Consider the following 57,671-nt stretch of genomic DNA (forward strand, 5'->3'; position numbering starts at 1 on the left):
TTTCCGTACTCTTGATCTGTTGGATGTTCAGGCACAAGCCGCTGACCGGGACCAGGCCGTTATTCGATTCCTGCCTGTTGCTGTCTTTATTCTGCGCATAGCGGAACTCCCACCATTCATAACCTTTCCCGTTAAAGTCATGTCGTTGTTGCATGATTTGAGGGGCCGTGAGGCCTTTGTCGAGCATATCGCGGCTTATCAGGAAGGCGTCCCGGTCGTCCGGATGGATGGTTTGCAGGAATTGGGCGGTCGTGATTGTCTCCGGTGGGATTCCCATCGCATGGTAAAATTCGTTGTCAAATTCAAAAATATCATCCCTGTACCGGAAAGCGAAAATATTACCGCTCTCCAGGGCAAAAGAGAGGAATGCTTTCTCCTGGCGTAGCTTTTCCTGCGCTTCCTTCTTGTACCGTGCTTCCTTCCTGTACTGCCTGCGCTGGTAAATAAAGAGAGAGGCCAGCAGGGCGGATATGAAAATAGCCAATACGGTAAGTATGAATTTATAACGGACTGCGAACGGCATATTCAGGATGACCGCGCTATTTGGCAACAACCCCGGGTCGATCTCCCATTTATCCAGGACTTTATAGTCGAACAGATATGATTTTTTGCTCTGCTGCATCTGCGGAATACCCGTTAGAGAGTCTCCGCGAAGGAGATCGGCAACCTGGCGTATAGCCTCGTGTGCCTGGTCTTCAAAGGCCGCCATATAACCGCCGACAATTCCATTGCCGCTGCCCAGCAGTTCGTTCACGACAGAGAAACAGGGAAAAGCACTGAGCCGTCCGAGCGAGATGGTCGTGTAATCCCTTTTCGTCGCCAGATATGCCTTATTGTAATAATTCTCGCCGAATCCCTTGATCAGTGCAGAGGTCGATTTGGCGTTCAACGTGCTTATATACATCGAATCCGGCTTTATCTTGGGGATGTTCGCAATCGAAATTCCGTTCTTACCGGACAGGCGTACCCGGTTAGTCGAGTAGATATTGTTTAAGGCGCATATATCTTTGATCTGTTTGTTCATCTCCCCCAAAATCCTGTTATCCTGCAACGATTCGTCTGTCACCCTTATCACGATGCAATTGCCGATCAGTCGTTTTATCAGTTGGATATTGGTACGGAAATCGGGTTTATCATAGAAGCCGGTTATGTTCGGATACTTTTTTATAAGCGATGTGTTCGGGTAATTGATCCCCATGAACACAACCGGTATCGATTTGACGGTCGGATGGCCGCATGCAATCAAAGCATTAAGAGCGGGGTCGTCATTTACGAGGATGATATCCGGTTTCCAGGAAGACAGTTCTTCGAGCTTGTTGAATATCTTCTGCTTCTGTTGCTTCTCCGAAAATTGTTCACAATCGAGGTAGAATGAGTATACCGCCGCCTGTATCCCTTTATCATGGAATTCTCCGGACAAGATGTTTTTCATCTCCTTATACGGTGAGAAATGTTTTTCGTAGGACTGAATGACGAGTATACGTTTCTCTCTTGGCGTTTCGGTCGAGACGTCGCATGACATAGAGTTAAGTAAAAGCATCACTACAGCCACAATTTGGAATGAATATTTGTAAAACATACAAAGTTGCAAATGTTATCGAGTGTTTTTTATCGTTTTACAAATATAGGCTTTAATAGTATAAAACCTAAGAAAATCATAGATTAATTCAAAATATTCCGGGTGGAATCATGCTGTAACAATCATATATGATCGTCAATCGTCCGTATTTTCTAAAAAAGAAATTAAAAGTATCAATCTATACAAATCACTACAAACTCAAAATGACTAAAAAAAACGTACGTTTTTTTTAGTCATTTTGAGGGAGCAAATATACTTAAAATCTTTGAAATTCAAACATTCTTATAAGTTTTTTATGATCCTGTTAGTCAGATATATCAATGATTTTTTTTGATATCCCCTGATAGTCAAGCATTAACAATCTTTTATAAATAAAATGACTAAAAAAAACGTACGTTTTTTTTAGTCATTTTGAGGAGAGATAATATTCATATCTTCAGATTGTTACGTTGCCCATACATTTGGGACTGACGAACTTTGGCATAAAATAACGCGTGTTGTAAAATTCTGATTATTAGTGTTTTATGTTTATTGGTAAATAAAGGAAAAATCCTATTTAGCCATTTTGAGGACTTTTTACTGATAAAATGTGTTGGACTGATATTCTTATTTAGAAACAATCTAATTTAGACCCAGTGATATTGAAGCATGCTCTTTCAGTTATATTATTTTGGAATTGACAAATTATTATATAGGGTGCAAATTGTTTAATCGTATGAAAATCAAATTTTTGATATTAAAACTAACTCGGGAAAAATATATAAATCGTTGGATTATATTCTTTATCGATTTATTCTTTTCTGTATCTTCGACTATCACTTCATTAGCATTGATCAGCTATATTTTAGACCGAGACTATTCTAACCATACTATTTTCAAAGTCTTTTTGATTTCTTCTATTTGTAGTATTGTATGTTTTTTTATATGCAAGACCTATAAAGGTGTTATTCGGCATTCCGCTTTTACTGAGACTGGGCGTATTGCTATGGCTTCTTCCCTGAAGGTTGCAATTATTCTACCTATTTTTTCTTTGATGACCGAGGCCTTTTCTTTCCGGTGTTTTTTATTAGGTAGCGTAATCGACTTTTTTCTTACTTTTTTTATTCTTACGATTTTTCGTGCTTTTTTGATTACGGTATATACCTTTATGGTAAGCAGTATAACTTCCCGTAAAGATAAACTCTTGATTTTTGGTCATGAGAAATCTTCTCCGGCATTACTGAATGATTCGTTTTTACGGGAAAACTCTGCTTACCAGGTTGAAGGCATACTTCGTTTCGGGCCGAGAGTCTCCATGCGTATGGCTGCATATAATGTGTTTTTTGTCTCTAACCAAGCAGAATTCAACCGTTTGGTAAATCATTATAATGTCAAAGCCATTCTCTTTACCGACTATAAAGTAGTAAAAGAAGAAAGTGAACGCTTGGTTCGCTTTTGCGAGAAAAAGAAGATCCGTATGTTGATACTGCCTTCCATCGACGAACTCCAGGGAGGTAAAATGCAGTTGCGTACCCTGCCTGAGGTCCGTATCGAAGATTTGTTGGGGCGTGATGAAATTTGTATCAACATGACAGAGATAGCCAATTCGCTAAAAGGTAAAGTCGTTTTGGTCACCGGAGCCGCCGGTTCCATCGGTAGCGAACTTTGTCGCCAACTTTGCCATTTCAGCCTGAAGCAATTAGTCCTGTTCGACAGTGCCGAAACGCCGATGCATAACATCCGGCTGGAGTTGGAAGAAAAATTCCCCGATGTCGAATTCACCCCTGTCATGGGAGACATCCGCATGATTCACCGTGTCGAAAGCATCTACCAGCGTTTCCGTCCCCAGATCGTGTTTCATGCAGCCGCCTACAAGCATGTGCCCCTGATGGAAGAGAACCCGTGCGAAGCGGTCCATACAAATGTATATGGTACGCGCAATGTCGCCGATATGGCTGTCAAATACGCTGTGGATAAATTTATCATGATCTCTACAGACAAAGCCGTAAACCCGACCAATGTGATGGGAGCCTCCAAGCGCTTGGCGGAGATGTATGTACAAAGCCTGAGCATCGCTATCAGCAAAGGTAAGCATTCCGGTAAAACCCGCTTTATCACCACCCGTTTCGGCAATGTGTTGGGCAGTAACGGTTCTGTTATCCCCCGTTTCCGCGAGCAGTTGGCGAAGGGTGGTCCCCTGACTGTCACCCATCCCGAGATCATTCGCTACTTCATGACGATCCCCGAAGCCTGCCGCCTGGTTCTGGAAGCCGCCTTTATGGGTAAAGGAAACGAAATTTTTGTATTCGATATGGGAACCCCCGTGAAGATCGCCGATCTGGCTTACCGAATGATCGAATTAGCCGGACTTGTCCCCGGTCAGGATATAGAAATCAAATATACAGGCCTTCGTCCGGGTGAAAAGCTGTACGAAGAACTTTTAGCAACGAAAGAAAATACATTACCTACGGAAAACGAAAAAATCTACCGCGCCCAAGTCCGGGAATATGATTACGAAGACATCTGTACGGTTATGAACCCTCTGATCGACCTTGCAATCAGAGTAGACAAAATGGGTACTGTCCGGATGATGAAAGGAATCGTATCTGAGTTCAAGAGTAAAAATTCGGTATATGAGGTGCTTGATAAAGAATAAAAAAATCCCGAAGAACCTGCCAGACAAGGTGCAAGGCCTCTTGCCGGCATATTCTTCGGAACCATCATCTGTTTAATGGAGCAAGTTTCGATATTCATCGCACGGGAAGCAGGGGCACGCTTTCTCAACGCCGGGCAGGTCTCGATGTCCCACTATCAGCGCTTTGGGAAAAACTTTGTGAAGTTTCCACAACAGTTCTTCCAGCCGGGCTTTCTGCTCCGGAGTACGGGTGTCGGCGGGAATGCCGCTCGCATCCAGTCCTCCTTCGTAACAGACACCGATACTGCAACGGTTCAGCCCACGTATATGGGCACCTACCTCCAGCAGTTTCCGGTGTCGGGTCACGCTACCACTCCGGCGGATGTAGAAGTGGTAACCGATGGTACGGAATCCGCGTGCCTTGTGGTCATGCAACAGTTGTTCCACCGGATAGTCACGGTCACAACGGGTGGCCGAGCAGTGGATGACGATGAAGCGGACCGCGTCCGCCCCACTCATCAGCAATCCGCTTTCCACTTTGGTCAGCAAGGTGCGTTCATCACATACCTCTTCACCGCCGACTAAGATAGGAAAAGTCATTTTTTTGGAAGGATTCATTTGGGTTCAAATTTTGAAATTAGTTATTAAAAATAGAGTCTCATCAGAGTTCGCCGGGTCTTTCTTCTTCTCCGGTATCCGGTGTAGTCAGGTCTACCGAAGCATCGCCGGACTTGATCGCTTTCAATACCAGACGAGCGACCTTGCGCGATGGAACCGCATTGAACGTAGCGTCGGCCAACAAGTTACTGAAGCGTTGGCCGGGAGTCCAATTCACTGTTACAGCCACGATGTGCGTGTCAGCCTTGAACTCAGTCGCATTCTCTGCCCCGGCGCTTCGGATAGCAGCCGCAAAATCCCCGAGGTCTCCCAGTTTGATGAGTACCCCGTTCAAGAGATTCTCACGCATGCAGTCTACCGCCATAGTCAGGATTGCTGCAATGTCCGCACGGCTGTAGACACATCCATGAGTGGCGATGTGTTCTGCAAACTCGTTGATGTTCATAGTCTTGCTGCTTTGTGCGCAAGCATAAGCCTTTTTAGGCTCTTCTTTCTTTAGAGGGTTTACCCTCATGACGATACTATAGTTTATCATACGCTTAAAAAATAAAATTGTTAATAAAAATGTTACCTCTGCGATCGGGCCAAATGAAGATGTATGATCTTCACGTGGAAGATGATACGTCTTATCTATGTAAGATGATACATCGTGTTGTTGTAAGATGTATCATCTTCTCCAAGCATCTGACTTTCGGAAGCGAAGGTAGATCGTCGAGAGGCAGCCGGAAGTCGGGTTGTTCGTTTCTGTTGCGTCTTTTTCGTTTACGGTTCGCCAAAAACCTCCACCAATATGCGTACCTGTCGTGGCGTGAATATTTTACTATGCGTGCGGTAGCCTGTCTCGCGAAGTTTCTCCAACACTTCTCCGTTTCGTCTCATCCACAAGCGGAGGTTAGAGACGGCAGAATCGACAGTTGGTGTTTCAGGAAAATAGAGACTCGCCAACTCGCGTTTGGAGTAAGGGCGGATTCGGAATGTTGTTTCGTGCATAACTTGAAATTTTAAGTGTGAATAATCGGGTTTGGGATACAAGTATCCGTTGTAAAACTTATGCAGGCAAAAGTATTGGAGTCCCGTTAACCGGTCAACAGTGATAAACCGGTGATGAATCAGTGATAAACACCCGGTAAAAAATAAAAGGATATGGAACAATCAAATTGCATTTTTAATATAAGCGGTGGAAATGTACAAGTGTTGCCTAATGCAACCACGGCCATACAAAACATCTATGAGCAGGCCGATGATGAAGAAGACAAGGTTCTCGCTCCATATATCCACGACAGGGCTGAAAGGCATAATTATGTGTTGCGGATCAAATCGTGCAGTGATTCTGTCACGCTGTGCAAAACAGTACTTGCGGATCTGTATAACGATACGTTGGGCGACTGCATCAAAAGCCAAGATCTGATCAAAGGCAAGGAGTTCATCACGGCTATCAAACCTCTGTTGGCATTCGAATGTGGAATAGAAAATCTCCGCATTGCCATTCGTAAATACGTGTTAGGTGAAATATAATAATAATAGATAGGTAATCATGTTCCCTTTTTTGTTTGGAGAGCCAATAGTAGTCTCTACTATTGGAGCATTGTTGCTTTCTCGTAAAAATAATGAAAATAAAGAAGAAAAGGATTGTGTTGAGTCTTCAGCGTCTCGTATGGACTTACAATCCATACAAAAGAAAAAATTAAGCGAGTTGCTGAATGAGATGACCTTGGAAGATTTTCTGGCGGTCATCAAAGAGCAAACCGAGTCCAATGCGCAAAGTATCGTCGAACAAGTCTCGGAAAATCTGGATGCCATATACACAGACCAGATTGCCAAAACGCAGGATTTTGTCAACGGAAGTGCGAATTTGAACATCCATGCCATACGTGAATTGCTTCGCGACTTGTTGCCGGAACGTTATCATCCAGCCATAAAAAAGATCGAGCCGGGGCAAAGCGTCAAGACCATCATCAATATAGCCGGAGGAAACAACCAGATCTTGCCCAATGCGAAGAGTGGCAAATTCAATCGAGATTGAATAATACCCTGCTCGTATTTTTTGCGGTGTTATCTGTCCTCTGTTTGCTCGGAGGCTATTACGCCGATGGAATTTGCATCTGGCTATCCTTTCTGACATTGTTAGTTTGGCCGATATTGGCAGGCAATCTGTTGTTGCTGGTGGTACAATTATTCACAAAGAAGAAATGGAAAAGTATAGTTCCCTTGTTTGCGATCCTGCTTCATACGGATTATCTGTTAGCCGTTTATCAACCCCCATATTGGAATGAACCGACTGCATCCGAACAAGAAGGCACCCCTCTGACCGTAGTCACCTACAACGCCAGCCATTTCTATTGGGACAGAAAGTACACGATGAACGAAGCCGCCGCTTATATCAAGAAGCTACAACCCGATATCGTCTGTTTCCAGGAAGCTCCCGGTGACGGGTATTACCATCGGGACAGTATCCGGTACGCTTTCGATTATGTACTGTATAAATATATCAGCCGCCGTACGGACCATTTACCGACTACGATCTACAGCCGTTATCCGATCCATTCGGTAAAAGCTCTGTATTATAAGAATTCCAGTAATATGTCATTAATCGCCGATGTAAGAATAAACAACCAATACATCCGCGTGATCAACAACCACTTCGAGACAACAAGTGTCAATGCTTATCGCGGTATCATAACTGCTCCCGGCAAGAGTTTAAAAGTCCGTGCAAAAGCAGTCAAGGATTTGGTATTGAAAATGAAAAGTAACTATCAGAAGCGAGCAGAACAAGCTGATACGATCCATGCTGAGATAGAACGCTCACCTTATCCGGTGCTGGTTTGTGGGGACTTTAATGATACACCGGTTTCTTATACATATCATCGAACGCGAGAAGGTTTGGTTGACGGTTTCCGTGATTGTGGAAGTGGTTATCAATATACGTTCCGGCAGTTATACAAGCTCTGGCGGATTGATTATGTTTTTTATTCGGGGGCGTTGAAAGGTTATGAATGCTATTCGCCGGAGACACCTTATAGCGATCATAATATGGTGGTTTGGAGAGGAATAGCTTTAAAATTTAAAAGTAGAAACTTGTTAGATCAAGAATGAATTGTATGTTTTGTTTTATCAGGTTTAATAGCTATATGATTTTGTAGGAATAATCTAAATGCGTGAAAATTATGGAAATAGACCAAACTGAACGTGATAAAAGATATAATTTTTGGGCACGTAGACAGCCTGCTTATATCTCGTTAGTTGTACCATTCATTTTTATTTTGATATATTATAATGAAAATCAGGAGAGGTTGAGTGATGTAAAATATGTGGTTTCATTACTGCTCTCTTTAACAGGTGTCGTAACATCGTTATTCTTTTTCTTATCTGTTTTTATTCGTGATATGGCAAAGTTTATCCTTGAAAAATTACTTTGGTATATATTGGGAACACCGACTACAAATTTACTATATGATGATTGCTTCTTATTTACTGTTAGTCGGAAGAAAGATATTCGAAAAAAGATAAAAGATAGCTTGTCTATTGATTTAGAAAGCATATCTGATAAGAGTAAAAAGAATGAAGAATACAAGAGGAGAGTTAATGAAGCTGTGGAAAGAATAAGAGAAGTTACAAGACCAAATGCCATATTGTTTGAATATGAATGTATTTATGGCTTTTACCGTAATATGGCAGCTGCTTTTTTACTGGATGATCTATTTATTGTTCTTCCAATATATATGTATTGTATATGCTATCCTAACACATTACCTTATGATAATGGAAATCTGATTTTTATAGGAGGTGTTTTGATCGTACTTATGATTTTATGTATTGTTCTTGCTTATATCAATGGTGTACAATATGCAAAAAAGTTATATGTTTCATTTTTATCATTAGATTGAATAATGAGTATAGTTAAATCGTTTTCTTTGGGAAGTGGAGATATTCGAGGGGATATGTTTTACATTCGGCATAATGTAGATTGCTTTACTGTAATAGACTGTTACCTTACAGAAAAAGATGGTCGGATTGATGAAATTATCCAAGAAATAAAAGACGAATCATCTGAAAGTAAGATTCGCAGGTTTATTTCTACTCATCCGGATAATGATCACATCTGTGGATTGGAAAAATTATTTGCAGAATGGAGTACGAACAATTTTTACGCAGTTGCAAATTCTTTTCCAAAAGAAAAAAATAATCCAAGTTTGGATAAGTATATTGAATTGAGAGATAGTGTGAATTATCCAATAGAGAAAGGTATAAAAAGAGCCTATTTGAATCAAGGAGAAAAAAAAACAGGTTCTAGTGGATTTTCTTTTCTTTGGCCTGATGTCAACAATGAGAAATTTAAAGGAGTTTTGGAAAGTGTAGAAGATGGTGGTTCTCCTAATAATATATGTCCTGTTTTTATCTATAGCGAAGAGAATAGTGCCACTTTTATGTGGATGGGAGATTTGGAAACAGATATGCAAACTGAATTTTATGAACAATACAAGTCTATGATACCTAAGGTAAATATTCTGTTTGCTCCTCATCATGGCCGAGAATCAGGCAAGGTGCCACCAGATTTATTGAATGCTTTAAATCCTGAAATAATAGTGATAGGAGATGCCCCTTCAGAACATATTCATTATTATGACTCTGCTAAAACTATTACCCAGAATACTGCGGGAGATATTGTGTTTGAAGTATTAGATAGAAAGGTAATAGTTTATACACAAAAGCTAATAAGTAATAGGCCCTTTTGTTTGAAAAAAGAAACGACATTAGTCCCAGATGGGTTAAACTATTGTGGAACTCTTAGTTTGTAGAGTTGTTGTTAAATATCTTGTTTTAATAGATTTGTGTTTGTTATAAGAATTAGGACTTTATAATAGTAGTTATTTAATATGCTGACGAAAAAAATGAGTGGTTATTTTAGATTATTGCTTCGGCTTAATATTATTAAGACTTTGTATTTTAATTTAAAAATGCTTCCTTTAAAGGATGCTTGTAAATTCCCTTTCTTATTTTTTGGGAAGGTTGAATTTGGAACATTAACAGGTTCTATTATTATATCTTCTTCTATTAAAACAGGAATGTTTAGATGGGGAGTAATGATTGATGGTTTTGCATCGAGCAAAGTATCTTCTCATTTTTCACTTGGAAGAAAAGCACGTTTAGAGATTAATGGGAGAGTTGATGTTGGTTGCGGGGTTGTATTTAGAGTTTTAGGAGATTTAACACTTTTAAATAATTCATTTATAGGTTCGAGAGCTGTAGTTGCTTGTAGTCATAAAATATTTCTTGGTGAGTTTGTTAGAGTAGCTTTTGGTAATGTGTTAATGGATACAAATCATCATTACATAATACATGATGGTTGTGTTCATCGTAAGGAAGGTTCTATTATTATTGGAAGTCATTGTTGGATTGGTAATAATAGTACGATTAGTAAAGGATGTGTTTTGCCAAGTAATACAATCGTTGCTGCTAGAAGTTTTGTAGCAAAGGACTATAGAGAATGTGGTGAATATTGTTTATTAGTTGGTAGTCCTGCCAAAATGAAACAGACTGACGTAAGACGTCTTTATGATTTGAAACTTGAACAAGCAATACAGAACTATTTCGATTCTCACGAAGATACAGAAAAATATTGTTTGTCAAAAGATGAGATGGAGATAATTTGAAATATTTTAAAAGATAAGAATGGCAGTTGGAGTTTTTTCATCATTAATTTGGAAATTTTTAAATGGAGGTACTGCTCAAATAATACAATTGGTTGTATCTATAGTGGTTGCACGCTTGTTAGCTCCATCTGATTTTGGTGTTGTTGCATTATTGCTTGTATTTACATCGATAGCTACTGTTTTTGTACAGTCTGGTTTAGGTACTGCATTAGTTCAAAAAAAAGAGATAAGTCAGTTAGAGTTGTCTTCTGTATTTTATTATACTTTTTCTGTAGCGTCAATTTTATATGTTCTTCTCTATTTGTTAGCACCTTATATTGAAGATTTCTATGACGCAGAAGGAATTGCTAACTATCTACGTATACTAGCTTTAGTATTATTTCCTGGTAGCTATAATACGATTCAAAATGCCTTGCTTGCTAGACGAATGCTTTGGAAAGCTCAATGTGTATGTAATATAATTAGTATCTTTTTGTCAGGAAGTTTAGGTATATTGCTGGCTTTCAATGGTACAGGAGCTTGGGCAATAATACTTCAGCAATTATCATATCAGATATTTGTTTGTGTAACATTACTGTTTATTGTTAAGTGGAAACCATCTTTGATGTTTTCTATTAGGCAAGCATTACCTCTTTTTAAATATGGTTTTAATTTGCTTGTCGCTAATATAGTAGACACAGTATATCATAATTTAGAAAATTTGATTATAGGAAAAAAGTATGCATCAGAAGTATTAGCTTTTTTTACCAAAGGTAAAATGTTTCCCCTTGTAATAACAAATAATGTGGATGGAGCTTTACAGTCGGTTATGTTGCCTGTTTTATCCTCAAAGCAGGAATCTAAATTAGAACTAAAAGTAATTCTTCGTAAATCAATAGCTACCAGCACTATGGTTCTTTTTGGGGGATTAACAGTACTTGCTTTATGTGCTGATTCTTTGATAAAAATTCTTCTTGGTGAAAACTGGTCTGAAGCGGTTCCATTTTTACAATGGTATTGTTTGATAGGTATGATGTCCCCGTTGCAGACATCCTCAGCACAAGCTATAAATGCTTTGGGACTTTCAAATATTTATTTAAGAATAATGTCCTTTAAACGTGTGATAGGGTTAATTCTTTTGACATCATTTACATTGATATTTGAGAGTGTTTATGCGATTGTTATCGCTGCATTTATAGTTAGTGTTATTTCTGTATTTATTCATATGTGGTATAATTCAAAATTATTTGGATATACACTTTATGAACAAGGTTGTGATGTGATAAAAAATATTATAGGTACTATAGTGACATTATTAGTTTATATCTTAATAAAATCTTTATTTGAATTTAATCTATATTTTTCTTTTTTATTTATTATTTTGTTATCTTTTATGACTTATTTGTTTACTTTATTTATATTGAAAAGTAATGAATTAAAATATATTATTGAGAGGATATTAAATAATTTGAAAATTTATAAAGTATGATATGAAAAAGAAAATACTCTTTCTTATCCAATGGTATCCTTCTTTTAGATCAGCAAACGTTAATTGTGATACTAATATTATGAAGGAGCTTCTAAAAACAGATTTGTATGAAATTCATTGTCTTTCATATAAACCTGAAAATAGATCATTTAATGAATACTTAGATGGATTCCATGTTCATCGTTTTAAACGTTCTTTGTGGTGGACTAAAATGCAAAGTATATCAGATAAAGGAGAGTATAATAATAATAAATTTCTCTTTTTTCTTAATAGGATTTTTCTCCGCGTTAGACAAATTATTACATCTCCAATATATCCTATGATGGAACCTTTTTTGTGTTGTCGTTATTATTATGAAGCCAAAAAACTGCATAAAAAAGAACAATTTGATATTGTTATTTCTGAACATTTTGGTTTTGATACTCTTTATGCAGGTTATAAATTGAAAAAACAGTTTCCAAAAATTATATTTATGCCAATATTTTGGGATTCTCTTTCAGGAGGATTTTGTCCAAAATTTCTACCTCATTCATATTGCCGATATAAAAAACGTAAATTTGAAAAGAAAGTAATGGATATTGCAGATAAAGGAATTGTTATGGAGTCAAGTTTAGCCCATCATAAGGCAACAACCATTAATTATGATTATTATGATAAATTAATGGTTCTAAATGTGCCATATCTGAAATATCAACAAATTAATAAATCCTGTTTTTTGTATGGCAAGAAAAATATTCACTTTGTGTTCACCGGTACATTGAGCCAAAGAAATCCTGATTATTTAATTTCTTTATTCAGTAAATTAGGAAATGCAAAAGTTACCTTTATTTGTGATGTTTCATATCATTCAATTGTTAAAAAACATAGTTTTAATGGAGTGTTAGAGTGTTTACCCTATATGCCTTATTCAGAACTGAGATCTTATTTACAATCTGCCGATGTGTTATTTAATTTAGGTGTTCGAGAATCGACAGCTATATCAGGAAAGATTTTTGATTATATGGGGTATTGTAAACCGATTATTACGACTACTTTTATAGATGATGAAGCTGCTATTTCTTACATAAAACGCTATCCTCAAGGTTTAGTGATCGACGAAAGGTTATCTTTGGATGAAAATTTGATTAAGCTGAAATCTTTTTTAGAGTTTTGTGGTAATTTTACGTTCTCTTTTGATGATATTGCAATAGAGTTTAAAACTTCATTACCAAGTTCATACGTAAGTATTGTAAATAAACTATAATAATAAAATGTTCTTTTTTATTGTGATAAAATGTAGATAAATTTGAGTGCAGTGAAACTAAGTGTTATTATTCCTACATATAATCGAATTAGTTCAGTTGAAAGAACTTTTGAGTATATTGCAAAATCTAAAACTCTTCCTGATGAAGTAATAGTTGTTGACCAAACTCTGAATTCTGATTTAGCTGGTCGTATAAAGAGATTGTGTGATAGTCAAAAATTTAATGTAAACTACTTGTGGCGCTCAGAGCCATCATCGACTAAGGCTAGAAACGTAGGTATGGCTTATGCAAAAAATGATATTATAGTGTTTATGGACGATGATGTAGATGTGACAAGAGATACATTTACCAATGTTAAGTCATTGTTCTCTGATAATAAAGTCGCTATGGTGGCAGGTTATGATGGTATACCGCCTTGTAAAAATTCTAATCTTGGCTATCTATTTAACAAATCGAGCTATAAGAAGAAGCATATAGGTCATGTTGCATCAGGTATTTATGGGAGACTTCCCATAACAGCTGGACATAATAATTCCCCCGCTGATGTTTTAACAGAATGGGCAATGGGGTTTTTCTTTGTTGTAAGAAAAAGTCTTGTACAAAAGTGGAATCTTCAGTTTGATGAAAAACTACAATATTATGCTTATGCAGAAGATTTGGATTTTTCTCATTTATATTATAGATGCGCTAAAAGTGAAGGACTGATGTGTTATTATAGTCTTAAATGTTCGGTAACACATAATGTGTCAAAAGAATATCGTACTCCCAAACGGGCACTATGTTTTATGTCTGTAGTACACAGAGAATATATTCGTTATAAACATTTTGGAGATTCTAAATATTTTTATTCTTCATTATGGAGCAATATTGGAGATGTATTTGCTCGTATCGTTCATCGTGAGCCTGTAAAAGATATATTGGATGCTCTCCATTTTTTGTTTAAGTACCGAGATGATATAAGGAAAGGTATTTTTCATTATGAACTGTTTATGAATGATTAGTATGAAAATAGGAATTATTACTTTTCACAGGGCTGAAAATTATGGTTCTGTTTTACAGGCTTATGCGCTTAATCATTATATTAGAATGACTATTTCAGATGCAGAAGTAGAAGAGGTTGATTATGAAAGTATAGCTCAGCATAAACTTTATCGTATCTTTTCCATGCCGAAGTCTATTTTAGGTGTTGCTAGATTTGTACATACTTTGTGTAATTATAGGGCTCTTGCTTGTAAAAAGAAAAAGTTTGCTGATTTTATAGATAAATATATTCCGTTGAGCGATATTCATGGTAGTATTACAGAGGAGGAACTAAGAAATTATGCTATAAAATATGATTTCTTAATTTGTGGTAGTGACCAAATTTGGAATATGCGTTGTGCGGATTCTAATGAATTTTACTTTTTGTCTTTTGCAACAAAGAAAACAAAAAAAATAGCGTATGCTCCTTCTTTAGGTCTGTCTAATTTTAATAAGGATGAAGAAGAGCTACTTAAGACGAGATTATCATCGTTTGATTATTTATCTACACGAGAATCTACGGGTGCACAAATTATATCTCGTTTGGTGAACAAAAGTGTAGAGGTTGTATGTGATCCTGTTTTACTTTTCTCGGCTTCTCAATGGAGACAATTGACTTATAGTGTTAGGCCTATTAAAGAACCATACATATTATGCTATTTTATTGGTGATATAAAGGGTATGCGTCAATATGTAAAAAGAGTAAAACAAGAAACAGGCATAACTAAGATTATTGTAATTGTTAAGAACTTGCGTGATATCAAATCAAGGTACACTACAAAATTTGATACAGGTCCTATTGAATTTCTTAATTTGATAGAGCATGCTTCTTATGTTATAACAGATTCTTTTCATGCTACCTGTTTTTCGTTGTTGTTTCATACCAAATTTTGGGTGTTTGTAGAATCAAATTCTAGGTCTAAACCCAATAGTAGAATTTATGATATTCTTAGAACTGCAAATTGTCAAGAAAGGATACTCACTGATGAGACTATGAATCGAGTGGATGTGGATGCAGATATCGATTTTTCTGTGTCTGATACTCATATTGAAACCTATTCTTTACTGTCTAAAAAATATTTAGATAAGGTCTTATTATGATTTCAGTTTATGATTCAATAGATAAGTGTTGCGGTTGTGGTGCATGCACTCAGATTTGTGCTCATAAAGCAATTACGATGATGGATGATGAGTATGGATTTCGTTATCCGGTAATAGAACGATCTTTATGTATTGACTGCGGACTTTGTCAGAAAGTATGTAATTATCAATCTGTAGATAAAAAAAGCCCAATAGTAACGTTTGTTGCTCAGCGTAAATCTAAAGAGATTCTTAAATCAGCCTCAGGTGGTGTTTTTGCCGAATTGGCGACAAAGGTTATTGAACAAGGCGGAGTTGTTTATGGTTGTATTTTTGTGCGTCAGAATGGCGTTTTGCGTCCTATTATAGCCGAAGCAACAACAATAGCTGATGTTGAGCCTATGTTGGGTTCAAAGTATGTTCAAAGTGAATCACATGATAGCTATAAAAAGGTAAAAAATCGTCTGAAAGAGGGACGATTGGTTTTGTATTCGGGACTACCTTGCCAGGTTGCTGGTTTGAAGGGGTTTCTTTGTAAGGATTATGACAATCTGTTGACATTGGATATAATATGCCATGGGACTCCTAATGAACGTTTTTTTCAATCGTATATTTCTGATTTAGAAAATAAAATTCATGGTACTATTACAAAATTTAATTTCCGAGGAAAGATCAAAGGTTGGGGCGATTTTGCATATACATATACATATATAGATACAAAGGGTAATGAACGTAACGCATGGGGATGTTTAGAAGACTCGATCTATTATGAAATGTTTTTAGCTTCTTCTATTTATCGTGAGTCTTGTTATCATTGTCCTTTTGCCTCTTTGAACCGTCCTTCTGATATTACTATAGGGGATTGTTGGGGAATTGATGTAGAACATCCTGAATACGATGAAAATCAAGGAGGTATTTTTTCTTTTAAGAAAGGTGTTTCTTGTGTAATAATAAATACAGAAAAAGGTTTGAGTTTTGTGGAAGCGAATGGTTGTGGTTTTGAAATATCTCAAATTTCACTGGAGAACGTGGTAAAGTATAATCATCAATTGAGTAGACCTTCTTATGATTCTCCTAACAGAATGGAATATTATAAGGCTTTTCGTCAGGGAAAATACAGAGGATTGAAGAAAAAATATTATCAGTTAGAGTGGAAACAGATATTGAAATTGAAAGTATATAAGATTACTCCTGATGGCTTGATTCGTCTTTTACATACTGTTAGTAAAAAGATTTAAAGGTGAAAGATATGTTTTATTTAGAGTACCAAGATGATACAAAGTAGTTCTTTAGATAGGTTTTTGTTCAAATTGTTTGTGTTTACATTACCACTTGGACATTTTGTTGAATTACCATTTGGTGATTTTTATACAAAAATAGTTCCTCAATTTAGTACGTCTGTAATGTTTGTTGGATTTGCCTTAATGCTTTTGAAATCAGCCAAATTTGTAGATAAAAATGTTCGCCCTTTTGTGAAATTCTGGTATTTTTCTATTATTTATACATTTTTTGCGAGTACGTTATTGATTATTATGTATTACGCAGGATTTGCTGATGATATTGATTGGGTAGCTTGGAATTTAGAAATGCCTTATAGAGCTATCATGAGGGATATTATCTTTTGGGTTTTTAGTCTAATGGCGTTGCTATATAGCTATTACAATTTGTCATATGTTATACGATTTGAACAGTTGTATCGTGTTTTTGAATGGAGTATAATATCAATTTTGTCCGTAGGAATTTTGCAGTATGGGGCATTGAATGGTAATGTTTTTTGTATAATACTACATAGTGTTTTAGGTTCTGTATTTAAGCTGATTGACTTATCTGATATGATGGTATTAGAACGAGGAGTTTGCTTTTGGGGATCAGAAGTAGCTAGCGCATCTGGGTATTGTATGTTTATTTTGCCATTTTCAATTATTACGTTCTTTAATTCTAAGAATGGAAAGAAAATTCGTTTTGGATTTTATACTGCTTTATTTTTATTTTTCTTGTTAACTTCAGGTAGTTCTTCTACTTTAATAGCTACTTTAGTCGTTGTAGGATGTACAATTCTTTTTATTTTTAAAGGGACAATAAAAAAATGGGTATATTATTTGTCATTTTTATTCGGATTTGTAATTATTACGTTGTACACTATAGATATTGATGTTAGTACTCGGGCTTCTTCTACAGATAAAGAGTCGATTGAGTATATATTACTCGGTAAACTTGTGGACAAAGAGAATGGTAGTACAGCCACACGAGTTTCCACGGTTTGTAATGATATGAAAATCTTTTTAACATATCCGATAACTGGGATTGGTAATGGTTGTCAAGGATATTTTTATAATAGTAATATTCCTGCTTGGATAAGATTTGCAGAAGAGGTACAACGTGCACTAAATTATGAATCGGGTAGTATTTCAAATGGAGGAGGTAATTTTTTTGCAAGTTATATTTCTGGATATGGGTTTGTTGGAATTGTTGTACTTTTAATCTTATTAAAACAATATAAAATACGTTTTAGAAGATCTGTTGTTAATTATAATTCTGTAGCAGAGTTTACATTTGCGACATGTATAATTGTTTTTTTACTTGCGGGATGGTATGTGCAGACGATTGAGGATAATAAATTGATGTTTATGTTAGCATTAGGGTGTGTCCCTTATAAAAATATATCAAAAAACAGCTTATGATAGTAGCTTTCTTTACAAATTATGTCAATCATCATCAAATCCCTTTAGCGGATGAATTATATCGGATATTGGGAGATAATTATTACTATATAGCAACTTGTGATACTCAAGAGTTAGTGAATACTATGAGTGGATATTCTGAAATTGAAAGATCTTATATCATTCGTACATATGCAAATAATGCTGCAAAGAAAAAAGCATTTGAACTTGCAAAACAGTCAGATATAATGATTTATGGTACTCCTGAGTGTTTACCCTATGTGAAAGAAAGATACAAAAGTATGCGTAATAAATTAACTTTTGAGGTTGGTGAAAGATGGTTCAAAAGGGGATTTTTAAATCTTCTATCCCCTAGGTTATTACGCTATAAATGGTTATATCATACTATTTGTCCAAAAGAGAGTACATTTCGTCTTTGTGCAAGTGCTTATGCTTCTCATGATGAGAATTTGATGTTATCATATAGAGACAAGTGTTTCAAATGGGGCTATTTTACATCTGTTCCAGATATAGATATTGAGGCTATTATGAATTTGAAACGAAGTGCTTCCACTTTAAGAATCTTGTGGGTAGCTAGATTCTTAAAATGGAAGCATCCGGAACGGATATTTCCACTCGCTTTGCGATTGCAAAATATTCATATTGATTTCACAATTGATATGATAGGTGAAGGACCTCTATTTGAAAGAATTAAAACTAATATTGCAAAATTAAACCTTCAGACTCGTGTGCATCTACTTGGTGTAATGCCCAATCAACAGGTCATAGAAAAAATGCGTGAATACCATATTTTTTGTTTTACAAGTGACAAGCATGAAGGTTGGGGGGCAGTTTTAAATGAAGCTATGTCTGCTGGATGTTGTCCAGTTGCTTGTAAAGCAATTGGTAGTTCTCCATTTTTAATAAATCATGGAGTCAATGGTTTGTTGTATGACGATACTGTTATGGATGATTTAGTAAATAAAATTGAATGGCTTGCTAAACATAGGGAAGAATGTGAAAATATGGGCAAACGAGCGTATGATACGATGAGGAATGAATGGAATCCTAAAGAGGCGGCTGAAAGATTGGTGAGATTCAGTACGTCTTTTACAAATAATAGATGTATATATCAATATTCGACAGGACCGATGTCTACTGCGGAAATACTATAAATATCATTTTATGAGAAAGGTTCTTGTTCAAGTCAGCTCTTCTTTAAATTGTGGGGCGCCTGGAAGAATAGTGGAGCAAATAGGGCTTCTTGCACAAAGTAGAGGTTGGGATTGTTATGTGGCTCATGGACTGAAATATTCCAATCCAAGTAGATTAAAAACAATTCCAGTTGAAACATCTTTTGGAGAAAAGTTACATACGGTTAAATCATTGTTGCTAGATAATCATGGTTTAAATTCAATCTCTGCTACAAAAAAATTAATAGATGATCTTCGTAAAATAAAACCGGCTATAGTTCATCTTCATAATTTACATGGATATTTTCTGAATTATAAGGTATTATTTGATTATCTAAAAGAAATAAATATCCCAATCGTATGGACTCTACACGATTGTTGGGCTTTTACAGGTCATTGTGCATATTTTGACTTTATTGGTTGCGATAAATGGAAATATGGGTGTGAAAACTGTCCAGCGAAAAAATCATATCCAAGATCTTTCTTATTAAGCCAATCTTCAAGAAACTATCAGATTAAAAAAGAGAGTTTTACAGGGGTTGAGCAAAATATAACATTAGTACCTGTGAGTAATTGGATAGAAAGTTTTCTTAATAATTCTTTTCTGAAGAATTGCAATATTCATACTATATATAATGGTGTAGATATAAATTTATTTACTCCTAGTTCAGTAGCTGTAAAACGGAAACTTGTAGAAAATCTTCAATTACAAGGAAAATTTGTTGTGATGGGATGTGCAGCCCCTTGGCATGATAGAAAAGGATATACTGACTTTTATAAGTTGCGTAGCTCTCTTCCAAAGAATATTGCTGTAGTTATGGTTGGTTTGAGTCCAAAACAAAAAGTTCAGGCTGATAAAGCAGGAATTATAGGTGTAATGCGTACTGAAAGTCAATCTGAGTTAGCAAGTTATTATTCGATGGCTGATGTATTCATAAATCCAACGTATGAAGATAATTTCCCAACAACAAATCTTGAAGCTTTGGCGTGTGGAACTCCTGTTATAACATATCAGACAGGAGGTAGCCCGGAGGCTATAGATGATAATACCGGTTTAGTTGTTCCAAGAGGTAATCTATCTGCTTTGAAAGAAGTAATAAACACGATTTATTTGCGAGGTAAGTTAAATTATACAATGGCTTGTAGGGAAAGAGCTGTGCGTATGTATAACAAACAGGAACGTTTTGAGGAATATATAAGAATATATGAACAATTGTTTAATACAAAATCCTTTTAAAATTATATATTCCATTAATAATGAAAATTTTAGTAATTAGTCAATATTATTATCCCGAGCAGTTTCAAGTTAACGAAATAGTACCAGAGTTAGCTAAGCGGGGGCATAAGGTTACAGTTCTTTGTGGTGTTCCCAATTATCCTGCAGGAGTCGTGTTTGAGGGATATACAACAGTAGATGAACTTCGAGAGAAAGAACAATCCTATTTTGAACAGACTGGGGTGGAGATCGTACATGTGGAACAGATACCAAGAGGACGGAATCCTTTGAGTCTATTGTTTAACTATTGGAGTTTTGCAAAAAACAGTAAAAAGGTAATTAAGGAATTGCCAGCAGATTTTGATGTCGTGTTAGGATATCAATTATCACCAATAACGAGTATGTATGCAGCGGTGGAATATAAAAAACGTTATAGAACCCCTCTTTTATATTATACGTTGGATTTGTGGCCGGTGTCAGCAGAAGCGATTTTAAAAAGTAAAAAGAATCCACTTTATTCGATAGTGGGTAAGATGAGTAAAAAAATTTATCAGGCAGCAGATCACATCTTGGTTACTTCACGTCCTTTTATGGATTATCTGCATAGGATGAATGGTGTTGCTCTTGAGAAAATGAGCTATTTGCCTCAGCATGCTGGTGTAGATATGTTGGAAATGGATCTGGATGCAGAGGAGAATGGAATTGCTGATTTTCTGTTTGCAGGGAATTTGGGAAAAGGCCAACGGTTGGATGTGATCATAAATGCGGCATCAGAACTGGGGGCAAGAAAAGATTATAAGGTTCATTTTGTTGGAGATGGCAGAATGAGAACAAAGCTTGAGCAGATGGTTGCGGAGAAGGGGCTACAGAATAATTTTGTTTTCTATGGTAACCAGAAACGTCAAGATATGCCTTCTTTCTATAAAAAAGCAGATGCTCTGCTTATAACTCTTCGTGGAAATAATGAGGTGGGAGATACAATGCCTGGAAAGTTACAGATGTATATGACAACAGGTAAACCGATTTTGGGTGCTATTAATGGTGCCGCTCAAGAGGTGATAAGGGAATCTAATTGTGGAAGTTGTGTTAATGCCGGTGATTATAAGGGGTTGGCTGAATTGATGAAACGGTTTATAGAACATTCGGAGGAATATAAAGAACAGCATATTGGAAAAAATGCAAAAATTTACTTCAAAGAAAATTTTACTTTAGAAAAGTATATGGATGGACTTTGTGGAGAATTGGAAAGAATGATTAAACAGAAATAAAGGAGTGTATGAAGCTGAAAAAATTAATAAATGGCAAAGCTTTATATGTGACAGCAGATAAGATTTGGGTGGCACAAGGAATGACATTTTTTGTCATAGATTATACCGGTAAACGGGTAAGCCGAAAATATATGGTTGGTTCACTGAAGGATCGAGTTCTTAGTTGCCATCGACTTTTAGGACAATTGCTTCGAGTAGGACTACATCACCTGCTTCCTTTAAAGAACGGTAATATATTGGTTACAGCAAAACGTAAGACATACATCTTTGATAAAGAAGGACGTGTAGTGAATATTTGGACAGGTTATCAAGGTAACAAACCCGGACATCAAGGGGTTTGTGTGACTCCGGATGGTACGATCTTTTTTGCTGAATATTTACTTAATACGAACAGGGATCATAAAATCAATCTTTATCGGTCAACGGATAATGGGATGAGTTTCCAGATTGTGAAAACTTGGTTGGAAGGAGATATCCGTCATCTGCATTTTGTGAAATGGGATGCGTATGAAAAATGTTTATGGCTTGGGACGGGTGATTATGGAGAGAATGATCAGGAGAATCGTTTATATAAGAGCATGGATAATGGTGACACATGGGAACTTGTAGGTCAATATGGACAAGATTGGAGGGCTATAGGTGTTTGTTTTACTAAAGATGCTTTGTTGTGGGGGACAGATGCCGGTTCATGTCCAGACACGGTTCATTTTGTACGTATGGATCGAAAAACTCGAAAGTTGGAAATTTTAGCTGATTTTGAGGGGCCTTGTCATGGGTGTGCTTCTTATAAAGATGGAAGGTCATTCTTTTCTACCGGAGTGGAAGGAGGGGAGAATGAGAAAGATTGTTATGCTCGGTTAAAAGAGTATAGGGATGGTAAGATTGAAGATTTATGGAATTTGAAAAAAGATATTTGGCCTTTGATCCTACAATATGGAGTGATGCGGTTTCCTTTGGGGACAGACCTGTGTGATAAAGTGGTTTTTACGACCATGGGACTTGAAGGACATGGTGAAACTGTAATGATAGAGGAACAATGAGAAAAGATAATCAACTTATGTCCCTCCTTTCAATTTGGGGCATTCTTTTAGTAGTTTTGGGACATAGTGGCTTCGAGGAACCTATTATCCAACATAGATTGGGATATTTGCATTCATGGATCTATAGTTTTCACATGCCTTTATTTTTTATGATTTCGGGTTATCTGTTTTCATTTACGAACAAAAACTTTGGAGAAGTGGTTTTAGGTGACTTTTTATGGAAAAAAGTAAATCGACTGCTTGTGCCTTATATTGTACTTGGTGTGATTCTTTATTTTATCAAGTTTGCATTTTCCGGGTTGTCACATGCTGCAAGAGATTTTACTATTGGAAATTTTTTTAAGATGTTTCTTGCTCCATCCAGTGAAAGTAGTACAATGGGGTATCTTTGGTTTGTTTTTACGCTTTTTATTGTTTTTGCCTTTATTGTTGCCATATGTCGGATGCATATAAATTTGAAGAAAACGACATGGTGTATATCCTTGATATTAGCTTTTGGGTTAATAGATTATGCAATACCTCAAATAGAGTGGTTCAATTTGAAAGTAGTGGTTCATTATATGCCCTATTTTCTTATAGGGATATTATTTAAATCATATGAGAGCAGTATATTGGCCTTTGTTAATAGAGGAGGATATTGCGAATTGTTTATACTGATCGCTTTGAGCATTTGGACAACAATAGGGAACTGGCCCATACCTTCTTTTCTGATGATTACCATCCGAACGTTGATCGGATTATGGATATCAGTTTCTTTTTGTTCGATGCTTTTGTATTCGAACAAAATTACCATATGGCTTTTGCCATATGGTAAGAATACTTATTCAATCTATCTTTTGTCTTGGTTTGGTCAATATGCAGCTAAGATTCTTGTCGTGAATATATTCCATATGCATTGGGGAATATGTGTGATTGCAATGTTTATTTGTGGCATTGTTGTTCCATTGATGATAAATTGGTGCGTGGATAGATATAATTTTAATAATGTATTTCTTAGGTTAGTAATTGGCTATTAGAATATTGAATACTGTTTTATGAGAAAAGTATTGATATTGGATGGTGGAGCTACACATGCTGTTGCTATGGCTGAGTGTTTGAAACAGAGTGGTTATTCTGTCTCTACAATGTGTTCAAGCAAGAGTGAATATGGTTATCATACGAAGTTTGCGGATGAACATATTTTGGGGCCTGACAGCCATGAAAAGGAGTATACCTTTTGGATGATAAATTTCTTGAAAAAACATCGTTATGATGTATTGATTCCGACATCTGATACAGCAGCAAAGTTTATGAGTTACTATAAAAATGAGTTACTTGAACTTGTTGGCGTTTTAATACCGGATAAAACTATTTTCGATAATGGTTATGATAAAAATAAACTAATGAAGATTTGTCGGGAGAATGGATTTCCGCATCCTTTAACCATTGATCTTTCCGGTATCAAAGATGTTGATAATAATAATGAATTAGCGGATTTCCCTTATCCAGCTTTGCTTAAGCCTAATTTAACAAGCGGTGGTCGTGGCATGACATTAATCAATTCTCTTGAGGAATTGAAGGTTGTTTATCCTACTATTCATGAACAGTATGGCGAGTGTCATCTGCAACAATTCATAAAAGAAGGAGGTCGGCAAGTAAAAGTCCAGATTATGACTGATTTTTATGGGAATGTGGCCTATTCTTCTGTGATCTGGAAACAACGTTATTATCCGGTGAAAGGTGGAAGCAGTTGTTGTAATGTTACAATTGATGATCCTGAAATTGTTAAGACTTGTGGTGAGGTCTTGAAACGAATAGGGTGGATTGGATTTGCTGATTTTGACCTGATTGAAGATCCAGATAAGAAACAGTTGCTTATAATGGAAATAAATCCTCGTATTCCGGCTTGTGTACGTTCTGCTTTTAAGTCCGGAATGGATTATGCTACAATGATTGCTGATATGACTGTAGGGCAACCGTTGAGACATTATGTTTATGAACCGGGTAAGAGGTTGAGACATTTGGGATTTGAGATGTTGTGGTTTTTGAAATCTCCGGATCGATTCAAGGCTAAGCCTTCTTGGTTTAGCTTCTTGGGAAAGAATTTGTATTATCAGGATTGGATATGTGGTGATTTCTCTTCCTTTCTCTGGGGTACATGGGGGAACTTCAAAAAACAGCTTGATCCTGAGTTCAGAAAGGCTAAAGCTGGTGTGAAAGTCTGATTTTTTATCTATAAATAAGATTATTTCAATATGTTATACAAAAATGTCAAACGTGTTTTTGATTTTATCTGTGCTTTGATAGGTATTATCGGCACGTCTCCTTTGTGGATAATTGGTGTAGTCGGTATTTTGTTGTCGGATTGGGGGCCTGTCTTCTATGTAGCCACTCGTATAGGCAAGAATAATAAACCTTTTAAAATGTATAAATTCCGTTCTATGAGAGTGGCTAAGGTTGCAACTGAAGCTTCATTGCGTCCGGATGAAGATCGAATCTTTCCGTTTGGTCGTTTTATTCGTAAGGTGAAGATTGATGAGTTGCCTCAGTTGTTGAATATTTTGAATGGTTCTATGTCGATTGTCGGGTCTCGTCCTGTAGCACAAGATCAGTTTGAAATGTTTCGTTATGGGAAATGGGATGAGGCGGCTAAGGTTCCCGTGGGGCTGAGTGGCCCGGCTGCTCTTTATGATTTTATTTATGGTGATCAGATTACGGATGAGAAGGAGTACATGGAGAAAGTCTATCCTACACGTCGTGAATTGGAATATATATACGTGCAGAAAGCCGGTATCTTCTACGATTTGAAGATGATTGTTTATACGGTCATCTGTATTATCTATGCTCTTTTGGGAAAGGAATGTACATGGATATTGAAGGAGTTGGTTGAGGATGCAAAAGAAACGATGGATAAATGAAAAATAAAATACAAGAGTTATGAAATATCTTTTAGTAGTTGCGCATCCCGACGATGAGGTATTAGGGGTTGGTGCGTCTATCTATAAGTGGTCACGCGAGGGAAACATTGTGGATGTGGCCATTATGAGTACGGAGGCGAAAGCACGAGCTTTCCGCCCTGAAGATAAGGAGTTGGATGATGATTTGAATGCATCTGCGAATTTTTTAGGTATACATAAGAAGTTTGAAGCTACTTTTCCTAATATCGAGATGAATACAGTGCCACATTTGAAATTAGTACAGTTTATAGAAAGTGCTATTCGGGAGAGTGAACCGGACATTATTATTACACATCATCCGGCAGATACTAATAATGATCATCTCCAAACTTCAATGGCTTGTCAGGAGGCTATACGTCTGTTTCAGCGTCAACCAATGATGAAGTGTGTGAAGGAGTTTTGGTATATGGAAGTACCTTCTTGTACCGAATGGGCAATCAATGAGGCGATGAACCTGTTCCGACCGAACTGTTATGTGGAGGTCGAAAGAGAAGGGATCGAAGCCAAATGTAAAGCTCTTGCCATGTACAGAGGGGTAATGCGTCCCTATCCGCATCCTCGCAGTGATGAATATATCACTGGATTGGCTACGATTCGTGGAAGTCAGTGGGGGTGTAAATATGCAGAGGCGTTTCAAGTGGTTCTTAGAAGATATTGAACGGTATGGTTTTATTACCGATGAATCATTGGCTGTATCTATTTGTTGTATTGGCTGTTTTGTGTGGAGGTTATCTGCTTTTTATGAGACGGTACTATCCTTTGCATGAAGCTTATTTGAGATCATTAAGTTAGTCAACAAAATTAGGCTGCATGATTCTTGAAGTTAATCATAAGACCGTCACTCATTGTCGCCAACGCTTTGTTGACAACATAAAAGAGGCCTTCGACACCAACAGGGCTGTTTCACTCGGGTCGAAGGATAGTCCTCTTTTCAAAATTCCGACAAAAACTCCCGTATCGGATAATGGCGGATGCCTTCATAGCTGTTGCCGGTATAGGGGTCTGAGGTGACAATGAGTTTGGGATAGTTGTCTTGTATTTTTAACAGGTTACCGAATTCACGTTGAGCGGTCGTCTCGTTGTCGATACGTAAGGCAACTTGGATATAAATTTTTTCATGATCCTTTTCACCGATGAAGTCGATTTCGTTATTGCCTAAATAACCGACCTGAACCGTGTAGTCGCGATAGAGGAGATGGTTGTAGACAAGATTTTCTAATATTTTGGCTTTGTCCGTAAGGCGGTAACCGATGACAATGTTGCGTATTCCCATGTTCTCGAAATAATATTTTTCTCCGATCTCGAAAATACGTTTACCTATCAGGTCGTATCTTTCAACCCGATGGATGAGAAAAGCATTGCTTAAGTATTGGGTATAGTTTTGTATCTGATTGACAGAAACTGTAGTATGCTGGGATTTTAAATAATCGCTGATGTTTTTAGCTGAAAAAAGACTTCCGATGTTTTCTGAAAGGAAACGGATAAGGCGTTCTAAGAAGTCACTGTTTCGCAAATTATAACGGCCAACCACATCACGGAATACAATGGTGGAATAGACGCTTTTTAGGTATTCATTGACAACTTCGTCGGTCAGAGGCAGATTGATCAAATAGGGTAAACCGCCATAACGACTATATAAATTGAGACTTTGTTCGGTATTGGTTAACTGATGAAACTCCAAAAATTCCAAATAGGACAAGCTATAGATTTTGAACTCTATATATCGTCCGCTCAGATAAGTGGCCAGCTCGCCGGAGAGCATTTTGGCATTACTACCTGTCAGGTAGATGTCATTCCAAGGGGATAACAACAAAGAACGAATTACTTTTTCGAAATTGGGAATTTCTTGTATTTCATCAATGAATATGTAATTGAATTGATTTTCTATAAGCCGTGATGTGATATAAGTGTGCATGTCTTCTGCTGTTTGAATTTGGCTAAAGGTGAAATCTTCAAAATTAATATATATGATATTGGCATTCGGTTCTTCTTCAAGAACTTGTTTCATAAGCTGGAAAAGCAGGAAGCTTTTACCGACACGTCTTTGGCCGGTTAATACTTTGGCAATGCTTTTTCTCATGAAAGGCTTGATTCTTTCTGAATAGCCTTTTCGATTGATGAGCGTTTGAGGTAAATCCATTTGTTGAAAGTTTTAAGTATAAATGAAACTTATGGCAAATGTACGAAAAGTTTTGATCATACTTAAAACTTTTCCTGAAAACGCTAAAGGTTTTAATCATAAGTAAAACTCTAATTATCTATCATAATAATGAACAAACGAATTTATTAAAATTTTAATAGAATATATATGTCAGTATTCAAAGACAAAGTACTCCTAATCACCGGAGGCACCGGTTCCTTCGGTAACGCAGTTCTTCGGCGTTTTCTGGATTCGGATATCAAGGAGATCCGTATTTTTAGCCGTGATGAGAAAAAACAGGATGATATGCGTCATCAGTTACAGAATCCCAAAGTGAAGTTTTATATAGGGAATGTGCGTAATAAGACATCTGTGGATGTGGCGATGCGGGGTGTGGACTATGTTTTTAGTGCAGCAGCCTTGAAACAGGTTCCCAGTTGTGAGTTCTTTCCGATGGAAGCGACCCGTACGAATGTGGAAGGGACGGAGAACGTGCTGCTTTCGGCTATCGAGCATGGTGTGAAGAATGTGGTGGTCCTTTCAACGGATAAAGCTGCTTACCCGATCAATGCGATGGGGATCTCCAAGGCGTTGATGGAAAAGGTGGCGATTGCCAAAGGACGTGAGCTGGGCGAAGGGGCACAGACGACGATCTGCTGCACGCGCTACGGGAATGTGATGGCGAGCCGGGGTTCTGTGATCCCTCTGTGGGTGGAACAGATGGAACAGGGTAAACCGATCACGATTACCGATCCGGAGATGACGCGTTTCATGATGACGCTGGATGATGCGGTCGACCTGGTGGTCTATGCGTTTACGCATGGGCATAACGGTGACCTGTTCGTGCAGAAAGCGCCGGCGGCCACTCTGTCCGTCTTGGCAGAGGCGTTGAAAGAGACCTACGCGCAGATCGATCCGAAGTACTTAGATACGGAGGTGAAAGTGATCGGTACGCGTCATGGGGAGAAGCTGTTTGAGACCCTTGTGACACGCGAGGAGATGGCGAAAGCGATCGATATGGGCGACTATTACCGTATCCCTTGCGATACGCGCGATCTGAACTACGACAAGTTCTTTACCGAAGGAAGCGAATGCCTGTCCAAGATCGAGGACTATCACAGCCATAACACGACTCGTCTGGATGTCGAAGGGATGAAAAAATTATTACTCCGCCTACGTTTTATTCAGGAAGATCTCGGGTTGATCGAACGGGCGAAACCGAGAGAAATCAGAAGCGAATAAAAATCGACTTCGTGCCAAGCCTCGAAACTTCACACTTAAAATTTAAAAGACATGAACATATTAGTAACCGGTGCAAAAGGCTTCGTCGGTCGGAATCTTGTATCCCAACTTCATAATATCCAGTCGGGAAAAGCCCGCAATTATCCTGTTTCAGGTACTGAACTGAAGGTCTTCGAATATGATGTGGACAGCGATCCGGCAGAATTGGAGGTGTATTGCAAGAATGCCGATTTTGTCTTTAACCTGGCCGGGGTGAACCGTCCGAAAGACCAGTCGGAGTTTATGAAGGGAAATTTCGGTTTCGCTTCCCTCTTATTGGATACGTTGAAGAAACAGGGTAATGCCTGTCCGGTGATGATCTCGTCGTCTACGCAGGCTGCACTGGATAATCCGTACGGCGAGTCGAAGCGGGCGGGAGAGAACCTTCTGTTCGAGTATGCCGAAGAGACGGGGGCGAGAGTCTTAGTCTATCGTTTTCCGAACGTTTTCGGGAAGTGGTGCCGCCCGAACTATAACAGTGCGGTGGCGACATTCTGCGACAATATAGCGAATGACCTGCCTATCCAAGTGAATGATCCTAAGGTGGTGATGAACTTAGTCTATGTGGATGATGTGGTGGACGAGTTGATTGCTGCCTTGTCGGGTGGCGAACACCGCGAAGGGAACTTTTGTGCCGTTCCGGTGGTCCATACGATAACGCTGGGCGGGATTGTCGACCTGCTTTATTCTTTTAAGGGGATGCCGGGTAATCTGGAGGTTCCTGATTTGGGGGATCCTTTTACGAAGAAGCTGTATTCGACTTATCTGTCCTATCTTCCGAAAGAGAAGTTCAGCTATCCGGTACAGATGAAGACGGACGATCGGGGTAGCTTCACTGAGATCATCCGTACGCCGGACAGGGGGCAGTTCTCGGTCAACATTTCCAAGCCCGGTGTCACCAAGGGACAGCATTGGCATCACACCAAGAATGAAAAGTTCGTGGTGGTGAGCGGTCACGGCCTGATCCGGCTGCGTAAGATCGGGACGGACGAGGTTGTCGACTTCGAGGTCAGTGGCGAGAAGATCGAAGTAGTGGAAATGATCCCCGGATACACCCACAACATCATCAACCTTTCGGATACGGAAGACTTAGTGACCTTCATGTGGGCCAACGAACCGTTCGATCCGAACCGCCCGGATACTTATTTTGAAGAAGTGTAAAAACAGGAAATCATGAGCAAACTAAAATTAATGACCATTATCGGTACGCGTCCGGAAATCATCCGGTTGGCTGCCGTGATAAAGCGTTGCGATCGATATTTCGATCAGGTCCTGGTGCATACCGGGCAGAATTACGATTATACATTGAACCAGGTGTTTTTTGACGATCTGGGTCTTCGTGCTCCGGACTATTATCTGGATGCGGTAGGCAAGGATTTGGGAGAAACGATCGGCAATATCATAGCCAAGTCGTATCAGTTGATGGTTGAGGTGAAACCTGATGCGGTCTTAGTGCTTGGCGATACGAACTCCTGCCTTTCGGTGATCGGAGCGAAGCGCTTGCATATCCCGATCTTCCACATGGAAGCAGGTAACCGCTGCTTCGACGAATGTCTTCCGGAAGAGACAAACCGGCGTATCGTCGATGTGACGGCCGATGTCAACATGTGTTATTCCGAACATGCACGCCGGTACCTGAATGCCGCCGGAACGCCGAGAGAGCGTACCTATGTCGTCGGTTCGCCGATGGCGGAGGTGTTGCACGATAACTTAGAACAGATCAAGGCGAGCGACGTCCTCGAACGTTTGGGGTTGGAGAAGGGCAAGTATATTCTGCTTTCCGCCCATCGTGAGGAGAATATCGATACGGAAGCCAATTTCTTCAACCTGATGAATGCTGTGAACGCTATGGCGGAGAAGTACGATATGCCGATCCTTTATTCCTGCCATCCCCGTTCCAAGAAGTTCATCGAACAGCGCGGTTTCCGGTTCGATCCTCGTGTGATTCAGCATCAGCCTTTAGGTTTCCACGATTACAACCATCTTCAGATGAATGCATTCGCGGTCGTATCCGATTCGGGTACGCTCCCGGAGGAAAGCAGTTTCTTCCTTTCCGTCGGCAATCCTATTCCGGCTGTATGCATCCGTACCAGTACGGAACGTCCGGAGGCCTTGGACAAAGGTAATTTCATCCTGGCCGGTATCACGACCGAACAGGTGTTGCAGGCAGTGGATGTGGCGGTCGAGATGAATCGGGACGGCGCTTTGGGACTCCCCGTGCCCAACTATGTGGACGAAAATGTCTCGGTGAAGGTCGTCAAGCTGATCCAAAGCTATACGGGTGTTGTGAACAAGATGGTTTGGAGAAAATAGTAAAACGAAGGACAAGATGCAACGAATCGACACGAATCTATTGAACGAAGTTACAGCGCAGGCGAAGGAATCCCCTCGTTTGCGTATGAATCATAATTTCCATGACTCCTTAGATGCGAAAGCGCAGCGTTTGCTGAACGCTTTGGAGCCAGGAACGGTATTACCGGTACATCGTCATCCGCATACGGCGGAAACCTATCTGCTGTTGCGAGGGAAGATACGGGTGATGTTCTACAACGATGCCAAGGAAGAAACCGAATCGACAGTATTGGATCCGTTGGAAGGACACTACGGTGTGCATATTCCTGCGGGACAATGGCATACGCTGGAAGTGCTGGAAAGCGGTTCTGTATTGTTCGAGGTGAAAGACGGTCCTTATATGCCGCTGGGAGAGGACGATTTGCTGTAGCCAGAGAAGCTGAACCCGGTTGAGTCTTGATCTTTTGGTTACTTTTCCATCAAGGGAAAAGTAACAGAACAGAATATGAAACATAAAATAATAAAGCAAACCCTATTGACAATCGGCATCTCATTGTCGATCGTCAATTCTCAATTGTCAATTGCCCAACGCTCGTTGGGCGTCTCCGGTCTACTGAACATCCCATCGGCCGATATGCAGGAAGACGGTACGTTCATGACGGGAGGCAACTACCTGCCTCGGGAGATGCTACCCCGGGAGTGGGGATATAATTCGGGAAACTATTTCGTGAACCTGACATTCCTGCCGTTTATGGAGGTGGCCTACCGGTGCACGCCACTGAAAGTCAAGAGTACCGGCAAATGGAACCAGGACCGTTCGGTCTCCCTGCGCCTGCGTCCGTTGAAGGAGGGGAAGTGGTGGCCGTCGGTCGTGGTCGGTTCGAATGACTTGCTGACGACCGGCGAATTGAATCCTTTCCTGGATTCGGGAGGGAACCGTTATTTCTCTTCCGTCTATGCGGTCGGGACGAAGCATTTCGGTTTCTACGGCCATGATATCGGCGTGACGGTCGGTGGACATGTGCCCTTCCGCAGCAGGAGCGAGAATAAGGGCGTGTTCGGCGGGGTGAGCTACTGTCCGGCGTTCCTGAAACCGCTTGAGGTGATGGCGGAATATGACTCGAAGGTGGTGAATGTGGGAGTGTCGGCCCGGTTGTTCGACCATTTTTCCTTGTATGCTTATTGCTACGATTTCAAGACGGTGGCGGGCGGTCTCCGGTACGAACTGACGCCCCGGCCTCGTGCGTTTCGGTCCGATGAGGTCCGTATGCCCTGGGACGGACGGGTGGAGCTGGTGCTTTATCCGCAGATCACGTTGAACAATTCGTGGTTAGACAAGATATACGGGGCGGTGATCAATATCGCTCCGGCGGTGGAGGCGCGGCTTTGGAAAGGGGCGGTTTTCACAGGGCAGGTGATCCTGCCGGTCTGGAACAATATGGTCGGGCAGATGGACTATATCCGGGCGGGAGTGTTGACCTTGAGCCAGGAGTTCGGATTGCCCGGAGGGGTGTTCGGACGGGTGACGGTCGGTAACTTCACGAACAGCCGGATGGGGGCGGACCTGAAACTGCGTTATGCGACGCCGGACGACCGTTGGATGTTCGGCTTGGAAGGCGGTGTGACCGGATCGTCTACCTTCTACGAGGGCAAATGGCAGGTGTCGAATTGGAAGCGGGTAAGCGGGGCGGCGGAGGTCCGTTTCCGCGAAAGGCGTTTCAATATGGATTTCAACTTGGGCGTGCACCGCTATGTCTATGGCGACTACGGGGTGCGGGTGGACTGCATCCGGCATTTCGGACGGACGACGGCCGGTTTGTATGCCATGTACACGGGAGGCGAGGCGAACGGCGGTTTCCATTTTGCCGTCCCGTTGCCGCAATGGGGCAAGTCGCGCAAGGTGCGGGTGCGCCTGCCGGAATATTACCAGATGGAATATTCGGGACAGAGCGGCCTCGAATATTTCCAACGGAAACTCGGACAGGACTACGAGACCCGGCCGGATGAAAGCAACAACTTGCCGTATGACAGAAGACGTTTTTAAATCATAAATCAAGGATTTAATTTTTTATCAATATTAATATTTATCAAGAACATGAGAACGAAAAATTTGTGGAGCGCAGCGCTGGCCATAGGTCTGACTGCGACATTGAGTATGGGGTTTACGGGATGTAGTAATGATGACGAACCAACACCTGAAATCGTGACCGATAATCCTTTGGATAAAGAGGTCTACTATATTGCAGGTAAGGTGACAGACGGTTCTGCTTCCTTGGAGGGAGTAGAAGTCAGCACTTCCGGCAAGTCGGCTACGACTGCTGCCGACGGGACGTATCAGTTGGCGATGGATAAGACCGGAAACTATGTCGTCACGTTTGCAAAGGACGGATATATAGCAGTGTCGGCTGCGTCGGAGATCCCTTCGGACACACCGAAGCAAGGTAGCGTGTCCTTGTCTCAGACAATGACTTCTTCGGCTACTCCGGTGACCGTATCGGCCGACAAGGAGACGATCGTATCTGACAAACGTTCGGAAACGACCGTATTGGCCATCCCGGCAGGTGCGGTAAAGGAAGATACCGAAGTGACGGTGACCGAATACCAGAAAGGTGCGACAACCAATGCAGTCCAAGCCAGTCTTTCGACAATCAACTGTACGCCTGACGGCCTGAAGTTTGAAAAGGGCGTGGAGGTGATGGTTAAGAATGCAACCAGCAACGTGATCAGCTTTGCCGATGTAAAGCATTTCGTTGAAGAAGGAAATGCCTGGAAAGAAGTGGGGAATGCCAGTTTCGATGCAGAACGGAATGCGTATGCTTGTATCCTGGATGGTTTTTCGAACCACTCTTTTGGTCCGGCCTGTTCGATGTCTGATGGCGGCAGTTCGACGGAAAACCTGTCTGTCGTCACCATCGATAACTTAGGAAAGATGGCTGCTGCCGAGCAGGAAGTGACAGGCAAGCAGAAGATCGGTTGGGAAATCCAGGGCGACTTGAAGCAACTGTTGGGCGGTACGTTCTCCGCTTTGAGCAGTTCCGATCTCGAAAGTTTAGCAAGCCAGCTGAACGCGGCTATCACGTCTACCAAAGGTTCGGCTGCCGGTGTCGAGGAAATTCCTTTCTCCTTAGGTACGGCCAAAGTGGACGGCGACCAGAAGGTGACGATCGATATGAAGGCTAAGAAAAAACTCTCTTCTTTCTCGGTCAATTTCAACTACCAGGGCCGTACCGTTCCCTTCAGTGTGGAGATCGCAACGTATGCAGGTGTAAGCACGACGATCACGAAGGAAGGCGGAGCAAGCCATCCTGCACACGGTGGAGGCGTTGTCCAATAAGTTATAATTGTTTATTTAAATAGAAGAAAAGAAGAGTGAAAATCTGGAATTATATGTTGATGTGCGTGGTGGTACTCTGTACCTCATGCGCATCTTCCAAGAAAGTGGTTTACTTTCAGGATGTCGTCCCGCTGAAGCAGCAGGTGATCGAGCAAAAATACGAAGTGTATATCCATAACGACGATTTGCTGGCGATCATGGTGAACAGCAAGAACCCGGAACTGGCGTTGCCGTTCAATATGCCGATGGTGACCTACCAGCTGGGTAGCGAAAGCGGAGGACAGCAGCGTGTGCTGGGTTATTTAGTGGATATTAACGGAGACATCGATTTTCCGATCTTGGGTAAATTGCATGTGGCGGGGATGACGCGTTTGCAGTTGACGGATCTGATCAAACAACGTCTGATAGAGGAGGATCTGATCAAGGACCCGATCGTGACGGTACAGTTCCTGAACTACAAGGTGGCGGTGATGGGTGAAGTGAATCGTCCGGGATCGTTCAATATCTCCGGCGACCGTATCACCTTGCTGGAAGCCTTGAGTATGGCGGGCGACTTGACGATCTACGGGCGACGCGACCGGGTAGCCGTGATCCGCGAGAAAGACGGGAAGCGGACGATCCTGATGCACGATCTTCGCTCATCCGATATCTTCAACTCTCCCTGCTATTATCTGCAGCAGAACGATATCGTGTATGTCGAACCGAACAAGGCGAAAGCGGGACAGAGCGAGATCAACCAGAACAAGTCGGTGGGAGTGTGGTTGTCCGCTGCTTCGATCTTAGTTTCCATCGCGTCTCTGATTGTGACATTAACAAAGTAAAAAAGAGAAACTATGAACACAGAACAAGAAACGGACACCCGCGTGGAAGAGAGCGAATTGAACCTGGGGGACATCCTGCAAACGGTGTTGGCTAACTGGTATTGGTTTGTTCTGTCTGTCGTGGTATGTGCCGGAGCGGCATTCGTCTATTTGAAATGGACGCCTAAGGTATATACCCGGACTGCTTCGGTCTTGATCAAGGACGATGCGAAAGGAGGGGCGATGAGCGAGTCGGCTGCTTTCGAGGATCTGGGTATTTTCGGCACGAAGCGGAATGTGGATAATGAAGTGCTGGTCTTCAAATCCAGACGGTTGATGACCGAAGTGGCGCGTAACCTGCATTTAGATGTAAGCTACACGGTGAAAGACGGGCTTCGGACGGTGGAGCTGTACACGCAGTCCCCCGTACTGCTCTCTTTCCCGGATGCGGAAGAGGCACAGGCCTTTTCGTTGCAGGCGGTTCCTGTTTCCGGGAAGGAAGTGGTGTTGTCCGGTTTCACCCTCGGCGGACAGGAGGTTTCGGACAACGAGCCGATGAAGGTGGCGCTGAACGATACGGTCACGACGCCTGTCGGAAGAGTGGTGGTGGTCCCGTCGCTTTATTACGGCGACAAGTATTTCAATACGACCGTGCAGGTGACGAAATCGCCGTTGCAGGATGTGGCGCTTCGCTTCCAGAGCGGCTTGCAGGCTACTTTGGCGAGCAAGACGGCTACGATCATCAACCTGACGCTCCAGGATGTTTCCATCCCGCGTGCGGAGGATGTGATCAACACGCTGATCTCCGTCTACAATACTGACGCGATTAACGACAAGAATCAGATCGTGATGAACACTTCCAACTTTATCAACGACCGTCTGATCGTCATCGAGAAGGAATTGGGGGATGTGGATTCGGATATCGAGTCGTACAAACGGGAACACCAACTGACGGACATCTCGTCCGAGACGGGCATGTACCTGCAGACGTCCAGCCAGTATCGCCAGGAGGGATTGAGCTTGGAGAACCAGTTGAGCTTGGCTAAATATATCAAGAACTACCTGACGGACCCCGGCAAGAACTCGGACCTGATCCCGGCGAACACGGGCATATCGGATGTGAACATCGAGTCGCAGATCGGGGAGTTCAACGAGATGTTACTGAAACGCGACAAGCTGATCAGCAACAGCAGTAGTAAGAACCCGGTGGTGCAGGACCTGAACAATTCGTTGATCGCGATGAAACAGACCATCATCCGTTCGGTGGATAACCTGATCGTCGGCCTGAACATCAAGATCAAGAATATCCGGGCGCAGGAGGAACAGACGAGCCGCCGCATCTCGGCCGTGCCGACCCAGCAGAAGGAGGTTCTTTCGGTGGAACGCCGACAGAAGATCAAGGAAGAGCTGTATCTCTACCTGTTGAACAAGCGCGAGGAGAACGAGCTGACGCAGCGGATGACGGAAAGCAACGCCCGTATCATCGACCCGGCAGCGGGAAGCAATGCACCGGTCGCTCCGAAGGCGATGATGATCTTGTTGGCTTCTGTCGTGTTAGGATGCGCGATACCGGCCGGTGTCCTGTGGCTGTTGATGGTCAGCGATACGAAGGTACGCTCGCGGAAGGATGTGGAGGGGGTACTCTCCGTGCCGTTCTTGGGCGAGATACCGATGCGCGACAAGAAGGACAAGAACGAAGTGGTGGTGCATGAGAACGGCCGCGACTCGGTTTCGGAGGCGTTCCGTATCGTGCGTACCAATATGGACTTCATGCGGGTGAAGGAGAAGAACATGCAGGTGGTGATGTTCACCTCGTTCAATCCTGGAGCCGGCAAGACGTTCGTGTCCATCAATCTGGCGATGAGCTTCGCCCTCACGCACAAGAAGGTCGTCTTGGTCGACCTCGATATACGTAAGGGTACCCTTAGCTCCCATGTCCAGGTATCGGACATGGGTGTGACCAATTACCTTTCCGGTCGTATCGATAACATCGACGAGATCATCCGGAAAGGGGAGCTGTACGACAAGCTGGATATCATCCATGCCGGTCCCGTTCCGCCCAACCCGGCCGAACTCTTGTTGAGCGACCGGTTGGAGGCTTTGATCGCCGAGCTGCGTGGGCGGTATGATTATATTATCTTAGACAACGTCCCGGCGGGAGTGGTTGCCGATGCAGTGATTGTCAACCGGGTGGCCGACCTGACGATCTATGTCGTCCGTGCGGGCAAGATGGACCGCCGTGTCCTTCCCGAAGTGGAGAAGCTCTACCGGGAAGGCAAATTGCGTAACATGAGCTTGATCCTGAACGGGACGGTCTACAAACATGGCGCGTATGGCTACCATTACGGGTATGGCTACGGTTACGGATATGGTTACGAACAACGTAAAAATAAGTAAAAAAGATGTTTTCCCTACTTTTTCCGAAGAAGAACGCGGTTCACACCGATTTATTGAGAGGGACGGCAGATGTGCATTCACATCTGCTGCCCGGTGTGGACGACGGTGTGCAGAGCGTCAACGATATGTGGGCGGCTCTGAAATCGATGCAGGAGGCAGGTGTGGAACGTGTTTTCCTGACTCCTCATGTGATGGCGGACCTGCCCGACAACCGGCGCAGTTTTCTGCAGGACCATTTTGCTTGCATGAAAAAACTTGTCCCGGAAGGGGTCGAGTTGAGGTTGGCGGCTGAGTATATGCTGGATGCCGGCTTCCGTTTGCAGATGGCGGACGGGTTGTTGACGTATGCGGATAGGCAGGTCTTAGTCGAGACTTCCTATCTCTCGCCGCCTCCCGACTACCTGAACTTGCTTTACGAGCTGAGGCTGGAGGGCTACACGCCTGTCCTGGCTCATCTGGAGCGGTATATGTATATGACGAAGGAGGATTATTTCCGGCTGAAGGACAAAGGCTACAAGTTCCAGCTGAATCTGTTTTCCCTTGCCGGCGTGTATGGCGCCCGTCCTGCCAAATATGCCGCATACCTGATGAAGGAGGGTTTCTACGACTACGCCGGTTCCGACCTGCATCATCCCGACGACTACAAAAGAAACCTCGCACGGCTGAAACTATCGGGCAAAATGTTCGACAGTCTCAGGAAGGTGTTGGAGAATAACAAGAGGCTATAGTTTTTATTTATCGTTCCATAGATAAAACTGATGGACTTTCTACATACCACTTGATTATTCTGCCTATCTTTGCATTTAACAAATCTAAATAAACCAATAATTATGCTTAACACTATTCTTTGTAAGAGGACGGCATTACCTTTAGGGCTGCTTTCATTGGCTCTGGTTCTGCCATCGTGTGGTTCTTCCGAATACAAGAAGTATGCGGATAACCAGGCAAAACAGGTTGCTTCCATCCTTCGTGAGAACGGATGTATGCAATGTCATTCGGCTACGGCGGCGCTTCCTTTCTACGGTAATCTTCCCCTGATCGGCCCGACTGTGAAGGCGGATATGCAGGAAGGTACACGCTATTTAGACCTGACGGCAATGCTGGAGGCACTCGACAATGGCAAACTCGTTTCCGAGGCCGATCTGGCCAAGGTGGAAGATGCCGCTCTCTCCGGTTCCATGCCTCCCGCCAAATATTCGCATATGCCGATGCACTGGGGTACGACCCTCGATAGCGACGAAAAGGCTGTCTTGCTTTCCTGGGCGAAGGAGGTCCGTAAGAAAAACTATTCGACACCTACCGTCGCCGAAGAATTCGCCAACGAGCCTGTACAACCGTTGATGGCCTCCATCCCGACTGATCCGGCAAAGGTGGCTTTAGGCTTCGATCTTTATCACGACACCCGTCTTTCCGGCGATAACACGATCTCGTGTGCTACCTGCCACGGGTTGGCTACTGCCGGTGTGGACCGTAAACAATATTCCGAAGGTATAGACGGACAGTTCGGTGGTGTGAATGCCCCGACCGTGTATAATTCGGCTTTGAATATCCTCCAGTTCTGGGACGGCCGTGCTGCCGACCTGAAGGAACAGGCTGCCGGGCCTCCTTTGAACCCGGTTGAAATGGGAAGCCTTTCGTTCGACGATATTTCAGCCAAGCTGGCGGAAGACAAAGAATTGAGCAAGCGTTTCCTCGAAGTTTATCCGGAAGGGTTCAACCAGTCTACAATCACCGACGCTATCGCCGAGTTTGAAAAGACGTTGCTCACGCCGAGCCGTTTCGACAAGTACCTGATGGGCGACAAGACAGCCCTGACTGCCGAAGAAGTTGCCGGCTACGAATTATTTAAGGAAAATAAATGCGCTACCTGCCATACGGGTGTGAACATCGGCGGACAGTCCTTCGAATATATGGGGATCAAGGATAACTATTTCGATTATCGCGGCACGGGGCTGACGGACGGTGACAACGGACGTTATTCCGTTACGAAGAACGAGCAGGACCGCCATCGTTTCAAGACTCCGACCCTGCGTAACGTGATGCTTACCACGCCGTATATGCACGACGGTTCGATCGCGACGGTCGAAGATGCTATCCGCATCATGCACCAGTTCCAAATCGGTAAGGACATTTCGGACGCGGATACCAAGAGTATCGTAGCGTTTCTGAACACGCTCACCGGAGAATATAAAGGTGAGCTGCTACAATAAAATCGAGAGCTTTACGTTATTGTAAAGTAAAACGATAACGTGTATGCCCTTCCGTCTGGTACATATCCTCCTCCTCCTGGCCGCTTTTGCGGGCACAGGGGAAGTGTGGAGCCAGGAGGAAGGGCTTGCTTCTTATTACCACAACCGTTTCCACGGGCGTAAGGCTGCCAGTGGCTGGGTCCATGATGCGGACGAGCTGGTCGCGGCTCACCGAACCTATCCCTTCGGCACTTTCCTCCGTGTCACCAACCTGGCCAATATGAAGCGGGTGATCGTCTGTGTCACCGACCGCGGGCCTTTCCGTAAGGGCCGTATCATCGATGTCTCTGTCGGTGCGGCAGAACTTTTAGGCTTTAAGAAAAAAGGTCTTGCCCGTGTCCGCATCGAGGTTGTTCCCGGCAAAATGGATCTTAGCATGCTCGACCTTCTCTATCCCCAAATCCCTTTTTTAGAAGTAGACCATCTTCGGGTGAGGCCGCCTTACAGGATCGATATGAACAAATGATTTCCTATATTTGTAGCCCCATACACAAAAATATGCAATGGCAAAGATTTTATTAGTAGAAGATGAAATAAACATCGCCTCCTTTATCGAGCGGGGTTTGCAGGAGTTCGGGCATGAAGTCCGTGTGGCCAATGACGGGCAAGCCGGCTGGGAGTTGGTTCAGCGGGAGGATTTCCAATTGTTGATACTCGACATCATCATGCCGAAGATGAACGGCCTGCAACTCTGTAAGCAATATCGGCAGGCGCATGGTTACCAGTCGCCCGTTATCATGCTGACCGCTTTAGGGACGACTGATGATATCGTGAACGGCTTGGATGCCGGTGCCGACGACTATTTAGTGAAACCTTTCAGCTTCCAGGAACTGGAAGCCCGTATCAAAGCCCTTTTGCGGCGTACGGGGGCGGAGCCTGCCGTACCGGTCCTGAGTTGTGGCGACCTGACGCTCGATCCGTCCAGCCACCGGGCGATCCGTGGCAAGGTGGTGATCGACCTGACTGTGAAGGAATACCGTTTGCTCGAATATCTGATCCGGAACCAGGGGGTGGCACAGAGTCGCCTGACCTTGCTGAAAAATGTCTGGGATAAGAATTTCGATACGAATACGAATGTGGTGGATGTCTATGTCAATTACCTGCGCAGTAAGATCGATAAGGATTTCGACCACAAACTGATCCGCACCGTAGTAGGAGTGGGCTATATGATGGAAGCATGAAGACCGGAAATAAGATAGCGCTTTTCTATACAGCTATCACGATCAGTATTATAACGGTGGTGACAGGCGTTTTCTATTTCGTGGCGACCAACTATATCAGCCGCCTCTATTATTCCTATCTGACGGAGAAAGCCGCCTCGGCAGCTGAACTCTTATATCAGTACGGCGAGGATATCCAGCAGCGGATCGGCTGGTTGCTGTTAGGGATGCTGCTGATCAGTGCCGTATTGGTCTATTTCGTCGGCCGTCTGTATGCAACCCGTATGGTCGACCGTATCGATGCGGCTTACCAGAGTGAGAAGTCTTTCATCAGTAATGCCTCCCATGAGTTGAATAACCCGCTCACGGCTATCCAGGGGGAATGCGAGATCAGCTTGTTGAAGGAACGTACGCCGGCCGAATACCAGGCTGCTTTGGGACGTATCGCCTCTGAAACGAAACGCATCATCCAACTGATGAAGAACCTGCTCTTTCTCTCTCACGGGGATAAGGAAATTTTGAAGAATGCACGTGAAACGGTTTTATTGGCCGACTTCCTGATGCAGTTCGTGGGTAATCGTGTTCGCTTCACAACCGATCATTTCGCTTTTGTCATCGAGGCGAATCCGCATCTGCTAAAGATTGCTATCGGCAACATCTTGAATAACGCTTGTAAATATTCGGGGGAAGCGCCTGTCGAGATGCGCCTGAAAGGTTCTGTACTGACAATTACGGATACGGGTATCGGCATTCCGGAAGAAGAGATCGCCCGTGTGTATCAGCCTTTCTATCGTGCTTCCAATACGAGGGAGTTCGCCGGGCATGGTATCGGACTCAGTCTTTCCATGCGTATCCTGAGAAGTTACGGGGCGGAAATCACGATTACGTCCGAGGTCGGGAAGGGGACGACGGTGGAAATCGAATTTCCGTAAGTTTTAGACTGATTATCGGAGGTATAATGACTGAAGAAATCAATAGGCGGATGTTGTACTTATTGGGCCTTTTGCATTTGTATTAATAATCGTGATAGATGTAGTCAAGTAAAAAAGGAGGATTGAACGATGGCTTTTATTATATCTTTTTGTGCAATGTCGATAGCGGCAATATTGATACCGCTTTATTTCGTTTATCAAGATAATAAGCGTAAAGTAGCCGCAGGTAAAAAAGGACAGTCTTCAAAGGAAGGCTGAACGATATACTTCATTATAAAAACTATGTATGGGCAGAGGTCCGGTTAAGCACTCTTTAGCCGGACCTTTCCTTTTCTGCTACCCACCTCTTCCTCGCAACATTCAGGCCGTTTTGATTGTTAGATATAAAAACAAATAATATGGCATACAAAATTGCATTTTTTGGAGCTAAGCCGTACGATATAGCTTCATTCGACAAAGTAAATGAAAAGTACAATTACGACATACGTTACTACAAAGGACATTTGAATCCGAACAATGTAGTACTGACGCAAGATACTGACGCGGTCTGTATCTTTGTCAACGACACCGCCGATGCCGACGTGATCGATGCGATGGTGAACAATGGTGTCAAGCTGTTGGCCCTTCGTTGTGCCGGTTTTAATAATGTGGACCTGAAAGCGGCCAAAGGAAAGTTGCCGGTCGTGCGTGTACCGGCCTATTCGCCTTACGCTGTAGCCGAATATTCGCTTGCCCTGATGCTGTCGCTGAACCGGAAGATACACCGTGCTTATTGGCGTACGCGAGACGGTAATTTCTCGCTGAACGGTCTGATAGGGTTCGATATGCACGGCAAGACGATCGGTATTATCGGCACAGGAAAGATCGCCAAGATCCTGATCCGTCTCTTGAAAGGGTTCGGAATGCGTATTCTGGCTTATGACCTTTATCCCGACATGAAGTTTGCCGAAGAGGAAGGCATTTCTTATGTGACGTTAGACGAGCTGTATCGCGAGTCGGATATCATCTCTTTGCATTGTCCGCTGACCGATCAGACAAAATATATGATCGACAAAGATTCCATCGACAAGATGAAGAAAGGCGTAATGATCATTAATACAGGCCGGGGCCAACTGATCAATACAAACGACCTGATCGAAGGTCTGAAGGAAAAGAAGATCGCGGCGGCCGGTCTGGATGTGTACGAGGAGGAGGGCGAATACTTCTATGAAGACAAGTCTGATAAAATTATCGACGATGATGTATTGGCCCGTCTGCTTTCTTTTAATAATGTGATAGTTACTTCGCATCAGGCTTTTTTCACGAAGGAGGCTCTGTATAATATTGCAGAGACGACCCTTCAGAATATCGACGATTTCCGCCATCATCGTCCTTTGGTGAACGAAGTTATTTTGTAAAAAGACTATGTTTATATCGCTGATTTATTATATTTTTGTGGCCATTGTCCGGTGTGAGCCAGGCAATGGCTATTATTTTTATGGTAAACAGATATGGAAATAGACAATCGCACAGGTCTGGTGCTTGAAGGAGGAGGGATGCGAGCCATCTTTACCGTCGGGGTACTGGACTGTTTTATGGATCATGACATTTGGTTCCCTTATACGATCGGTGTGTCCGCAGGGGCGAGCAACGGCATTTCGTATGCCTCCCGGCAGCGCGGGCGTTCCCGTTTCAGCAATATCGAACTGTTGGAAAAATATGATTATATCGGTTTCAGGCATTTCCTGCGGGGGCGGGGATATATCGATATGAAATACCTTTTCTATATTTATCCGGAGAAATATTATCCGCTCGATTATGAGACGTATTTCAAGTCACCGAACCGCTTCGTCATGGTCACCAGCAATTGCCTGACCGGTGAAGCCGAGTATTTCGAGGAGAAGCAGGATGCGGAGCGTTTAGTCGATATTTGTTGTGCCTCCTGCACGCTTCCTGTGCTTTGTCCGGTGACGTATGTCGACGGCGTCCCGATGGTCGACGGAGGTGTATGCGACGCCATTCCCATCCGGCATGCCATCGACGACGGTTTCCATAAGAACGTGATTATCCTGACCCGCAACAAAGGTTACCGGAAGGAAGAAAAGGATTTCTGGTTGCCCGGCTTCATCTACCGCCGATATCCCGCTATCCGGAAGCAACTGAAACTGCGCTATCGCAACTATAACGAAGTGCTGGATTATATCGACGAGCTGGAAGCAAAAGGAGACGCGATCGTTATCCGTCCGCAAAAGAAAATGGAAGTAGGCCGCACCACCAACGACCGTAAGAAGTTGTCCGCCCTCTATGACGAAGGCTATGCCATCGGCCGATCCATCGTAGAAAACAACCGGTTCGATTTCAAAACACCGGTGATTTGAATTCAAAACATATATGTTTTGAGCATCGGATGAAAATGAAGACTTTAAAATTCGGATTATTCGAAGAAATTCCCTACATTTGTATATTAACACACTAAAAGATGCAAGTGATGATGAATAATTATGCAAACTACCTGTATATAGCTATTCGCGCCGCCCTCGATGCAGGCAAAGCGATCATGGATATTTATACCGATCCGGGGTCTGATTTCGGTATTGAACGTAAAGCTGATAATTCCCCCTTGACAAAAGCCGACAAGAAAGCCCATCAGATTATTTCGATGGCACTGTCCGTGACGCCGTTTCCGGTGTTGAGCGAGGAAGGGAAGGAAATCCCTTTTGCCGAACGTTCTGCCTGGGATATGCTTTGGATCGTGGACCCGTTAGACGGGACGAAAGAGTTTATCAAGAAGAACGGCGAATTTACGGTTAATATCGCCTTAGTGAAAGAAGGGGTTCCGGTATTAGGAGTGATCTATGTCCCGGTACGGAAAGAGTTGTATTTCGCGGCAGATTCTGTAGGAGCTTTCAAGCTGGCCGGGATAGACAGCGGATACCAGCCTTCGATGGACGAGATACGGGAGAAAGCCGCCCGCCTGCCCATGTCGATGGGGCATCAGGGGGTCGTGGTGGTCGCTTCGCGTTCGCACCAGACGGAAGAGACGACAGCTTTTATCGAAAATCTTCGTAAGCAGGGACAGCCGGTAACGTTGATTAGTAGTGGCAGCAGCCTAAAGATCTGTTTAGTAGCGGAAGGAACGGCCGATGTATATCCGCGTTTCGCTCCGACGATGGAGTGGGATACAGCCGCCGGCCATGCGATTGCACGGGCAGCCGGATGCGATGTTTATCATATCGATGGCAAAACATCTTTAAAGTATAATAAGGAAGATCTCCATAACCCGTGGTTCATTGTCAAGCCTATCTGACAAGTGTTTGTTCCGTTTGCTGAAACTTTTGGTCTGTAAGTAAGATAATCCCTAAAATAGGTTATCGTAGTGAGATTAGATTTAATATTCTTACTACATTTGCACCTTAACTAAACAATTGGCAATGGACAATGGACAATTATTAGTCTTTGTTTTTCAATTGTCAATTGTCAATTATCAATTGTCAATTTGAAAGAATGAACTTTGAAATAATATTTGTATTGCTGGCGTTGGTCGGCATGATAACGGCGTTGATATGGGATGGACTGAGGCCCGGGATGGTGTTACTCACGGTTGTAGTGCTATTCCTCTGTGTAGGAATATTGACGCCGAAGGAAATGCTCGAAGGCTTTAGTAATAGGGGAATGATAACCGTTGGGATGCTTTTTCTGGTAAGCGAGGGCATTCGCCAGAGCGGAGCATTGGGACAGCTTATAAAGAAGTTGTTGCCGGAAGGAAAGACTACTGTTTTCAAGGCGCAGTTCCGTATGCTTCCGCCGATTGCTTTCATCTCTGCTTTTCTGAACAACACGCCTGTTGTCGTTATTTTCGCCCCTATTATCAAGCGCTGGGCGGAGTCGGTCAAGTTGCCGGCGACGAAATTCTTGATTCCTCTTTCGTATGTGACCATTCTGGGCGGTATCTGTACCTTGATCGGCACGTCGACCAACTTAGTCGTGCATGGTATGATCCTCGAAGCCGGATATGAAGGGTTCACGATGTTCGAGCTTGGAAAGGTCGGTATCTTCATAGCACTGGCCGGTATTATTTACCTGTTCATCTTTTCAAATAAACTGCTGCCTGACTCCCGGACAGATCGCTACGAGGAAGAGGAGGAAGACGGTAATCCCGGTAACCTGCATCGGGTGGAAGCGGTGTTAGGCTCCCGTTTTCCGGGTATCAACAAGACATTGGGCGAGTTCAACTTTACCCGCCATTACGGTGCGATCGTGAAAGAAGTGAAGAGCGGGGGACAACGTTTTACCCGCGATCTCGATAAGGTGACGTTGCACGAAGGCGATACGCTGGTTCTCTGGGCGGACGATACGTTCGTACCTACCTGGGGCGAATCCAGCGTTTTCCTTTTGTTAGCCAACGGCACGGACGGTACGGAGCCGGTTTCCCGTACGAAACGCTGGCTGGCGCTGGGCTTGCTGATTTTTATGATCGTAGGGGCCACGGTAGGGGAGTTGCCTGCGGTGAAAGAGGCGTTCCCGGAAATCCGTCTGGACATGTTCTTCTTTGTCTGTATCACGACAATCATTATGGCGTGGACCAAAATTTTCCCCCCGAAAAAGTATACCAAATATATATCCTGGGATATTCTGATCACGATCGCCTGTGCCTTCGCAATCAGTAAGGCGATGGAAAACTCGGGCTTTGCAACCCTGATCGCCCGCCATATTATCGGAATGGCTCATAATATCGGCCCGTATGCTTTGTTGGCGATCCTTTTTATTATCACCAATGTCTTTACGGAGCTGATTACGAACAATGCGGCTGCTGCGCTTAGTTTCCCGATCGCTTTGTCGGTCGCTACACAGTTGGGTGTGGACCCGACCCCGTTCTTCGTGGTGATCTGTATGGCTGCATCTGCCAGCTTCAGCACGCCGATCGGCTATCAGACCAATCTGATCGTGCAAGGTATCGGCGGTTATAAGTTCACGGACTTCGTGAAAATCGGTTTACCTCTTAACTTAATCACTTTTTTGATCTCGGTATTCGTGATACCGATGATCTGGAAATTCTAAACAGTTGACAATGGAAGAAAAGCAAACTAACATTTATCCTATTTTCGATAGGATGATGACGAGGGAGGATAAGGAGCGTTTGTTGAAACAACGCAGTGTGATGGTGTGGTTTACCGGGCTGAGTGGCTCCGGGAAGAGTACGGTGGCGATAGCACTTGAGCGCGAGTTGCACAAGTGCGGTTTGCTGTGCCGCATCCTGGACGGCGATAATATCCGTAGCGGGATCAACAACAATCTCGGTTTCTCGGCCGAAGACCGTATAGAGAATATCCGCCGTATCGCCGAAGTGAGCAAACTTTTTATCGATACTGGTATTATCACGATAGCAGCTTTTATCAGCCCGAATAACGATTTGAGGGAAATGGCGGCATCCATTATCGGGAAAGAGAACTTTCTGGAAATATATATCAGTACTCCGATCGAAGAGTGCGAGCGGCGCGATGTCAAAGGGTTGTATGCGAAGGCACGCAGGGGCGAGATCAAGGATTTCACGGGTGTTTCCGCTCCCTTCGAAGCTCCCGGGCATCCGGACCTGACGTTGGACACTTCCGTGTTGAGCTTAGAGGAATCCGTCCACAAGCTGATGGACCTGATCATTCCGAAAGTAACCGTTGCAAGACAATCATAAATAAGTAATCAAATAATATAATCCTATAATTATGTCAGATTATAAATTAAGCCATTTACAGGAACTGGAAGCAGAGTCTATCCATATCATCCGGGAGGTCGCTGCCGAATTTGAAAATCCTGTAATGCTTTATTCTATCGGAAAAGACTCTTCTGTCATGGTTCGCCTGGCTGAAAAGGCTTTTGCTCCGGGAAAAGTTCCTTTTCCCTTGATGCACATCGATTCGAAGTGGAAGTTTAAGGAGATGATCCAGTTCCGCGACGACTATGCGAAGAAATTCGGATGGAACCTGATCGTGGAGTCCAACATGGAAGCATTTAATGCAGGCGTAGGACCTTTCACGCATGGCAGCAAGGTGCATACGGACCTGATGAAGACACAGGCGTTGTTGCGCGGTCTTGATAAATATAAGTTCGATGCCGCTTTTGGCGGTGCCCGTCGTGATGAGGAAAAGAGCCGTGCGAAAGAACGTATCTATTCGTTCCGCGACAAGTTCCACCAGTGGGACCCGAAAAACCAGCGTCCGGAGTTGTGGGATATCTACAATGCCCGTGTCCACAAAGGGGAGAGCATCCGTGTGTTCCCGTTGTCCAACTGGACGGAACTGGATATATGGCAGTATATCCGCTTAGAAAACATTCCGATCGTACCGTTGTATTTTGCCAAGGAACGCCCGTGTGTCGAGATCGACGGGAACCTGATCATGGCTGACGACGACCGTTTGCCGGATCAGTACCGCGACCAGATCAAGATGCGTATGGTTCGTTTCCGTACGTTAGGTTGTTGGCCGCTGACAGGGGCCGTCGAAAGCAATGCCGACACGATTGAAAAGATCGTCGAAGAGATGATGACGACAACCAAGAGCGAACGTACGACCCGTGTGATCGACTTCGACCAGGATGCAAGTATGGAACAGAAAAAAAGAGAAGGATATTTTTGATATGGCAACATTAAATATAAAAGAATACCTCGACAGAGATGAGCAAAAAGATTTGCTTCGCTTTCTGACCGCAGGTTCGGTAGATGATGGCAAATCGACATTGATCGGGCGTTTGTTGTTTGATAGTAAAAAACTGTACGAAGACCAGTTGGACGCCCTCGAACGCGACAGCAAGCGTATGGGGAACGCCGGTGACCATATCGACTACGCCTTGTTGCTGGACGGCCTGAAAGCCGAACGCGAACAGGGGATCACCATCGATGTGGCCTATCGTTATTTCAGTACGAATAACCGTAAGTTCATCATAGCCGACACTCCGGGGCACGAACAGTACACCCGTAATATGATCACCGGCGGTTCGACTGCCAATCTCGCTATCATCTTAGTGGATGCCCGTACGGGTGTGATTACGCAGACGCGCCGCCATACCTATCTGGTTTCGCTTTTAGGTATCAAGCATGTGGTGCTGGCGGTCAACAAGATGGACTTAGTTGATTTCGACAAGAATATTTTCGACAAGATCGTTTCCGATTATAAGGAGTTTGTCGCTCCGTTGAATATTCCGGATATCACCTGCATTCCGCTGTCTGCTTTAGATGGCGACAATGTGGTGGAAAAGAGCGACCGTACGCCTTGGTACGAGGGACCGTCGTTGTTGGACTTTCTCGAAACCGTGCCTATCGACCAGGACCGTAATTTTGAGGATTTCCGCTATCCGGTACAGTACGTGTTACGCCCGAACTTAGACTTCCGCGGCTTCTGCGGAAAAGTGGCCAGCGGCATCGTTCGCAAAGGCGATACGCTAATGGCTTTGCCTTCCGGGAAAACATCCAAGGTGAAGAGCATCGTGACGTACGACGGAGAGCTGGATTACGCATTCCCTCCCCAGTGCATCACCATCACGCTGGAAGACGAGATCGACGTTTCGCGTGGTGAAATGCTCGTCCATCCGGATAACCTGCCCGTAGCCGACCGTAACTTCGAAGCCATGCTGGTATGGATGGACGAAGAACCGATGGATGCAGGTAAGCAGTTCTATATTAAACATACGACCAACCTGACGCGTGCCCGTGTGGATAGCATCCGCTATAAAGTGAATGTCAATACGATGGAACAGTTGTCAGTTGAAAACGGCAAGTTGACAGCCGAAAATCTGCCGATGAAGCTGAACGAGATCGCCCGTGTCGTCTTCACGACCGGAAAGGAACTGTTCTTCGATCCGTATCGGAAAAACAAACAGACCGGAGCCTTTATCCTGATCGACCCGATCACGAATAATACATCGGCTGTCGGTATGATTATCGACCGGGTGGATGCCCGCGACATGGTGACAGAAGATGCTTTGGCTGTTTTGAACCTGCCGGAATTAGGTATCGGTGCCGAGCACTACGAAGCGATCCGTACAGTTTGTAAGGAGCTCGAACGGCAAGGCGTTCCCGTGAAGTGTATAACAGAAAATAAATAAGGTATGGGATTACTGGAATTTGACAAGCTACCGATCAATACGTTAGTAGGAGCTGACTGGAAAACATTCAAGGCTGTGACAGCCAATAAAACCATCGACAAGGGATTTCGTAATAAATATTACCTGACCCAATCTGTTTGCCGCCTGCTCAGCCTGTTGCAACCGTTCGAAGACGCCCGTTACCGCAAGATAGCGGACAAGCCGTTGGAGATGGACCCTGTTTTTATTCTCGGACACTGGCGTAGCGGGACGACCTTCATGCACAATGTCTTTTCGTGCGACAAACATTTCGGCTATAATACGACCTATCAGACCGTATTCCCGAACCTGATGCTCTGGGGGCAGCCTTTCTTTAAGAAGAACATGGCGTTTCTGATGCCCGATAAGCGTCCGACCGACAACATGGAGTTGAAGGTCGACCTTCCCCAGGAAGAGGAATTTGCCTTGGCAAATATGATGCCTTATACGTATTATAATTTCTGGTTCTTCCCGAAGCACATGCTCGAATATTGCGATCGCTATCTGCTTTTCGACAACATCAGCGAGCACGAACGGGAAGTGTTTAAGGAAACATTCCTCAAACTGATCAAGATCTCCCTTTGGAATACGAAAGGGACCCAGTTCCTGAGTAAGAACCCGCCTCATACAGGACGTGTGAAGACATTGGTGGAAATGTTTCCGAATGCTAAATTTATCTATCTGAAACGGAACCCGTACACGGTGTTCGAGAGCACACGCAGCTTCTTCACCAATACGATTCAACCGCTCCGCTTGCAGGACATCTCCAACGAGCAGATCGAAAGCAACTTCATCGAAGTGTATCGACGTTTGTTCTATAAATATGAAGAGCAAAAGCACCTGATACCCGAAGGCAACCTGGTAGAGGTGAAGTTTGAGGATTTCGAGCAGGATGCTTTTGCCATGACAGAGGACATATACAAGAAATTAAACCTCCCCGGCTTTGAAGCGTCTAAGCCAGAAATCGAGAAATATCTCGGGAAAAAGAAGGGCTATAAGAAGAACCAATACAAGTATGACGACCGTACGGTGCAGCTTGTGGAAGAAAATTGGGGAATGGCGCTCAAGGAATGGGGATATTCCTTATAGGCCGGTAGCCTCGAAGCCGTTGCAGCTGGAGCTGCTGAGCGCCAGCTGCCCGAGATTCACGTGAATCTGCCTTCGCTGGGAGCCAGCGGCCCCGGATGCACATGAATCTGCCTTCGCTGAGCGCCAGCAGACCGAGATTCACATGAATCTGTTTCCGCTGGCGCCCGGCAGAGGTAGAAACAGTAGATAGTAAGAAAAACAGGACTAAGAATGAAAATAAAAACAAGAATACTCCTACTTCTCGGAATTTTCAATTGTCAATTGTCAATTGTCAATTCCCAAGAGCACGTTGTTCCATTCAGCTATGGCGACATGGACCGGTGGGTCGTCCGCGAGATACATGAATCCGGCATCATCGGAGGAAATACGAAACATCTTTATGAACTGGGCCCGACAGATACGATTATCGGCAACACAGCCTATAAAAACCGGGGCGGTTCGCCGTGGGCGAACTCCAACGTGATGGCAAAGGTGGCAGGCGTGGTGAAGACCAATACCTCTGTCTTCCCGGAGAGGCGGGACGGCGGTTGGTGCGCACGTCTGGAGACACGGATGGAGAGCGTGAAGGTTTTCGGCCTGGTCGATATCGAAGTGGTAGCCGCCGGTTCCGTTTTTCTCGGAACGGTGTACGAACCGATCAAGGGAACCAAGAACCCGCAGGCCATGTTGAACAGCGGAGTGGCGTTTACCAAGAAGCCAAAGGCGTTGCGCTTTGACTATAAGGTGAAGTTGTCACCGGAAAAGAACCGCATCCGCAGTACCGGTTTCAGCCGTAAGTCGACGGTCGCCGGACAGGATTCGATCGCCGCCATCCTTTTTCTCCAGAAACGTTGGGAAGATAAAGATGGAAACATATACGCCAAACGTGTTGGGACGATGGTACAGCGTTATACGGAATCCAGTAATAGCTGGGTGAACGATGCGACCTACCCGATCCTGTACGGCGATATTACGAAGCATCCGGAGTATAAACCTTATATGCGGATTCAGGTAGAAGAACGCTATGCCTTGAACAGCCAAGGGAAAAGCGTCCCTATCCAGGAAGTAGGCTGGGCGGCGGAAGGCGAATTGCCGACTCATCTCGTCCTGCAATTTACTTCCAGCCACGGCGGCGCCTATATCGGCTCGCCGGGCAATACGATGTGGATCGATAATGTAAAACTTATATATTAGGTGAAAGTTGAAAGGTGAAAGTGATGAATTTTTCTTTTCAACTTTCACCTTTCAACTTTCACCTTTCAACTGAAAAAATGGTGGCAAAAGATAAAATAAAAGCACTTCGCGAAGCGCTGGAACAACATAATTACAACTATTATGTGCTTTCGGCACCCACGATATCGGACCGTGAGTTCGATGAGATGATGAAGGAGTTGCAAACCCTTGAAGAGGCGCATCCCGAATATGCCGACCCTCATTCGCCGACACAGCGGGTGGGGAGTGACCTCTCCAAAGAGTTTGAGCAGGTGGCGCATAAATATCCGATGCTTTCGCTGGGCAATACCTATTCGGAAGAGGATGTGAAGGATTTCTACGAGCGCATCGCCCGTGACCTGAACGAGCCTTTCGAGATTGTCGCCGAGTTGAAATACGACGGGACGTCTATCTCCCTGACATACGAGAACGGTCGCCTGGTTCGTGCCGTGACGCGTGGCGACGGGACACGAGGTGACGATGTGACGGCCAATGTGAAGACCATCCGTTCCGTTCCGCTGAAACTGATGGGCGACGGATATCCGGTGGAGTTCGAAATACGCGGGGAGATCTTGCTTCCCTGGGCCGAGTTCGACCGTTTGAACAAAGAACGCGAAGAACAGGAGGAACCTCTTTTCGCCAATCCGCGCAATGCTGCTTCCGGCACGTTGAAGCAACTGAATCCGGCTGTTGTGGCAGCCCGCAAGCTGGATGCCTATTTTTATTACTTGTTGGGGGCGAAACTACCGGCGGAAACGCATTTCGATAATCTGGAGGCGGCCCGTTCATGGGGCTTCAAGATACCGGATGTAATCCGTGTGTGCAACAGCTTGCAGGATATATACGACTATATCGCTTATTGGGATGCCGAACGCAAGAACCTGCCGGTTGCAACTGACGGGATTGTTTTGAAAGTGAATTCTTTACGCCAACAACTCAATTTAGGGTTTACAGCCAAGAGTCCGCGTTGGGCGATTGCCTATAAGTTTCAGGCCGAACGCGCCGTGACACGCCTTAACTCTGTGTCTTTTCAGGTCGGGCGGACAGGTACCGTTACTCCGGTTGCCAATCTCGAACCGGTTTTGTTGGCCGGGACGACTGTAAAGCGTGCCTCACTCCACAATGCGGATATCATCGAAGGCCTCGACCTTCACTTGGGAGACAGCGTCTATGTGGAGAAAGGCGGCGAGATCATCCCGAAGATTGTCGGTGTCGATGTCGAAGCCCGTGGCTTCCTGACTGGTGATAAGGTCCGTTTTATCCGTTCCTGTCCTGAATGCGGTACACCGTTGGTACGTCCCGAAGGGGAAGCGGCCCATTACTGTCCGAACGAAGCCGGCTGTCCTCCCCAGATCAAAGGGAAGATCGAGCATTTCGTCACCCGCAGAGCCATGAACATCAATATGGGACCGGAGACTGTCGAAGATCTCTATGAAGCCGGCTATGTCAAGAATACGGCAGATATCTATACACTCGAAATATCCGATTTGCTACGCTTGGAACGCTGGGCGGAGAAGAGCGCCCGTAACCTGATGACAAGCCTCGAAGAGTCCAAACAGGTTCCCTTTGAGCGGGTTCTTTACGGGTTGGGTATCCGCTTTGTGGGTGAGGCGGTGGCAAAACGTTTGGTCTCCGTTTTCCACTCCATGGAGCAATTGGAACAGGCCTCTTTTGAAGATCTGATAGCCGTGGATGAAATCGGGGAGCGCATAGCCCAGAGCATCATCGCTTACTTTGCCGACGATCGTAACCGGACGTTAGTGAACCGTTTGAAAGAGTACGGCTTGCAGATGTCAGTGTCCGAAAAGGTTCTGGCAAACCGTTCCGAGAAACTGAAAGGCCTGAGCATCGTAATCAGCGGGACGTTCGCTAAACATTCGCGTGACGAATACAAAGCGATGATCGAGCAGCATGGCGGAAAGAACAGCGGCTCGGTGTCGGGTAAGACCGATTATATCCTGGCGGGGGAAAATATGGGACCGGCTAAACTCGAAAAGGCTGCCAAATTAGGAGTGAAAGTTATAGGCGAAGAGGAATTTTTAAATATGATAGCGGAATGAGACTGACGAATTATTTTATTAAAAAGAAAGTGCAGTCCTTGGCTTTCGGGGCTGCCAGTCGCAAGCATGGCTTTTGTTCGTTGGAAGATGCCGGCCATATCCTGGTACTTTATCAGGCGGACGACCACGAGCTTGTAGAGCCTTGTCTGGAGGTCCTGCGTAAGAAGAATAAGAAGGTGCAGACTTGTGTATATGTCTCCGGCGATCCGCTACCGGAAATGGTTGCCCCGTACACACCGGTCCACGCAACGAAGGATGTAAATACCTGGCAGGTCCCCACTGATGCCGTCCTGGAACAATTCAAGACGATCAAGGCGGATATCCTGATCGATCTAACGCGCCCCGACTGCTACCCGATGCAATACCTTATGTTGCAGCATCCTTGTGGATTCAAGGTAGGAGTGAAGAATGCCGGTATCGATTTGTATGATCTGTCCATATCAGTAACAGAGCGTGAAGATATCAAGCATTTGTTCGAACATATATTATTTTATTTACAGGCGATACGCTCAAAATGATATAAATTCCTTATTTTTGCAGTGCTAAATAACAAAAAAGGAATATTTTTCCCATGGCAGACATAAATTTAAAAGGAATGGGTGTGGCGTTGATCACTCCCTTTAAAGAAGATGAAAGTGTAGACTATGAGGCGTTGGCCCGTCTTGTAGACTATCAGTTGCAGAATGGAACCGATTATCTGGTTGTGTTAGGTACCACTGCTGAAACCCCTACACTCACGGAAGAAGAAAAGAAGAATATTATCGATTTGGTGGTAACGAAGGTAAACGGGCGCATTCCCATCGTGTTGGGAGTAGGCGGAAACTGTACGCGTTCGGTTGTCGAAAAGTTGAAAAACGACAACTTTGACGGTATAGATGCGATCTTGTCTGTCGTGCCTTATTATAATAAACCTTCTCAGGAAGGAATCTATCAGCATTATAAAGCAATTGCGGAGGCAACGACGTTGCCGATCGTTTTGTATAACGTGCCGGGACGTACCGGTGTGAATATGACAGCCGAGACCACGCTTCGTATTGCCCGTGAATTCAAGAACGTGATAGCAGTCAAGGAGGCTTCCGGCAATATCACCCAGATGGACGATATCATCAAGAACAAACCGGCGAGCTTCAGTGTGATTTCCGGTGACGACGGCATTACATTCCCGCTTATTACGTTGGGGGCTGTCGGGGTGATTTCTGTAATCGGCAATGCTTTCCCGCGTGAATTCAGCCGTATGGTGCGTCTGGCATTGGCCGGTGACTATGATAGTGCCCGCACGATCCACCATAGTTTTACGGAACTGTTCAGTTTGCTGTTCGTCGACGGTAATCCGGCAGGAGCAAAGAGTATGCTGAACGCGATGGGCTTTATCGAAAATAAATTACGCTTGCCTCTTGTCCCGACCCGCATCACCACATTCGAAAAGATCCGGGACGTATTACGTCAGTTAAGCATTAAGTGCTAATATAAAATCCGTACTTGGAGGGGTCAAAATACCTTCATCATGATTTTTCAGGCACGGAATTACAGGAATTTATATGGATAAATTTATTTTCTTTTCGTGTAAATCCGTGTAACCCGTGCCTAAATTATGTCAATTATTTAGACATACTTCCTTTATTAATTTGTGCCCCTGTACTCGTTGGGCGTATATCCCACATTTTTCTTAAATACGCGGGTGAAGTGCTGGGGGTATTTGAATCCCAGTTCGTAAGCGATTTCGCTGACGGTCTTGCTTGTGTCCAGTATCTTTTCTTTGGCGATATCGATCAGCCGGAGTTGGATATGTTCCTGTGCGGACTTACCCGTTTCCTTTTTTATCAGATCTCCTAAATAGTTGGCGGAAAGATGTAGCTGGTCGGCACAGTAGCGTACGGATGGCAGGCCGATCGTTTGTGGTTTGTCGGTTTGGAAGTAACCGTTCACGACATTCTCGAACTTGGAAAGGATGTCTTTGTTTACATTTTCCCGTGTGATGAACTGGCGGTCGTAGAAACGGATGCTGTAGTTGAGTAGAAGTTCGATGTTGGAGACAATCAGCATTTTGCTATGCTTGTCAATTCCCCGGTTGAGCTCTTCACTTATATTATTTAAGCAATCGATAATGACACCGCGTTCCTGTTCGGAGAGATGAAGCGCCTCGTTCACCTCGTACGAAAAGAAAGAATAGTCTTTCATATTACGTCCGAGCGATGTTCCGCGAATCAGGTCCGGATGGAACATCAAGGCACGGCCTTTCGGTTGGAAATATTCACCGTTGTCATCGATACCGATCACCTGTCCGGGAGCCAAAAAGACCAGTGTTCCTTCTTGATAGTCATAGTAACTGCGTCCGTACCGCAAGTCTCCACATTTGACTTCTTTGAGGAAGACGGCATAGAAGCCGTAACTCATTCGTACATGTTTGATCCGGGAAGATTTCGACAGATCGATAACACTAATCAACGGATGCAGTGTCTCCTGGCCAACCATTTCATTGTACTGGCAAATATTATCCAGTTTAATAATTTCTCCCATAACCCTTTTTATTTGTTTCTCTACAAAAATAGTATATTTTTCCCTTCTTATCCTATATGTTTCAGTACTTCGGTAATAATGGTAGGCATAACCGTAATTTGTATACAGTCCGAACCGCAGTTCTGGAATACTTTTGCAATAAAAAATAAGAAGATGAAGAAAAGAACATTTTTATTAGCAATGGCGGGTATGTTAGTCACTGGCCCGGAAATATTGAAGGCGCAGTCCTCGTCTGCAAAAAAGAAAAGCCTGGTGGCCTACTTTTCCCGCCGGGGTTATAATTACCTGGACGGCGAGGTCGTATTCCTGGAAGTCGGAAATACGGAAGTGGTCGCAAAGAAGATTCAGGAGTTGACGGGTAGCGATTTGTTTCAGATCGAGACGGTGAAGACATACCCGGCCGGCTATCACGAAACAACAGAAGTAGCCAAGAAGGAACAGAATGAAAACACCCGTCCGGAGCTAACCCGTACCGTCAACGGAATGGATGATTATGACACGATCTACCTCGGATATCCCAACTGGTGGGGGACAATGCCGATGGCCGTACATAC

The 57,671-nt window shown here is 43.5% G+C and carries 53 protein-coding genes (2 of these 53 cut by a window edge); 47 read left to right on the plus strand and 6 right to left on the minus strand.

All coding sequences use genetic code 11. From position 1 onward, the window contains the following. On the minus strand, positions 1–1,522 hold the 5' portion of the coding sequence (locus tag ACPYIV_RS05020) for an ATP-binding protein (protein WP_425885932.1). It extends 725 nt beyond the left edge of the window; only the first 1,522 of its 2,247 coding nucleotides appear in the window; the start codon lies at positions 1,520–1,522; its stop codon lies beyond the left edge, outside the window. A 772-nt stretch (positions 1,523–2,294) separates the two neighbouring features. Here ACPYIV_RS05020 and ACPYIV_RS05025 point away from each other — a divergent pair. Then, positions 2,295–4,214, plus strand: a complete 1,920-nt coding sequence (locus tag ACPYIV_RS05025; protein ID WP_301705619.1) for a UDP-N-acetylglucosamine 4,6-dehydratase family protein — start codon at positions 2,295–2,297, stop codon at positions 4,212–4,214. A gap of 72 nt (positions 4,215–4,286) precedes the next feature. Here the strand turns inward: ACPYIV_RS05025 and ACPYIV_RS05030 are convergent, their stop codons facing one another. From ACPYIV_RS05030 to ACPYIV_RS05040, 3 genes are all read right to left on the minus strand, one after another. Beyond that, positions 4,287–4,811 carry an N-acetylmuramoyl-L-alanine amidase gene (locus ACPYIV_RS05030; RefSeq protein WP_425885934.1) on the minus strand — a complete coding sequence of 175 codons (525 nt, stop codon included), beginning with the start codon at positions 4,809–4,811 and terminating at the stop codon, positions 4,287–4,289. 43 nt (positions 4,812–4,854) lie between these two features. After that, entirely contained in the window at positions 4,855–5,346 is a 492-nt protein-coding gene (locus ACPYIV_RS05035; RefSeq protein ID WP_293731699.1) for a DNA-binding protein, read from the minus strand. Positions 5,347–5,573: 227 nt separating this feature from the next. Beyond that, complete coding sequence (locus ACPYIV_RS05040) at positions 5,574–5,801, minus strand: DUF4248 domain-containing protein (protein ID WP_425885937.1); 228 nt, start codon at positions 5,799–5,801, stop codon at positions 5,574–5,576. Between the two features lie 153 nt (positions 5,802–5,954). On the opposite strand from ACPYIV_RS05040, the gene ACPYIV_RS05045 reads away from it, so the two are divergent. The 20 genes from ACPYIV_RS05045 (at position 5,955) to ACPYIV_RS05140 (ending at position 26,245) form a co-directional block, all read left to right on the plus strand. Next, complete coding sequence (locus ACPYIV_RS05045; protein ID WP_425885939.1) at positions 5,955–6,326, plus strand: hypothetical protein; 372 nt, start codon at positions 5,955–5,957, stop codon at positions 6,324–6,326. Positions 6,327–6,465: 139 nt separating this feature from the next. Next, the gene (locus ACPYIV_RS05050) at positions 6,466–6,834 is read left to right on the plus strand and encodes a hypothetical protein (RefSeq protein WP_425885941.1); all 369 of its coding nucleotides are present in this window, start codon (positions 6,466–6,468) and stop codon (positions 6,832–6,834) included. Beyond that, positions 6,831–7,904: an endonuclease/exonuclease/phosphatase family protein gene (locus tag ACPYIV_RS05055; RefSeq protein WP_425885943.1), complete on the plus strand. Its 1,074-nt coding sequence runs from the start codon at positions 6,831–6,833 to the stop codon at positions 7,902–7,904. Before ACPYIV_RS05050 ends, ACPYIV_RS05055 begins: the two co-directional genes overlap by 4 nt. Positions 7,905–7,975: 71 nt before the next feature. After that, positions 7,976–8,695, plus strand: a complete 720-nt coding sequence (locus ACPYIV_RS05060; protein ID WP_425885945.1) for a hypothetical protein — start codon at positions 7,976–7,978, stop codon at positions 8,693–8,695. A gap of 3 nt (positions 8,696–8,698) precedes the next feature. Beyond that, positions 8,699–9,607, plus strand: coding sequence for a hypothetical protein (locus tag ACPYIV_RS05065; RefSeq protein ID WP_425885947.1), 909 nt, complete (start codon positions 8,699–8,701; stop codon positions 9,605–9,607). A gap of 78 nt (positions 9,608–9,685) precedes the next feature. Further along, the gene (locus ACPYIV_RS05070; protein WP_425885949.1) at positions 9,686–10,462 is read left to right on the plus strand and encodes an acyltransferase; all 777 of its coding nucleotides are present in this window, start codon (positions 9,686–9,688) and stop codon (positions 10,460–10,462) included. A 19-nt stretch (positions 10,463–10,481) separates the two neighbouring features. Then, positions 10,482–11,930, plus strand: coding sequence for a lipopolysaccharide biosynthesis protein (locus tag ACPYIV_RS05075; protein WP_425885951.1), 1,449 nt, complete (start codon positions 10,482–10,484; stop codon positions 11,928–11,930). A gap of 1 nt (position 11,931) precedes the next feature. Beyond that, positions 11,932–13,173, plus strand: coding sequence for a hypothetical protein (locus ACPYIV_RS05080; RefSeq protein WP_425885953.1), 1,242 nt, complete (start codon positions 11,932–11,934; stop codon positions 13,171–13,173). A gap of 51 nt (positions 13,174–13,224) precedes the next feature. Then, a complete protein-coding gene (locus ACPYIV_RS05085; RefSeq protein ID WP_425886497.1) occupies positions 13,225–14,175 on the plus strand; it encodes a glycosyltransferase family 2 protein in 951 nt (316 codons plus the stop codon). A gap of 1 nt (position 14,176) precedes the next feature. Continuing rightward, complete coding sequence (locus ACPYIV_RS05090; protein WP_425885955.1) at positions 14,177–15,295, plus strand: polysaccharide pyruvyl transferase family protein; 1,119 nt, start codon at positions 14,177–14,179, stop codon at positions 15,293–15,295. A gap of 77 nt (positions 15,296–15,372) precedes the next feature. Further along, on the plus strand, positions 15,373–16,512 hold the full coding sequence (locus tag ACPYIV_RS05095; protein WP_425885957.1) for a Coenzyme F420 hydrogenase/dehydrogenase, beta subunit C-terminal domain: 1,140 nt from the start codon (positions 15,373–15,375) through the stop codon (positions 16,510–16,512). A gap of 33 nt (positions 16,513–16,545) precedes the next feature. Further along, positions 16,546–17,955: a hypothetical protein gene (locus tag ACPYIV_RS05100; protein WP_425885959.1), complete on the plus strand. Its 1,410-nt coding sequence runs from the start codon at positions 16,546–16,548 to the stop codon at positions 17,953–17,955. After that, complete coding sequence (locus ACPYIV_RS05105) at positions 17,952–19,109, plus strand: glycosyltransferase (protein ID WP_425885961.1); 1,158 nt, start codon at positions 17,952–17,954, stop codon at positions 19,107–19,109. The genes ACPYIV_RS05100 and ACPYIV_RS05105 overlap by 4 nt, the downstream gene beginning before the upstream one ends. A 10-nt stretch (positions 19,110–19,119) precedes the next feature. Further along, on the plus strand, positions 19,120–20,364 hold the full coding sequence (locus tag ACPYIV_RS05110) for a glycosyltransferase (protein ID WP_425885963.1): 1,245 nt from the start codon (positions 19,120–19,122) through the stop codon (positions 20,362–20,364). Between the two features lie 20 nt (positions 20,365–20,384). Then, positions 20,385–21,611: a glycosyltransferase family 4 protein gene (locus tag ACPYIV_RS05115; protein WP_425885965.1), complete on the plus strand. Its 1,227-nt coding sequence runs from the start codon at positions 20,385–20,387 to the stop codon at positions 21,609–21,611. Positions 21,612–21,619: 8 nt separating this feature from the next. Continuing rightward, positions 21,620–22,651, plus strand: a complete 1,032-nt coding sequence (locus tag ACPYIV_RS05120) for a hypothetical protein (protein ID WP_425885967.1) — start codon at positions 21,620–21,622, stop codon at positions 22,649–22,651. Continuing rightward, the gene (locus ACPYIV_RS05125; RefSeq protein ID WP_425885969.1) at positions 22,648–23,667 is read left to right on the plus strand and encodes an acyltransferase family protein; all 1,020 of its coding nucleotides are present in this window, start codon (positions 22,648–22,650) and stop codon (positions 23,665–23,667) included. The genes ACPYIV_RS05120 and ACPYIV_RS05125 overlap by 4 nt, the downstream gene beginning before the upstream one ends. Positions 23,668–23,685: 18 nt before the next feature. Further along, entirely contained in the window at positions 23,686–24,855 is a 1,170-nt protein-coding gene (locus ACPYIV_RS05130; protein ID WP_425885971.1) for an ATP-grasp domain-containing protein, read from the plus strand. A gap of 30 nt (positions 24,856–24,885) precedes the next feature. Further along, a complete protein-coding gene (locus ACPYIV_RS05135) occupies positions 24,886–25,548 on the plus strand; it encodes a sugar transferase (RefSeq protein ID WP_425885973.1) in 663 nt (220 codons plus the stop codon). 19 nt (positions 25,549–25,567) lie between these two features. Beyond that, complete coding sequence (locus ACPYIV_RS05140; protein ID WP_425885975.1) at positions 25,568–26,245, plus strand: PIG-L deacetylase family protein; 678 nt, start codon at positions 25,568–25,570, stop codon at positions 26,243–26,245. 273 nt (positions 26,246–26,518) lie between these two features. Here ACPYIV_RS05140 and ACPYIV_RS05145 read toward each other — a convergent pair whose 3' ends face one another. Continuing rightward, on the minus strand, positions 26,519–27,727 hold the full coding sequence (locus ACPYIV_RS05145) for an ATP-binding protein (protein ID WP_425885977.1): 1,209 nt from the start codon (positions 27,725–27,727) through the stop codon (positions 26,519–26,521). Between the two features lie 168 nt (positions 27,728–27,895). On the opposite strand from ACPYIV_RS05145, the gene ACPYIV_RS05150 reads away from it, so the two are divergent. The 25 genes from ACPYIV_RS05150 to dapA all read left to right on the plus strand — a co-directional run bounded on the left by ACPYIV_RS05150 (position 27,896) and on the right by dapA (position 56,065). Further along, positions 27,896–28,969, plus strand: coding sequence for a polysaccharide biosynthesis protein (locus ACPYIV_RS05150; RefSeq protein WP_301704886.1), 1,074 nt, complete (start codon positions 27,896–27,898; stop codon positions 28,967–28,969). A gap of 51 nt (positions 28,970–29,020) precedes the next feature. Next, entirely contained in the window at positions 29,021–30,169 is a 1,149-nt protein-coding gene (locus ACPYIV_RS05155) for a capsular polysaccharide biosynthesis protein CapF (RefSeq protein WP_301704885.1), read from the plus strand. Positions 30,170–30,181: 12 nt separating this feature from the next. Further along, positions 30,182–31,321, plus strand: coding sequence for a non-hydrolyzing UDP-N-acetylglucosamine 2-epimerase (gene wecB, locus ACPYIV_RS05160; RefSeq protein WP_293739141.1), 1,140 nt, complete (start codon positions 30,182–30,184; stop codon positions 31,319–31,321). A 16-nt stretch (positions 31,322–31,337) separates the two neighbouring features. Next, a complete protein-coding gene (locus tag ACPYIV_RS05165) occupies positions 31,338–31,730 on the plus strand; it encodes a WbuC family cupin fold metalloprotein (RefSeq protein ID WP_293731726.1) in 393 nt (130 codons plus the stop codon). A 75-nt stretch (positions 31,731–31,805) separates the two neighbouring features. Further along, a complete protein-coding gene (locus ACPYIV_RS05170) occupies positions 31,806–33,344 on the plus strand; it encodes a YjbH domain-containing protein (RefSeq protein WP_425885981.1) in 1,539 nt (512 codons plus the stop codon). Positions 33,345–33,395: 51 nt separating this feature from the next. Further along, complete coding sequence (locus ACPYIV_RS05175; protein ID WP_301704883.1) at positions 33,396–34,634, plus strand: carboxypeptidase-like regulatory domain-containing protein; 1,239 nt, start codon at positions 33,396–33,398, stop codon at positions 34,632–34,634. Between the two features lie 53 nt (positions 34,635–34,687). Beyond that, positions 34,688–35,455 carry a polysaccharide biosynthesis/export family protein gene (locus ACPYIV_RS05180; protein WP_293731743.1) on the plus strand — a complete coding sequence of 256 codons (768 nt, stop codon included), beginning with the start codon at positions 34,688–34,690 and terminating at the stop codon, positions 35,453–35,455. A 12-nt stretch (positions 35,456–35,467) separates the two neighbouring features. Then, the gene (locus tag ACPYIV_RS05185) at positions 35,468–37,831 is read left to right on the plus strand and encodes a GumC family protein (RefSeq protein WP_425885983.1); all 2,364 of its coding nucleotides are present in this window, start codon (positions 35,468–35,470) and stop codon (positions 37,829–37,831) included. Between the two features lie 5 nt (positions 37,832–37,836). After that, positions 37,837–38,559 carry a tyrosine-protein phosphatase gene (locus ACPYIV_RS05190; protein ID WP_425885985.1) on the plus strand — a complete coding sequence of 241 codons (723 nt, stop codon included), beginning with the start codon at positions 37,837–37,839 and terminating at the stop codon, positions 38,557–38,559. A 102-nt stretch (positions 38,560–38,661) separates the two neighbouring features. Then, the gene (locus ACPYIV_RS05195; protein WP_425885988.1) at positions 38,662–40,041 is read left to right on the plus strand and encodes a cytochrome c peroxidase; all 1,380 of its coding nucleotides are present in this window, start codon (positions 38,662–38,664) and stop codon (positions 40,039–40,041) included. Positions 40,042–40,084: 43 nt separating this feature from the next. Then, positions 40,085–40,546 (plus strand): septal ring lytic transglycosylase RlpA family protein, encoded by a 462-nt coding sequence (locus ACPYIV_RS05200; RefSeq protein WP_293731732.1) that lies wholly within the window; start codon positions 40,085–40,087, stop codon positions 40,544–40,546. A 37-nt stretch (positions 40,547–40,583) separates the two neighbouring features. Continuing rightward, positions 40,584–41,261 (plus strand): response regulator transcription factor, encoded by a 678-nt coding sequence (locus ACPYIV_RS05205; RefSeq protein ID WP_293731733.1) that lies wholly within the window; start codon positions 40,584–40,586, stop codon positions 41,259–41,261. Beyond that, positions 41,258–42,172 carry a sensor histidine kinase gene (locus tag ACPYIV_RS05210; protein WP_425885991.1) on the plus strand — a complete coding sequence of 305 codons (915 nt, stop codon included), beginning with the start codon at positions 41,258–41,260 and terminating at the stop codon, positions 42,170–42,172. Before ACPYIV_RS05205 ends, ACPYIV_RS05210 begins: the two co-directional genes overlap by 4 nt. 398 nt (positions 42,173–42,570) lie before the next feature. After that, positions 42,571–43,569: a 2-hydroxyacid dehydrogenase gene (locus ACPYIV_RS05215; RefSeq protein WP_425885993.1), complete on the plus strand. Its 999-nt coding sequence runs from the start codon at positions 42,571–42,573 to the stop codon at positions 43,567–43,569. 93 nt (positions 43,570–43,662) lie between these two features. After that, the gene (locus ACPYIV_RS05220) at positions 43,663–44,529 is read left to right on the plus strand and encodes a patatin-like phospholipase family protein (protein WP_425885995.1); all 867 of its coding nucleotides are present in this window, start codon (positions 43,663–43,665) and stop codon (positions 44,527–44,529) included. A 113-nt stretch (positions 44,530–44,642) separates the two neighbouring features. Next, on the plus strand, positions 44,643–45,458 hold the full coding sequence (gene cysQ, locus ACPYIV_RS05225) for a 3'(2'),5'-bisphosphate nucleotidase CysQ (protein WP_293731744.1): 816 nt from the start codon (positions 44,643–44,645) through the stop codon (positions 45,456–45,458). Positions 45,459–45,655: 197 nt separating this feature from the next. After that, complete coding sequence (locus tag ACPYIV_RS05230) at positions 45,656–47,209, plus strand: SLC13 family permease (protein WP_299361378.1); 1,554 nt, start codon at positions 45,656–45,658, stop codon at positions 47,207–47,209. Between the two features lie 10 nt (positions 47,210–47,219). Beyond that, the gene (cysC, locus tag ACPYIV_RS05235; RefSeq protein ID WP_301704851.1) at positions 47,220–47,837 is read left to right on the plus strand and encodes an adenylyl-sulfate kinase; all 618 of its coding nucleotides are present in this window, start codon (positions 47,220–47,222) and stop codon (positions 47,835–47,837) included. Between the two features lie 28 nt (positions 47,838–47,865). Then, a complete protein-coding gene (gene cysD, locus ACPYIV_RS05240; protein WP_293734658.1) occupies positions 47,866–48,777 on the plus strand; it encodes a sulfate adenylyltransferase subunit CysD in 912 nt (303 codons plus the stop codon). A 1-nt stretch (position 48,778) separates the two neighbouring features. Beyond that, positions 48,779–50,242 carry a sulfate adenylyltransferase subunit CysN gene (gene cysN / locus ACPYIV_RS05245; protein ID WP_293734651.1) on the plus strand — a complete coding sequence of 488 codons (1,464 nt, stop codon included), beginning with the start codon at positions 48,779–48,781 and terminating at the stop codon, positions 50,240–50,242. 3 nt (positions 50,243–50,245) lie between these two features. Further along, entirely contained in the window at positions 50,246–51,349 is a 1,104-nt protein-coding gene (locus ACPYIV_RS05250; protein ID WP_425885998.1) for a sulfotransferase family protein, read from the plus strand. Between the two features lie 210 nt (positions 51,350–51,559). Continuing rightward, positions 51,560–52,522, plus strand: coding sequence for a PCMD domain-containing protein (locus tag ACPYIV_RS05255; protein ID WP_425886000.1), 963 nt, complete (start codon positions 51,560–51,562; stop codon positions 52,520–52,522). A gap of 77 nt (positions 52,523–52,599) precedes the next feature. Continuing rightward, positions 52,600–54,600: an NAD-dependent DNA ligase LigA gene (gene ligA, locus ACPYIV_RS05260; RefSeq protein WP_425886002.1), complete on the plus strand. Its 2,001-nt coding sequence runs from the start codon at positions 52,600–52,602 to the stop codon at positions 54,598–54,600. Then, positions 54,597–55,118 (plus strand): DUF6913 domain-containing protein, encoded by a 522-nt coding sequence (locus ACPYIV_RS05265; RefSeq protein WP_301704854.1) that lies wholly within the window; start codon positions 54,597–54,599, stop codon positions 55,116–55,118. Before ligA ends, ACPYIV_RS05265 begins: the two co-directional genes overlap by 4 nt. Positions 55,119–55,171: 53 nt before the next feature. Beyond that, positions 55,172–56,065, plus strand: coding sequence for a 4-hydroxy-tetrahydrodipicolinate synthase (gene dapA, locus ACPYIV_RS05270; protein ID WP_293734656.1), 894 nt, complete (start codon positions 55,172–55,174; stop codon positions 56,063–56,065). A gap of 155 nt (positions 56,066–56,220) precedes the next feature. Here dapA and ACPYIV_RS05275 read toward each other — a convergent pair whose 3' ends face one another. After that, positions 56,221–57,117: a helix-turn-helix domain-containing protein gene (locus ACPYIV_RS05275; protein WP_293734657.1), complete on the minus strand. Its 897-nt coding sequence runs from the start codon at positions 57,115–57,117 to the stop codon at positions 56,221–56,223. A gap of 153 nt (positions 57,118–57,270) precedes the next feature. Between ACPYIV_RS05275 and ACPYIV_RS05280 the strand changes: the two genes are divergently transcribed. After that, a protein-coding gene (locus tag ACPYIV_RS05280; protein WP_293734205.1) for a flavodoxin crosses the window boundary here: on the plus strand, positions 57,271–57,671 show its 5' portion. The gene runs 211 nt beyond the window's last position; 401 of the gene's 612 nt are visible here — the first part of the coding sequence; it begins with the start codon at positions 57,271–57,273; its stop codon lies beyond the right edge, outside the window.

It is taken from the genome of Parabacteroides vesiculifaciens, from assembly GCF_049860805.1.
In the GTDB taxonomy this organism is placed as follows: Bacteria; Bacteroidota; Bacteroidia; order Bacteroidales; family Tannerellaceae; genus Parabacteroides.

What these genes read in the sequence shown, in the direction of transcription:
- ACPYIV_RS05025 (WP_301705619.1), top strand. Translation starts at nt 2,295, where the DNA reads ATGAAAATCAAATTTTTGATATTAAAACTAACTCGGGAAAAATATATA.
- ACPYIV_RS05030 (WP_425885934.1), bottom strand. Translation starts at nt 4,811, where the DNA reads ATGAATCCTTCCAAAAAAATGACTTTTCCTATCTTAGTCGGCGGTGAA.
- ACPYIV_RS05035 (WP_293731699.1), bottom strand. Translation starts at nt 5,346, where the DNA reads ATGATAAACTATAGTATCGTCATGAGGGTAAACCCTCTAAAGAAAGAA.
- ACPYIV_RS05040 (WP_425885937.1), bottom strand. Translation starts at nt 5,801, where the DNA reads ATGCACGAAACAACATTCCGAATCCGCCCTTACTCCAAACGCGAGTTG.
- ACPYIV_RS05045 (WP_425885939.1), top strand. Translation starts at nt 5,955, where the DNA reads ATGGAACAATCAAATTGCATTTTTAATATAAGCGGTGGAAATGTACAA.
- ACPYIV_RS05050 (WP_425885941.1), top strand. Translation starts at nt 6,466, where the DNA reads ATGGACTTACAATCCATACAAAAGAAAAAATTAAGCGAGTTGCTGAAT.
- ACPYIV_RS05060 (WP_425885945.1), top strand. Translation starts at nt 7,976, where the DNA reads ATGGAAATAGACCAAACTGAACGTGATAAAAGATATAATTTTTGGGCA.
- ACPYIV_RS05065 (WP_425885947.1), top strand. Translation starts at nt 8,699, where the DNA reads ATGAGTATAGTTAAATCGTTTTCTTTGGGAAGTGGAGATATTCGAGGG.
- ACPYIV_RS05070 (WP_425885949.1), top strand. Translation starts at nt 9,686, where the DNA reads ATGCTGACGAAAAAAATGAGTGGTTATTTTAGATTATTGCTTCGGCTT.
- ACPYIV_RS05075 (WP_425885951.1), top strand. Translation starts at nt 10,482, where the DNA reads ATGGCAGTTGGAGTTTTTTCATCATTAATTTGGAAATTTTTAAATGGA.
- ACPYIV_RS05080 (WP_425885953.1), top strand. Translation starts at nt 11,932, where the DNA reads ATGAAAAAGAAAATACTCTTTCTTATCCAATGGTATCCTTCTTTTAGA.
- ACPYIV_RS05090 (WP_425885955.1), top strand. Translation starts at nt 14,177, where the DNA reads ATGAAAATAGGAATTATTACTTTTCACAGGGCTGAAAATTATGGTTCT.
- ACPYIV_RS05095 (WP_425885957.1), top strand. Translation starts at nt 15,373, where the DNA reads ATGATGGATGATGAGTATGGATTTCGTTATCCGGTAATAGAACGATCT.
- ACPYIV_RS05100 (WP_425885959.1), top strand. Translation starts at nt 16,546, where the DNA reads ATGATACAAAGTAGTTCTTTAGATAGGTTTTTGTTCAAATTGTTTGTG.
- ACPYIV_RS05105 (WP_425885961.1), top strand. Translation starts at nt 17,952, where the DNA reads ATGATAGTAGCTTTCTTTACAAATTATGTCAATCATCATCAAATCCCT.
- ACPYIV_RS05110 (WP_425885963.1), top strand. Translation starts at nt 19,120, where the DNA reads ATGAGAAAGGTTCTTGTTCAAGTCAGCTCTTCTTTAAATTGTGGGGCG.
- ACPYIV_RS05115 (WP_425885965.1), top strand. Translation starts at nt 20,385, where the DNA reads ATGAAAATTTTAGTAATTAGTCAATATTATTATCCCGAGCAGTTTCAA.
- ACPYIV_RS05120 (WP_425885967.1), top strand. Translation starts at nt 21,620, where the DNA reads ATGAAGCTGAAAAAATTAATAAATGGCAAAGCTTTATATGTGACAGCA.
- ACPYIV_RS05125 (WP_425885969.1), top strand. Translation starts at nt 22,648, where the DNA reads ATGAGAAAAGATAATCAACTTATGTCCCTCCTTTCAATTTGGGGCATT.
- ACPYIV_RS05130 (WP_425885971.1), top strand. Translation starts at nt 23,686, where the DNA reads ATGAGAAAAGTATTGATATTGGATGGTGGAGCTACACATGCTGTTGCT.
- ACPYIV_RS05135 (WP_425885973.1), top strand. Translation starts at nt 24,886, where the DNA reads ATGTTATACAAAAATGTCAAACGTGTTTTTGATTTTATCTGTGCTTTG.
- ACPYIV_RS05140 (WP_425885975.1), top strand. Translation starts at nt 25,568, where the DNA reads ATGAAATATCTTTTAGTAGTTGCGCATCCCGACGATGAGGTATTAGGG.
- ACPYIV_RS05145 (WP_425885977.1), bottom strand. Translation starts at nt 27,727, where the DNA reads ATGGATTTACCTCAAACGCTCATCAATCGAAAAGGCTATTCAGAAAGA.
- ACPYIV_RS05150 (WP_301704886.1), top strand. Translation starts at nt 27,896, where the DNA reads ATGTCAGTATTCAAAGACAAAGTACTCCTAATCACCGGAGGCACCGGT.
- ACPYIV_RS05155 (WP_301704885.1), top strand. Translation starts at nt 29,021, where the DNA reads ATGAACATATTAGTAACCGGTGCAAAAGGCTTCGTCGGTCGGAATCTT.
- wecB (WP_293739141.1), top strand. Translation starts at nt 30,182, where the DNA reads ATGAGCAAACTAAAATTAATGACCATTATCGGTACGCGTCCGGAAATC.
- ACPYIV_RS05165 (WP_293731726.1), top strand. Translation starts at nt 31,338, where the DNA reads ATGCAACGAATCGACACGAATCTATTGAACGAAGTTACAGCGCAGGCG.
- ACPYIV_RS05170 (WP_425885981.1), top strand. Translation starts at nt 31,806, where the DNA reads ATGAAACATAAAATAATAAAGCAAACCCTATTGACAATCGGCATCTCA.
- ACPYIV_RS05175 (WP_301704883.1), top strand. Translation starts at nt 33,396, where the DNA reads ATGAGAACGAAAAATTTGTGGAGCGCAGCGCTGGCCATAGGTCTGACT.
- ACPYIV_RS05180 (WP_293731743.1), top strand. Translation starts at nt 34,688, where the DNA reads ATGTTGATGTGCGTGGTGGTACTCTGTACCTCATGCGCATCTTCCAAG.
- ACPYIV_RS05185 (WP_425885983.1), top strand. Translation starts at nt 35,468, where the DNA reads ATGAACACAGAACAAGAAACGGACACCCGCGTGGAAGAGAGCGAATTG.
- ACPYIV_RS05190 (WP_425885985.1), top strand. Translation starts at nt 37,837, where the DNA reads ATGTTTTCCCTACTTTTTCCGAAGAAGAACGCGGTTCACACCGATTTA.
- ACPYIV_RS05195 (WP_425885988.1), top strand. Translation starts at nt 38,662, where the DNA reads ATGCTTAACACTATTCTTTGTAAGAGGACGGCATTACCTTTAGGGCTG.
- ACPYIV_RS05200 (WP_293731732.1), top strand. Translation starts at nt 40,085, where the DNA reads ATGCCCTTCCGTCTGGTACATATCCTCCTCCTCCTGGCCGCTTTTGCG.
- ACPYIV_RS05205 (WP_293731733.1), top strand. Translation starts at nt 40,584, where the DNA reads ATGGCAAAGATTTTATTAGTAGAAGATGAAATAAACATCGCCTCCTTT.
- ACPYIV_RS05210 (WP_425885991.1), top strand. Translation starts at nt 41,258, where the DNA reads ATGAAGACCGGAAATAAGATAGCGCTTTTCTATACAGCTATCACGATC.
- ACPYIV_RS05215 (WP_425885993.1), top strand. Translation starts at nt 42,571, where the DNA reads ATGGCATACAAAATTGCATTTTTTGGAGCTAAGCCGTACGATATAGCT.
- ACPYIV_RS05220 (WP_425885995.1), top strand. Translation starts at nt 43,663, where the DNA reads ATGGAAATAGACAATCGCACAGGTCTGGTGCTTGAAGGAGGAGGGATG.
- cysQ (WP_293731744.1), top strand. Translation starts at nt 44,643, where the DNA reads ATGAATAATTATGCAAACTACCTGTATATAGCTATTCGCGCCGCCCTC.
- ACPYIV_RS05230 (WP_299361378.1), top strand. Translation starts at nt 45,656, where the DNA reads ATGAACTTTGAAATAATATTTGTATTGCTGGCGTTGGTCGGCATGATA.
- cysC (WP_301704851.1), top strand. Translation starts at nt 47,220, where the DNA reads ATGGAAGAAAAGCAAACTAACATTTATCCTATTTTCGATAGGATGATG.
- cysN (WP_293734651.1), top strand. Translation starts at nt 48,779, where the DNA reads ATGGCAACATTAAATATAAAAGAATACCTCGACAGAGATGAGCAAAAA.
- ACPYIV_RS05250 (WP_425885998.1), top strand. Translation starts at nt 50,246, where the DNA reads ATGGGATTACTGGAATTTGACAAGCTACCGATCAATACGTTAGTAGGA.
- ACPYIV_RS05255 (WP_425886000.1), top strand. Translation starts at nt 51,560, where the DNA reads ATGAAAATAAAAACAAGAATACTCCTACTTCTCGGAATTTTCAATTGT.
- ligA (WP_425886002.1), top strand. Translation starts at nt 52,600, where the DNA reads ATGGTGGCAAAAGATAAAATAAAAGCACTTCGCGAAGCGCTGGAACAA.
- ACPYIV_RS05265 (WP_301704854.1), top strand. Translation starts at nt 54,597, where the DNA reads ATGAGACTGACGAATTATTTTATTAAAAAGAAAGTGCAGTCCTTGGCT.
- dapA (WP_293734656.1), top strand. Translation starts at nt 55,172, where the DNA reads ATGGCAGACATAAATTTAAAAGGAATGGGTGTGGCGTTGATCACTCCC.
- ACPYIV_RS05275 (WP_293734657.1), bottom strand. Translation starts at nt 57,117, where the DNA reads ATGGGAGAAATTATTAAACTGGATAATATTTGCCAGTACAATGAAATG.